Raw genomic sequence first — 57,671 nt, 5'->3', positions numbered from 1 at the left:
AGTTGCACAATCACGTTGCGCGTCACATGGCCATTCTCTGGCATGTTGTCGCAGGACATCACGCTAAAGGGCGGTAAATTGCCTGCGCGCCGACGGATAATCGCTGCCAGAATCAGGCCGGGTAACGAATGCGGCTCCTGCGGATGCGCCAAATCGTGCACGATATCGGGATGATCGGGGTTGAGATTGCCGCTGGCGGGTAGGTGGCAGTACCCTTTTTCGGTGACGGTCATCGAAACAATCGCCACATCCGGCTGACACATTGCCTCGATAACCGCGTCGATACCGTCCCCTTTACCGTGCAGCGCGCCAGTCACCACGCCTATCACCCGGGTATGCAGGCTGTCATCAGCCATTTCAGTCAGGGTGTAGAGCAAATCCTGCTGGCGCAAAGCCTGAATCAACGCGCCGCTGTTGAGGTTCACCTCACAATAACCCCAGTCGCTGCCCTGTTCCGCCAGCTTGTCCGTTGCCAGTGCCTGGTGGGCACGATGAAAGGCACCAAACCCGATGTGGACCATGCGGGTTTTCAGGCGGCTGCGATCATAGCCTGGACGCTGAACATCGGCGGGAAGGCTGCCAATCTCTAACATAATCATTCCTTTTAGCAAGCGGGGCGTAAAGTCGCCCCGCAATGGTCAATTTTTTAGGCTGAGACCGGTTTGTTACTGGTTTTTGGGCTGCGAATAACAAACAGCACCAGCAGCGCGCCCAGTCCCGCAACCACACCCGCCAGGATAAAGGCGCTATCGAACTTGCCGGTGTGCTGGACAATAAAACCGGTGACGATGGGACCGATAATGCCTGACAGGCTACCCACCAGGTGAATGAAGCCGCTGATGCTGCCGACACGGCTTTTGTGCACCACGTCCTGAATAATCGCCCAGTAAATCGCGCCGGTGATATAGAGGAAGAAGATGGAGATCGACATCATGATCACCGCCGAATTCACCTCTTTTATCGTACCGGCCAGCGCGACACAAATTGCGGCGGCCAGCAGTGAGACCACCAGCACAATTTTACGTGACAACAGTAACTTACCGGTAATGTTGAAGATTTTATCGGAGATCCAGCCGCCCAATGCCAGGCCGACGAAACCGACAATCCACGGGATCATGGTGGTGATGCTCATGGCTTTGATATCCAGGCCATGTGCCTGCACCAGATAGGCCGGGAACCAGCTCAGGAAGAAGAACAGGATGTAGTTGTAGCAGAAGAAGGCGAAAGCGGTGACCAGGATGATCGGCTGGCGCAGGTAGTAACCCATACCATGTACAGCACCGGACAGATCGGTTTCTTCACCGGGCTGCTCCGCTTTCAGTTTCTCCACCAGCGCACGTTCTTCCGCGGAGACGCGCTTGCTTTTCGCCGGATTGTCAGCAGCAAAGAAGAACCAGAACGCCATCCATACCAGACCAATCAGGCAGATTGCCACGAAAGCGGGACGCCAGCCGAATGACAGCGCCAGATAGCCAACAATTGGGCCGGCGACGGCACCACCCAGCGGTGAACCGGCACTGAGCAGGCCCATCGCGGTAGCCGCTTGTTTTTTCGGGAACCAGCCATTAATGGCTTTGTTAGCCGAGGCGCAGATTGGGCCTTCTGCCATACCAAACAGCACGCGCAGAATCATCATTGACCAGAAGCCGGTCGCCAGTGCGGTCATACCGCAGAACAGCGACCACATACCCACAGCGGTGCCCAGCACAATGGTCGGGCCGAATTTATCGGTCGCAAGGCCACCAATAAAGTTAAACAGCGCATAGCCGAAGAAGAAGCTGCCGAAAATCATGCCGAACTGTTCAGCGTTAATCATCAGATCTTTTTCCACCAGCGGTACGGTCAGGGACAGGGCAATACGATCGAGGTAATTGATCATATAAACCAGAAATAACAGCAGTACGAGGGTCCAGCGCAGGTTCTTTAACATAGAAACTCCGACATCTTGCTTTATTGTATTATTGCCGGCGGGTACGCACCGGCAAGAGGACACCTGGTGTGAAGGTTAACTCAACCCATGTGTAGGATCACTTTGCAGCAGGTGCGTGGGTCTTTTTCAAACAGCGTCATGGCACGTTCAATTTCCGCCAGCGGGAAGTAGTGCGTCACCAGCTTCTCTGGCTGGATCTGGCCTTTTTCCATCCACTCGATCACTTGCGGGAAACGGTTGCTGTTCAGACGTGAGGTGAACAGCGACAGTTCTTTACTGGTCAGGCTTTGTTGCGTAATGCTGCACGGTTCGCCGGAGAAGCCCAGCAAGCCGATGCGTGCGGCCGGAGAGGCGAGGGCGGCCGCTTCCGCCAGAATGCTGGGGTGACAGGCGGCATCGATGATCAGTGTCGGCTGTAGCCCTTCCAGTTGCGCCGCCAGCGGGATCTCGCTGTTGTTGAATACCTGGTCGGCACCGTTTTGTTGCGCCAATGCGAGGCGTTCGGGCAGACGATCCACCACCAGTACCCGTTCAACGCCATAGACGCCTTTTAGTACCTGAATGGCGGTTAGTCCCATTGGGCCTGCGCCGTAAATCAGCGCCACATCCTGTGATTGTGGTTTCAGGAACGCGGTGATGTTGGCGGCGATGGTGAAGGGTTCAACCATGCTGGCGAGCTTATCGGGAATCGCATCAGGCAGACGGAAGGCGTTTTTGGCTGGAGCGACCGCGAATTCACTGAAACCACCGTCGCGATGCACGCCGATCACCTGAAGTTCCTTGCAAACGTTGGGGCGACCAATCGAGCAGGGATAGCAGTGACCGCAACTGACAACCGGATCGACTGCCACGCGTTCGCCAACACGCTGTGCATCGACGCCCTCGCCGACGGCGTCGATCAGCCCAAAGAATTCATGCCCGATAACGCGAGGATATTTAGCAAAAGGGTTGTGGCCGTGCCAGATATGCACATCCGAACCACAGATGCTGGCAAACTGGACTTTCACGCGAACTTCACCGGCAGCAGGTTGCGGTAAGGGACGCTCTGCCAGTACCAGTTCACCCGGTTGTTCAATCACCACACTTTTCATCATCAGCTCCTTCGCCCTGGCCGTCATTCGCGGTCGAGGGACTTTAACGGGAAATCAATGATGAAAAAATACGCTTGCAAATACTACCATACAAGTCGACTTAACAGAGTTGTGAAGAGGGTCACAGCTCGGGAAAGGAGGGATCGGAACGTAGCGGCGCGATTTATCGCGCGGTTCTGTGCATGCTGGCAGAAAACCTCGCGCGATAAATCGCGCCGCTACGCGGAATAGACAAATTACGCCAGTAACGGACACTGCGGCGGCAGACGGCAGCACAATGCGCCCGGCAGCACCTCTATCTGGAATTCGCTACCGCTCAGGGGTTCGCCGTCCAGGTTAAATGTCATCTCGTGGGGAGAGCGGATATTCAGTGACTGCAACTTCGCTGAGACAATGTTGGGGTTTTCATCATCGCGCGTCAGCGAATGCAACAGGGTCGGCAACAGCTCCTGGGCGGTGACGATGCTCAGATTGAGCTGGCCATCATTAATCAGCGCGTCAGGACACAATTTTTGGCCGCCACCTGCCTGACGTCCGTTGCCAATACCAATGACCAGCGCATCCCCCTGCCAGTTAAAACCAGGTGCTGCGATTTCACAGCGGTCCGGTTTGAGGGCATCAACACGCATCAGGCCATGAATAAAATAGGAGACACCACCTAACGCGGATTTGAGTTTTTCCGGTGTTTCGGTAGTAATGCGAGTGCCAAAACCGCCGGTCGCCATATTGATAAAGTAGCGATCGCCATTGACGCGCGCCAGATCGATGGCGGTAGCCTTGCCGAGCACCGCGAGACGCAGTGCCGGTTCCATCTCCAGCGGAATACCGACGCTGGTGGCAAAATCATTTGCGGTACCCAACGGCAGAATGCCCAGCGCAGGACGGTGGTCTGCGGGTAGCGCTGCCAGTGCGGTGGCAATTTCGTTGATGGTGCCATCGCCGCCGCCAGCTACCACCGTTTCCGCCTGCAAACTGACGGCTTCCTGCACGTAGCGGTCGCCATCGCCTTTTTCCCAGGTGACACGCACGGCCAGATTAAAGCCTTCATCACGCAATTTATTTACCGCGGTGCGGAGTTCTTCATTTCCGGCACCTTTGCCATTCAAAATCAATAAGGTAAGTGGTTGGTTTTGCATCGTCCATTCCCTGAGGCATTACAGATAAAAGTGGTTATAGCATAGCCGGGACAGGAACTTTATCGGTGCGGGGATGAAAAAAAGAAAACCCGCACGGGGGAGCCGGGCGGGTGAATGAGGTGGTTCCTGGTACTACCTGCTGATTATTGTTACTCGTTAGCAGCGAAAGCGAGTTTACGCCAGGGCGAAACGGCGGTCTGTGATCCTGTTCTAATTTCACCCATTTCTTTTCATTAAGTGCGGTTGCTGGCGTGTGGATCGCGCGTGCTGTCGCCAGCGGAAAAGTTACGCAGCAACAATGCGAAAGCGAGATCGACGTGCTCGGGTACTGGCAGCCAGACACGATGACCATCTCCCGGTGCCACATCAACAGCGCTTCCCTTGTCATTCTGCATCGCTTCCAGCCGACAATTCAGATTGCCATCGGGGGTCATGATTTCCAGCGCATCACCCAGCAAGAATTTGTTCTTCACGGCCACCTGCGCCCACTCACCACGGCGTTCACCGGTAAATTCACCGACAAACTGCTGGCGTTCCGACACCGAATAGCCTTGTTGGTAGTTTTGGTAGCTGTCATGGGTATGACGGCGCAGGAAACCTTCGGTGTAGCCACGATGTGCCAGACCCTCCAGGGTTTCCAGCAGCGAAGGATCGAAGGGTTTACCTGCGGCGGCATCATCGATGGCCCGGCGATACACCTGGGCGGTACGGGCGCAGTAATAAAATGATTTGGTACGGCCTTCGATCTTCAGCGAATGCACGCCCATCTGACTCAAACGTTCAACATGTGCCACGGCGCGTAGATCTTTCGAATTCATGATATAGGTGCCGTGCTCATCCTCGAATGCGCTCATGGTTTCGCCCGGTTTCATTTTCTCTTCCAGCAGAAAAACGCGATCCGTTGGCGTACCCAGTCCCAGCGTTGGTGTGGCTGCTTGAACCTCAACCGGTTGGTGGAAACCGACAATATTACCGACCTCGTCCTGCTGGCCTTCCGCCACCTTATATTCCCAGCGGCAGGCGTTGGTACAGGTCCCCTGGTTGGGATCGCGTTTATTCAGATAACCGGACAGTAAACAACGGCCAGAATAGGCCATGCATAGCGCGCCGTGTACGAAGATCTCGATCTCCATTGCCGGCACCTGCTGACGAATTTCACCGATCTCCTCCAGTGATAATTCACGCGAAAGAATCACGCGGGTTAATCCCATCTGCTGCCAGAATTTTACCGTCGCCCAGTTGACGGCGTTAGCCTGTACCGAGAGATGGATCGCCATCTTCGGGAAGGCTTCGCGTACCAGCATAATCAGGCCGGGATCGGACATGATCAACGCGTCCGGCTGCATTGCCACCACCGGAGTCAGATCGCGGATAAAGGTCTTCAGTTTGGCGTTATGCGGTGCGATGTTCACCACCACATAGAATTTTTTGCCAAGTCGGTGGGCTTCATCGATGCCTTTGGCGAGGTTTTCATGGGTGAATTCGTTATTGCGCACACGCAGGCTGTAGCGCGGTTGCCCGGCATACACCGCGTCAGCGCCATAGGCAAAGGCATAGCGCATATTCTTCAGCGTTCCCGCTGGAGAAAGCAGTTCAGGTTTAAACATGGGATCTCACTGATGTCAGGTCAGCATGCCATCGACGATGGCAGGTGCAGTGGCCGTATCAGACGGCCCTGCAAAAGGTGGGGAATTTTAGGCAGGGCCACTCACGAAGTAAATTGACCTGGATCAAGATAAGGCGCTGATTGCTACAGGATGCGGCAGACATCGGCCTCCCAGCGATAACCCATGCCGTATACCGCGCGGATAAACGGTTGTTCCGCGTCGAGGCTTTCCAGCTTACGGCGCAGATTTTTGATGTGGCTGTCGATGGTGCGATCGGTCACCACGCGATAATCGTCGTACAGATGGTTGAGTAACTGTTCACGCGAAAACACTTTACCTGGTTCCAGCGCCAGCGTTTTCAACAGCCGAAACTCGGCTGGGGTCAGTTCCAGTTGTTGTTCACGCCAGGTGGCCTGGAAACGCCCTTCATCGATCACCAGATGTGACGCCTGCTGCGCCTCTTCCGGCGTCCGTTTGACGCGGCGCAAAATGGTTTTCACCCGCGCCACCACTTCACGCGGACTGAAGGGTTTGCAGATATAGTCGTCGGCCCCAATTTCCAGGCCAAGCAGGCGATCAATTTCTTCGGTGCGTGCCGTTACCATGATGATCGGTAATTCGGAGAAACGGCGAATTTCGCGACACAAGGTTAAGCCATCGCGGCCTGGCAACATTAAATCCAGCAGCATCAAATCCGGCGGCGTCTGCTGCACATAACTCAGTACTTCGCTGCCGTTGCCAATATGGTGGGTGCGATAGTTGGACGCTTGCAGATAATCAATCATCAGCTGCGCCAGTTTCGGCTCGTCTTCAACAACAAGGATTAAAGGGTCGTGCTTTTCCGTGCTCATAGGCTGTGCTTAATGGGGAACATAAGGCAAGTTTAGCGTGATTTGCAGGCCACCTAAATCAGAGAGATCTGCACTGATGCTGCCACCATGCGCTTCCGCAATATTTTTGCAGATCGCCAGACCGAGACCCGAGCCGCCGCTGGCACGGTTGCGTGAACTCTCCGTGCGGAAGAAACGCTCAAACAACCGGGCCTGATGGGCCGGGTCCACACCAGGCGCGCTGTCGGCAAAGCAGAGCTGCCAACTGTCGCCGAGGTTTTTCATGGTCAGGCGCACCTGACCACCGGCATCGGTATAGCGCAGGCTGTTTTCCAGCAGGTTGGTGAACAGCTGCATCAGCCGATCAGGATCGCCGAAACTCGGCGCTTCTGCTGGCAACGTCAGCTGCAAGGTCAACTGGCGGCTGCGATAGCGTTCGCCGAAGCTGCCCGCCGCCACCTCCAGCAGATGGACTAAATCCACCGCCTGCTTGCGATAGGCAAGGGCACCGGCATCAGAGAGTGATAACTGATGTAAATCATCCACCAGCTTGGTCAACACCACCACTTCGCTTTGTAGCGAAGAGATGGCTTCCGGTGTCAGTTTGCGCACACCATCCTGCATGGCCTCCAGCTCGCCACGCAGGATCGCCAGCGGCGTGCGCAGTTCATGGGAGATATCCGCCATAAAGGCGCGGCGGTTGCTCTCGTTTTTTTCCAGCGAGCTGGCGAGCTGGTTAAAGTCGCGCGCCAACTGGCCGAGTTCGTCGCTGCTTCCCACTTCGACCCGCGTGGCGAAATCGCCTGCGGCCAGATGGTGGGTGCCATCCACCAGCCTTTTTACCGGGGCCAGCAAGCCGCGCGCCATCAGCCAGGTCGCCAGCGCTGCCATCAGTGCCGTAAAGCCGACGATGATCCAACTGGTGCGGCGCTGTTGTTGGTCAAAATTGATGTCAGTGCTGCGGGTGAGGCGTTCAGCAGGTGAGCCGATCACCCAGCCAACCACTTTGCCATTGCTGGTGGTGATATTGCGTCTTGTCCCTTCAGGGGGGACCGGGGATCGCGGGCCAGAAAGTACCTTGTATTGCTGATCGATAATCCAGAACTGGGTGCGCCAGCCGTGTGGGGGCAGCAGGTTACCGCTGCCGGGGTTCTGCTCCAGCGAACGCAGGATAGAAAAAATCAGCCGGTCATTGTTGCGCAGGAAATCCCAGTTACCGTGCTGTTCATATTGGTCAGCAAGCGCATCGCTCAGCAGCGTCAGACGTTGTTCATTCCCTTTACGAATGTAATCGACAAAGCCGTGTTCAAAGCTGAGCCGCACCCCCCAGTGCATGATGATAATCACCAGCATGCAGGTGGAAAAAATCGCCATAAACAGCTTGGGACCAATGCCGAGTTTCAGCCCGCGCTTCATCCTTCACTCCTTTTGCGTCGCAGATCGACGTTTTTGCTTACATCTTTCGGCACACGCCAGAACACCAGCGCAGGCAGAATAATCACCAGCGCCATGCTGAGGTAAGCGTAGATAAAGGTTTGGTGGGCTGCTGCGCTGTTGGCGATGGCGCCATGACCGAAAGCACCCAGCAGCAGGCCAGCGATGGTGACACCAATGCTGGTGGAGAGCTGCATGATCATCGACAGCAAACTGTTGCCGCTGGACGCCAGTTCATCTGGCAGCTCTTTCAGCGTCAGGGTGTTCATGGATGAGAAGCGAATGGCGTTGACCATCCCCTGAAGCAGTAACACCACCGGCAGCAGCCAGGTCCAGCCCAGCAACGCGACCGCCGGGAACAGCAGCACCACCAGCGCGAGCGCGCAGGTACCACCCACCAATGCATTGCGGTAACCGAACAGATTCACGATCCTGACCACCACGCGTTTGATCCCCATATTACCCAGCACCATTGGGATCATCATCAGCCCCGCGTGGAACGGGCTGAAGCCGAGGCCCACCTGCAAGAAAATCGGCGTCATAAACGGCAGCATGCCGCTACCGATGCGACCGGTAAAACTGCCGAGCAGACCGATGGAGTAGATGCGATTATCAAATAATTTCAGGCTAAACAAGGCATCGTCGTTGTTACGACCGTGCATCAAATAAAACAGCAGGGAAAAGACGCCAACCAGGATCAGCAGACCGAGCAGCAGCGCAGAGCCATCGGTGCTTCGCTGTCCATCAAGCGCCAGCGTCAGGGTCGCCATGCCTACGGCCAGTAAACCGAAGCCGAGAAAGTCGAAGCGTCGGGTTTGCATGGTGTAGTTGGGCATGATCGCGAGGGTGGCAATGGCACCAATGATGCCGACCGGGATGTTGATCAGGAAGATCCAGTGCCAACTGGCGTACTGCACCAGAATACCGCCCAGCGCCGGACCGAGCAGCGGACCGACCTGGCCGGGTAGGGTAACAAAGGTCATCGCCGACATATATTGCTCGCGTGGGACGATTTTCATCACCGTTAAGCGCCCGACAGGCACCATCATTGCGCCGCCGACCCCCTGAATGACACGCGCCAGCACCAGTTGATCCAGCGTGCCGGAGAAGGCGCAGAACACCGAACCAATGCTGAATAATACGATGGCGGTGAAGAAGATATTCCGCACACCAAAACCGTCAGCCAGCCAGCCACTTAGCGGCAGGGTGACGGCCACCGTCAGGACATAGGAGACAATCACCGAATGCATATGCAGTGGACTGACGCTGAGGTCGCGCGCCATCGACGGAATGGCGGTGTTGACGATGGTGGTATCCAGCGACTGCATAAAAAAGCCAAAAGCGACAATCCACAATTGCCAGCGCACCGTCGCGTTCTGAGTGGTCATGGTCTCTTCATCCCGTTAATTCTCCTGAATATTGATCAGCGCCGGGCGCTTCCTGCGTCGCAGCTTATCCATCATCAGATACACCACCGGTGTGGTGTAGAGCGTCAGCAGCTGGCTCATGACCAGGCCTCCAGCGATGGTGATGCCGAGCGGTTGCCGCAGTTCTGCGCCATCGCCGCTGGTCAGTACCAGCGGCAGTGCGCCAAACAGCGCGGCCAGCGTGGTCATCAGAATCGGGCGAAAACGCAGCTGGCACGCCTGAAATATTGCCTCACGCGCCGTCAGGTTGCCGTTTCGTTCCGCCTCCAGCGCAAAGTCGACCATCATAATCGCGTTCTTTTTCACGATGCCAATCAGCAGCAAAATGCCGATCAGCGCAATCAGGCTAAACGGGGTGTTAAACAGCTCCAGCGCCAGCAGCGCACCGACTCCGGCGGAGGGCAGGGTAGAGAGAATAGTCAGCGGATGGACATAGCTCTCATACAAAATCCCCAACACGATATACACCGCCGCAATTGCCGCCAGAATCAGGTACAGCTGGCTGGATTGCGACTGCTGGAACACCTGCGCCGTACCGGCAAAGCTGCCACGCACGCTGCTGGGGACACTCAGTGCCGTCATGGTGCGGTCAATCGCATCGGACGCCTGCGACAAGGATACGCCTTCCGGCAGGTTAAAAGAGATAGTCGAAGCGGCAGATAAGCCCTGATGGTTAACGGACAACGGCGCATTGGCCGGTTGCCAGCGGGCAAACCAACTCAGCGGGATAGCTTTTCCGTCGCTGTTGATGACAAACATTTGCTCCAGTGCGCTGATATCCTGGGTGTAACGTGGTTCCACCTCCATCACCACTTTGTACTGGTTCAGTGGTTGATAGATGGTCGAAATCTGCCGCTGACCAAAGGCGTTATTCAGTAAGGCGTTAGCGGCGGAAACATCAATCCCCAGCCGCGCCATGCTCTCGCGATCGTAAGTCAGCGCCATCTCGCTGCCGTTATCCTGTTGATCAGAGTTGACGTCAGCCAGCTCCGGCAGGGCGGCAAATGCTTTACGGATCTGAGGCTCCCAGGTGCGCAAATCCGCTAGGTTATCGGACAGCAGGCTGTACTGGTAACTGGCGTTTGACTCGCGTCCACCAATACGGATGTCCTGCACCGCATTGAGATACAGATTAGCGCCCGGCTCCTTTGCCAGCTTGGTGCGCAGGCGGGCAATCACCTGCTGGGCGGTTTCACTCCGTTCGGAAAGCGGCTTAAGGGAGATAAACATCGAGCCGCTGTTGGTGCGCGAGCCACCGGTGAAACCGGTGACATTATCCACCGCCGGGTCGGCCTTGATGATGTTCATAAAGTCCTGCAATTTCCCCCGCATCGCCTGAAAGGAGATGCTCTGGTCGGCAGAGATAAAGCCGGTCAGGCGTCCGGTATCCTGCTCTGGCATAAAGGTTTTGGGAATCGAGATAAACAGCCAGATGGTCAGCCCGACGGTGGCCAGCAGCAGCAGCAAGACCCAGCGCGCATGATCCAGCACCCAACCGAGTGAGCGACCATAGCCATGCTGTACCGCCATCAGCACGCGTCCGGCACCGCGCAGACGCGGCTGTGCGCGGGGAGCATGTGGTTTCAGCAGGTATGCGCACATCATTGGCGTCAGGGTGATGGAGATAAACAGCGAGATCAGGATCGCCACCGAGAGGGTTATCGCGAATTCAGAGAAGAAGCGGCCAATGATACCGCCGAGCATCAGCAGCGGCAGAAATACCGCAATCAGGGACAGGCTCATCGACAGCACGGTAAAACCGACTTCACGTACCCCCTGCAACGCCGCCGGTAAGGGTTTCATCCCGGCTTCGACATGGCGCGCGATATTCTCCAGCACCACGATGGCGTCATCCACCACAAAACCGGTGGCGATGGTCAGCGCCATCAACGACAGGTTATTCAGACTGAAGCCGCACAGATACATGGCGGCAAAGGTACCAATCAACGACACCGGCACTGCGGCGGCGGGGATTAACGTGGCGCGTCCGTCACGCAGGAAGAAAAACACCACCAGAATCACCAGGGCGACGGCGATGATCAGCGACTGCTCCACCTCCTGCAAGGAGGCGCGGATGGTGGGCGAACGATCCTGCGCCACTTGCAGGTCGATGGATGCAGGAATGACATCATGCAGCTCCGGCAGTTCGGCACGAATACGGTCCACGGTGTCGATGACGTTCGCTTCCGGGGATTTGCGGATCACCAGCAGCACCGCCGGTTTGCCATTGGTCATCCCGGCGTTACGCACATCCTGCACCGAATCCTGCACGTTCGCCACATCACGCAGCCGTACTGCCGCGCCGTTGTTGTAATGCACCACCAGCGGCTGATAATCGCTGGCGGTTTGCAGTTCATCGTTGGTTCGCAATTGCCAGCGTTGCTGATGGTCATCAATCGCGCCTTGTGGACGGCGCTGGTTGGCGTTAGCAATGGCTGTGCGCACCGCATCCAGTGACACGCCCTGATTGAACAACGCCTGCGGATTCAACTCGACACGCACCGCTGGCAGCGAGCTTCCGCCCACCGTTACATCGCCAACGCCTTCAATCTGCGACAGTTTCTGCGCCAGTTGCGTTGAGGCGTAATCATACAGCTGACCGGGATTATAAATCTCCGAGGTCAGCGTCAGAATCATAATCGGCGCGTCGGAAGGGTTGGCCTTACGGTAAGTCGGACGGCTTGGCATCCCGGTGGGCAACAGGCTCTGCGCGGCGTTGATTGCCGCCTGCACATCGCGTGCGGCACCGTTGATGTCGCGGTCAAAATCAAACACCAGGATAATACGCGTGCTGCCCAGCGAGCTGGTGGAAGTCATCTCGCTGACGCCAGCGATACGCCCGAGCGAACGTTCGAGCGGCGTCGCAACCGAAGAGGCCATAGTTTCCGGCGCGGCACCCGGCAGCGATGCGGAAATCACGATCACCGGAAAATCAACCTGCGGTAGCGGCGCGACCGGCAGCAGGCGGAAGCCGAGAATCCCCGCCAGCGCAATCGCCAGCGTCAGTAGCGTAGTGGCGACGGGGCGGTGGATGAACAGGGCAAAGAACTTCACGGCTGCGTCTCCGGGCGGCGGAAGCGGCGACGCGTGATCTGTGCCAGGCGGTCAAACAACAGGTAGATGACCGGAGTGGTGAACAGCGTCAGGATCTGGCTGAGGATCAGGCCGCCAGCCATAGCAATTCCCAGCGGCCGACGTAACTCCGCCCCCGCGCCGGTGCTCAGCATCAATGGCAGCGCACCCAGCAGAGCGGCCAGCGTGGTCATCAGGATCGGACGGAAACGCAACAGACAGGCCTGATAAATCGCCTCTCGCGGCGACATACCCTGCTCCCGTTCCGCCGCCAGCGCAAAGTCGATCATCATGATGGCATTTTTCTTCACGATACCGATCAACAAGATGATGCCGATGATCGAAACAATATCCAGTTCGTTACCGCTGATCATCAGCGCCAGCAGCGCCCCCACCCCGGCGGTAGGCAGCGTTGAGAGGATGGTCACCGGATGGATAAAGCTTTCGTACAGCACCCCCAGCACGATATACATCGCCACCACCGCCGCGATGATTAGCCACACCGTGCTGGTGAGCGCCGCTTCAAATGCCAGCGTGCTGCCCTGGAACTGGGTCATCATCTCGGCAGGCATTCCGACCTGATCTTCAGCTGCGCTGACCGCTTTGACGGCGTCGCCAAGTGAATAGCCGTCGGCCACGTTAAAGGAGAACGTTGCTGAGGGAAACTGGTCGAGATGGTTGATACTCAACGCCGCATGACGTTCTTCCACTCTGGCAATGGCACTCAGCGGCACGCTGCCGCCATCGGTGCTGGTCAGACGAATGCCGTCCAGACTGGCGAGGCCGGGTGTGGCCTCGTTGTTCTGTCCTAACACCACGCGATATTGATTGGCCTGGGTGTAAATGGTTGAGATCAGACGCTGACCGAAGGCGTTGTACAGTGCGTTATCGACATCCGCCATGGTGATACCCAGACGGCTGGCGCTGTCGCGGTCGACACGGATAAAGGCTTCTAACCCTTGATCCTGCCAGTCGTTGCTGACATCGCGCAGTTCGGGCAGGGTGTTGAGCAGGTTTTGCAGCGCCGGCACCCAGGTACTCAGCGAATCAAGCGAGCCGGATTGCAGCGTAAACTGATACGGGGTGCGGCTGGCCTGAGTATCGATGGTGAGATCCTGGACCGGTTGCAGCCACAACGACACGCCCGGCACGCTGGCGATCGCATCCTGCAACCGTTTCTGCACTGCCGGGATACGATCATCGCGCTCGGCTAACGGTTTGAGGTTGATTTGCAGCCGTGCGCTGTTCAGGGCGGCATTGGTGCCATCCACGCCGACAAATGAAGTTAGACTCTGCACCGCCGGATCTTTCATGATGATCGAGGCGACATCGCGGGTGCGTTGCGCCATGTTGGCATAGGAGACCGACTGTGGCGCCTGCAAGGTGCCCTGAATGATGCCGTTATCCTGCTGCGGAAAGAATCCTTTGGGGATAACGATCCATAGCAAAACGGTAAGTAGCAGGGTGCCCAGCGCGACTGACAACGTCAGCCACGGATGTTTCAGCACCCGCGTCAGCCAGCGGCCATAACCGGCGACTACTCGATCAAACATCGCTTCACTGGCGCGTGAAAAACGGTTCTGTTTGCGTAAGGATTCGGCACTGAGCATGCGTGCGCACATCATCGGCGTCAGCGTCAGCGATACCACGGCGGAGATTAGGATCGCCACCGCCAGGGTGACGGCAAATTCACGGAACAAACGGCCAATCACATCTCCCATAAACAGCAGCGGGATCAGCACCGCAATCAGGGAGAAGGTGAGGGAGATAATGGTGAAGCCGATTTCACCGGCACCTTTAAGCGCCGCGGTAAGCGGTTTTTCCCCTTTCTCCAGATAGCGGGAGATGTTCTCAATCACTACGATGGCGTCATCGACCACAAAGCCCGTGGCGATGGTCAGCGCCATTAACGTCAGGTTGTTGATCGAGAAACCGAGAAAGTACATCGCGGCGAAGGTGCCGACCAGTGACAGGGGAACGGCTACCGCCGGAATAATGGTGGCCGGGACATTGCGTAAAAACAGATAGATGATCATCACCACCAGGCCAATTGCCAGCATCAGCTCGTGCTGGGTATCGGCCACTGAGGCACGGATATTGGTGGTGCGATCGGTGAGCATTTTCACTTCAACCGACTTCGGCAGTGCAGCGGTCAGGGATGGCAGCAGCGCCCGAATGTTATCTGCTGTGGCGATAATGTTAGCGCCTGGCTGGCGTTGTACGTTGAGCACGATGGCGGCCTGACGGTTCGCCCAGGCACCGAGCCAGCTATTTTCCGCGCCCTGTTCGATGGTGGCAACATCGCCCAAACGCACCGGTGCACCGTTGTTGTAGCTGATGATCAACTGGCGATAATCCTCGGCAGAGGTCATCTGATCGTTGGCTGACAGGGTGATTGAACGAGTGGGGCCGTCGAGGCTTCCTTTCGCCGAATTGACGTTAGCGTTGCTGATGGCGGTGCGCACGGTTTCGCTGGTCAGCCCCAATGCTGCCAGCGCCTGCGCGTTCATCTGCACGCGCACGGCGGGACGCTGCCCGCCGGAGAGCGTCACCAGGCCGACACCGTTGACCTGAGAAATCTTCTGCGCCACACGGGTTTCCACCATATCCTGCACCTGGGTGAGCGGCATGCTGGTGGTCGTGACGGCAAGGGTCATGATCGGCGGATCGGCCGGGTTAACTTTGCTGTAGACCGGTGGATTCGGTAGATCGCTCGGCAAAAGATTGGTTGCGGAGTTGATCGCCGCCTGCACTTCCTGCTCGGCAACATCGAGCGACAGCGAGAGCTGGAATTGCAGCGTAATCACCGATGCGCCACCGGAACTTTGCGAAGCCATCTGCTTCAGCCCCGACATCTGACCAAACTGGCGCTCCAGCGGTGCGGTGATTGACGAGGTCACCACATCCGGGCTGGCGCCGGGGTAAAGGGTAACGACCTGAATGGTCGGGTAATCCACCTCCGGCAGCGCGGAAACCGGCAGGAAGCGATAACCGAGGATACCGGCCAGCAAAATAGCGATCATCAACAGGGTGGTGGCCACCGGGCGCAGAATAAACAGGCGTGACGGTCCACCGCTGGTGTCGGGAGGCATAACCTGCATTATTGACGTTCTCCGCGTGCTGGCTGCGCAGCGCGAGTGCTGTGGGTGGCGGTGCTCTGCGGCGCGACAATCTCAACGGTTGCGCCTTCGGTCAGACGATCCAGACCGTCGGTCACCACACGTTCACCCGCTTCCAGCCCGGCGCTGATCACCACTTTCTGGCTATCTTGCAAACCGGCGGTAACGCGTTTTTTGCTCACCTTGTTCTCGCTATTCACTACCCAGACAAAATGGCCGTCGTTGCTCATTTGTAACGCAGCGGCAGGGATAACCACCGCATCCTGCAAGGTATCGACTTTCAGGCGTGCATTGACGAACTGGTTGGGAAATAACGCGTCGTCTTCATTGCTGAAACGCGCTTTTAATTTGATGGTACCGGTGGTGACATCAATCTGATTATCAATACTCAGCAGCGAACCTGTGGCGAGCAGGTTGGTGTTGCTCCGATCCCAGGCATCCACCACCAGCGGCTGGCCGCTTTTCTGTGCCTTGAGGATTTGACTGATATTGTTCTCGGCCACGCTGAATACCACATCAATCGGATGCGTTTGCGTGATCACCACCAGACCGGTGGTGTCGCCAGAGGTAATGTAGTTGCCAACATCGACCTGCTTCAGGCCGACGCGCCCGGAGATGGGGGCGGTAATTCGACTGTAGGTCAGGTTCAGTTGCGCGCTGGCGACGTTGCCTTCATCGGCTTTGATGGTGCCGAGGGTTTCACTCACCAGCGAGCGTTGGGTATCCAGTTCCTGCTGTGAAACCAGCGCGGTTTTTGCCAGCTTTTCATAACGGGCCAAATCGCGTTTGGCGTTGGCAAGTGTGGCCTGATCTTTAGCCAGTTGTCCTTGTGCCTGGGTGAGCGCCACCTGATAAGGGCGAGGGTCGATCTCGGCCAGCAACGCGCCAGCGTTAACCTGTTGCCCCTCTGTGAAATGCAGCGCCATTAACTGACCATCGACCCGGCTGCGCACCGTGACGGTGTTGGCAGCGGTGACGGTGCCGAGGCCAGTCAGATACTGTGGCACGCTTTGTAAGGTGGCGGTGGCGGCCTGAACCGGGGCCAGTGGTCGACGATTAGCGCCATTTGCACCACTCGCGCCGCGCCCATGATGGCGTTGTCCTTCGGCCTGTGGCTGTTTGTTGGGTTCAGCCGGATGTTGCCACCAGTAATAACCGCCCGCCAGTACAGCGACGATCGCCAGAGTAATCAGGCTTTTTTTCAACAACGGACGTCGGGTGTTCATGAAGTTATGTGCTCTCCAGCGAATTCGTTTTCCCAAAATGCGCCGCCCAACCTGCCGGAGCGCAAACGAAAGAATTGTAGTCGCCAGGCATGGGCGAAAATTGAAGGAAATAAGAATATCGTCCTGTGCACGCTAAGTATTCATATTCTGTACGAATTTTATCAGGATTTTTTCATAAGCCGGTTTTGCCCTTTGCTAAGCTGGAGAGCTGAGCCGTCTCGTTTCAATTAAGGAGAAATAAAATGAGTCAACAATCAACTCGCCAGCTTGGCGACACGGGTATAGCAGTGCCGGTTCTTACTTTTGGTGGGAATGTGTTTGGCTGGACCGTGGATGAGAAAACGTCCTTTTCCTTGCTGGATGCATTGGTGGAGAAGGGATTGTGGTTTATTGACACCGCCGATGTTTATTCGCGCTGGGCGCCTGGCAATCAGGGCGGTGAATCGGAAACCATTATTGGTAAATGGCTGAAAAAAACCGGCAAACGCGACAGCATCGTGCTGGCGACCAAAGTGGGTATGGAATTGTCGCCGGATAAAACCGGCCTGAAACCGCAATATATTCGCCAGGCGGTGGAAGACTCACTACGCCGTTTGCAAACCGATTATATCGACCTGTATCAGGCGCACCGCGATGATCAGGATACGCCGCTGGCTGACACGTTGGCCGCGTTCGATTCATTGATCAAAGAAGGGAAGGTCCGGGCGATAGGTGCCTCCAACTACAGCGCCGAACGGTTGCAGGAAGCGCTGGATATCAGCGAGCAGCAGGGGCTGGCACGTTATGAAACGTTACAACCGGAGTACAACCTGTATGATCGCCAGGGCTATGAAAGCGGTCTGGAGCAAGTTGCAGTGGAACATGGCCTGGGCGTGATTAACTACTATTCACTGGCCAGTGGCTTCCTCAGCGGCAAATATCGTACCGCAGCAGATGCCAGCAAAAGTGCGCGTGGACAGGGCGTGGTCGCAAAATATCTTAATCCGCGCGGCTTGCGCATTCTTGATGCGCTGGACACCGTGGCCGATTCCCATGATGCGTCACCCACTCAGGTAGCCCTGGCATGGCAGATTGCCCGCCCGAGCATCACCGCGCCAATTGTCAGCGCGACCTCGTTAGCGCAGATTGATGATTTGGTGCAGGCAACGCAACTCAGGTTAGGTAAACAAGAGATTGAAGAACTGTCGCGCGCCAGTGCCGGTTAATTATCCTTTCGTCGCGGTGCGATTGATCGCGCCGCAACAATGGGTTGCTGATGTTAACCGGAGCGTAATTTTTTCCAGTCAAAAAATGCCATTCTCGTCAAAAGATATTCATTCATAGATCGCTGTCACAATTGCATTAATTAACTGTCACCTCAGGGAACTCTGAGCACATATTTGCAAAAGTCACCCCACCCTCAGCACTATTCTCTGCTCGATCTTTCCAGTAACTCACAAAAGAATAACCATTATGAACAGAAAAGAAGCAGTGCAACGCATCCCGAGCCGTCTGGCCGCGGGAACGATTATGTTTGCTCTGCTGAGTGCATCTGCCGTGGCAGCAGATGCATTCAGCTACGATTCTCCCTATATGTTTGGTGACTGGGGCGGTTACCGAACGCAGCTTGAGAACGATGGTGTCAAATTTGACGTTAACTACACCATGGAAAGCGCCTCTAACCTTGGTGGCGGTTATGACAAAAACACCTCGATGCGCTACAGCGATCAGTGGGCGTTTGGTGTCAATCTCGATCTGGAAAAACTGCTGAACTGGCAGGATGCCGAATTCCAGATGACCATTACCGACCGTAATGGCCGCAACATCTCTGATCAGGTGGGCGATCCGCGTAGCGGCACGCTCTCTTCCGTTCAGGAAGTGTACGGTCGCGGTCAGACCTGGCGTTTAACCCAATTCTGGTTACGCCAGGGACTATTTAATGACGTGGTCGATATCAAAGCGGGTCGTGTCACCGTGGGTGAAGACTTCGATAACTTCGACAGCAAATTCCAGAACCTGGCGTTCGGCAGTGGCCAGGCCGGTAACTGGCGTGGCGACCGTTGGTACAACTGGCCGGTTTCACAATGGGGCGGTCGTATCAAAGTTAACATTACGCCGGAAGTGTTCTTCCAGGTGGGCTTCTATAACGACAACCCGAAAAACTACGATACCGGCAATGGCTTCCGTCTTGATATGAACAATTCACTCGGCAACATGGTGCCAGTGGAACTGGGCTGGAAACCGACCTTTGGCCCGGACAAACTGCCGGGTAACTACCGTATCGGTTACTACTATTCGTCAGTTGATGGCGATGTGTATGGCAGCTGGCGTAATGGCGCTTACCAGGATCAGGCGCATGCCTATGGTGGTTATGTCCTGTTGCAACAACAGCTGACGGCGCAGGGCGGCGATGCCAGCCGTGGTCTGGGCGTCACGGTTCAGGCGGTGATGAACGATCACAAAACCTCGAAAACCGACAACTATCAATCCATCAGCTTTACCTGGAAAGGACCGTTTGATGCGCGTCCTGCCGACGAAATTGGTATTGGTGCAGCACGTATCCACGTAAACAGCTCCTATACCACGGCATTACGTCAGCAAAATGCGGCGAATGGTGAAACGGACTACAACAGCCCGACCTATCTGCCGATTCAGGATGGTTCTGAATATAACTATGAAATCTATTACAACGCTCAGTTGACCAAATGGCTGCAACTGCGTCCAAACCTGCAATATGTTGTAGCGCCGGGGGCAGTGAGCGAAGTGAAAGATGCGTTTATCGGCGGTATTGCGGCGAATATCAATTTCTGATTAATCACTTACCAAAGAGGCGTCCTGTGGGACGCCTCCAATTCTGCGCTTTAAATCGCGCCGCGACGGAAATTATGTTCGGTTAACCGAACATAATCTCGGCCCAACGGGCCAGGCCCGCGGTGACTGAGCCAAAATCATCGCCACTGGCAATGGGCGTATCCGGTAATGCCTGCTGTAACGCTGCACGCAGCACCGGTGAACGGGCGCTGCCGCCGGTCAGATAGATCACCTCCGGCTTGGTCTCACAGGTCGCCAGTGCCAGATGCACCTGTTCCAGAATGCGTTCCAGCGGTTGATTGATCGCCTCTTCCAGCTGTGCCGCGCTGGTTTCCGTCTGCAACTGCGCAGCAATAAATGCCAGCGAAGCGGAGGTAACCGGTTGATCGGAAAGCGCGATCTTGCTTTCTTCCGCCGCACGCACCAGCCGATAGCTCAGTTTCTGTTGCCATACTTTCAGCAGGTATGCGACCTGATCAGGATCCTGGGCATCACGTACCAGGTCGCGCAGTAGCTTGCCGCAGGCGGCAGAGTAAAACTCGCTTTGTGCCGGGACATCGTTGATCGCCACCGCGTTCCACCACGGCAGGGCGGGGAGGGCGATGCCTTTCTGCGTGTTACCGCCAAGACCGAGCAGCGGCATCAGGGTTTTGAACGCCAGCATAATATCCAGATCGTTTCCGCCCACGCGGCAACCGCTGTGCCCCAGCAAGCTGGCGCGACGATCGGCTTTATTGCGCCATTCCGGTCCCATTAAGAGCATCGAGCAGTCGGTAGTACCGCCGCCGATATCGACCACCAACACCCGTGTCTCTTTGGTCAGTGTGGCTTCGAAATCTAAACCTGCGGCCACCGGTTCAAACTGAAATTCCACATCGCGGAAACCGGCGCGTTTAGCCGCACGCAGTAGAATCCCCTGCGCCTGCTCATTCGCTTCATCTCCGCCCAGACCCTGGAAGTTAATCGGACGGCCAATCACCGCCTGATCAATCGGCTGGTCGAGCTGGCTTTCACCCTGCTGGCGGATATGCAGCATCATGGCGCAGACCAAATCCTCAAACAGCGCGATCTGCTGCGGTTTCAGGCCGTTGGCCCCGAGAAAGGATTTGGGCGATTTAACAAACCACACCTCTTCCGGCTCAACCATATAGTTTTGCAACGCAGTAAGACCAAACTGGACGCTGCTGGCGGTCACATCGATGTCTTCTTCGCGGTTAAAACGCAACGCGCGTTGCAGCAACGCCTGACCTTCGCTATCGGGAGTCGGCACCTGATGGTGACGGTAAAGCCATTCGCTGATAGCTTCGCGGGTGGGCGCGCAAATCATGGAGGGAAGCAGACGCTGGCCATTTTCCAGCGTCAGCAGCCGTGGTGTGCCCGCATCGCTGACTGCGATGGAACAGTTGGCGGTGCCATAATCGAATCCGATAAACATTATTGTCCCCCATGCCGGAAAAAAGGGGGCGACTTTAGCGCAGCTCGCGCGGGCAGGCAAGGCAGATTACATCTGTATTTCCTGATAAACATGATATTGCCCGCGTCCGGCGTGTTTGGCGCTGTAGCAGGCAACGTCGGCCTGGGACATCACCAGATTGCTGATGCAATTATGCTCGTCAATCTGCGTCATACCGGCGCTGGCACCGACCTGATAGATACTGTCCAGCCACATAAAACGATACTGATTGATCGCCGTCACCAACCGTTGTACCACCTCGCGCACGTCATCGACCTCGCAGTCCGGCAACAGCAAGCCAAATTCGTCACCGCCGAGGCGGGCGAGGAAATCACTGCTGCGGATATGGTGTTGCATCAGCTCACTAAGCTCGCGCAACAACGCATCTCCGGCAGCATGGCCCGCGGTATCATTCACCGCTTTAAATTTGTCGAGGTCGATAAATACCAGCACATGCTGATGCTGGTTGACCGCTGCATCACTCAGCAAACGTTTCAACTGTCTTTCAAAGTTGAGGCGATTGGGTAAACGCGTCAGCATATCGTGAGAGGCGCTATAACTCAGACGCTTCATCATCTTGCGTGATTCGCTGACGTCCTGAATGACCATCACTGCCCCAATACTCTCGCCAGTTAGCGTCTTCAGTGGGGTGATGCTGTAATGGACTTCGAATACGCCCCCGTCGGCGGTGTGCAACACCAGCTCTTCTTCCAGGTCTGGCGTGGTTTTTTCTGCCGGAAGCTGGCACAACAGCAGATTGTGGATCCGCGCTCCGGCAGGGCCATGCGTGATGTTGAGCAACTCGGAGATTGCCATCCCTGCTGCGGCATCCTGTGTCCAGCCGGTCATCTTTTCTGCCACCGGATTCATAAAGGTGACCTGCATTTCATCGTTGGTGCTGATCACCGCTTCACCGATCGAATCCAGGGTAATCGCCATGCGTTCTTTTTCCTGGAATAAGGCATCGTTCAGTGCGCGCAGGTGGGTAATATCCTGGCTGATACCGAGCATACGTTCGATCTGCCCATCCTGGCTGAGGATACGGTTGGCTTCGGTACGCACATAACGAATCCCCTCCGATAATCCGATGCGGTATTCCATATGAAACGCACTGCGGCGTTCAATTGCCTGCTGCACCGTCAGCGCGACATATTCCTGTTCTGTCGGGTGCACCCGTTGTAACCACAGGTCATAGGTAGGGACTTCATCCGGTGCCAGCGCAAACAACTCATACATGCGTTTGTCCCACATCAGCTCACCGGTCACCAGGTTCCATTCCCACACGCCAATGCCGCCCGCTTCATTGGCGAGGGTAATGCGTTCCATCAGACGTCGATTCACTTGCTCACTCTGCTTAAGCTCAGAGATATCAACGATTTGTGAAATGAAATACAGCGGTTGCTGTTGGGCATCCCGCACCACTGAGACGGTCAGGCGCGCCCATACCGTTTCGCCATCTTTGCGGAAATAACGCTTTTCCAGGGTGTAAGTCATGATTTCACCCTCCAGCAGCCGCCTGAGTTGCTGTAAATCGTTATTCAGATCGTCAGGGTGGGTGATTTGCTGAAAAGTGAGCTTACGCAACTCTTCCGCCGGAAAGCCCAGGGTTCGGCACAGCGATTGGTTGACCTGCAACCAATTACCCTGCGGGGAAACCAGCGCCATGCCAATCGCGGAATACTCCATAGCATTACGGAAGCGGGTTTCGCTCTCAGCGATATGATTTTTTTCACGCTGGAATGCATCCATCACCAGCGCCATAACGTGGCTGGGGATGAGCACCAACAGGAAGGGCAGCCAGGTTCCGGCCTGACCCAGCATACGGTCATCGTGACCGAGATTGACCAGGTTGAATGCCAGCAGCAGCGAGATAAAACTGGAGTTAAGCAGGAACAGTAAAAAAGCTTCGAACTTGGGTAAGCGTATCGCGCACCAAAACAGGATCACCACAATAAAGGTGAAGGGCCACGGCAGATAACGCAGGCTGAGGTAGCTGGCAAGCAGGGTAAAGGCCAGGGTGAGGACCGTTTCTATACTGCGATGGCGCGCAACCGGGTTTTCCTGCTTTCCTAACGGCCACAGCAGCAACACCGGACCCAGCGCCAGCATACCAATGACTTCAGAAATCACCCAGGTGGAGAAAAACGGCAGCGAGGCGGTGCCACTGACGCTTAACAACCACAGTGCCAGCAAACCGCCGACAAAAGGCGCGATAATACCGGCGGTGACCACATAACGGCACCAGTCCAGCAGTGAGTCGAGGGGGGCGCGCCGATCGAGCAGCACACGCAGCATGATGCCGCCCATCAGCGCCTGTAACATGTTAAGCAGGGCAAATTTGAGGTTGCTCACCGCCGGGCCAATCACCAGGAGGTTGGCTAACGCAGTACCCACCATGCAGCCTAATAATAACAGCGGCACGCGGTGCACCGGGGCGCGGAACACCACAATGGTCATTAACGCGGTGGAGAACCACAACGGAGAAATACGCCCGCTGACAATGATCAGTTCCAGACAGAATAACGTCAGCACAAAGGCAACTACCCCGAGGTAGAGGGCGTTGAGCCAATGTTTCTTTGAGCCATCTTGCGAGGTTAAAATTTCGAGGGTCATGCACGAATCCAGCAGCGCGCATTCGCAACACGACGAAAAATGCGCCAGTCATTCTCTAACTGGCATGCTAGCACATCTGGAAAAGATGTCTGCCGCGAATTCACTTTTCTACCTTTTTCAATGCATTGAATCGCCCTTTATTAACAAAGGGCTGTCTGATCACTGACGAAAAAGATCCGCACGAGTGTAAGGTTTTTCCAGCCCGGCGAGGTCAGCGGAGAAGCGTTCAAGGAATTGCTGGGTGGTCGCAACCCGCCCGTGGCTCATCAATATCAGTGGTACCAGAAATGCGACACCCATCTGCGGCAGACTAAAACCTTTAAGTGCGGTGTCGCGCTGGCTGAGCAGAAACGCACTGCTGAGGGTAAAGCCCAGCATCAGGCCGGCAAGCACTTCACTGAGCGAATGCGCATGGATCACCAGACGCGAGAAGCCGACCATCATCGGAATCAGGTAGCCGACACCAATGGTGCACAGCCGCCAGAAACCAGACCAGCGACCCGACACCAGCCACATCATCACCGGCCAGAGCGTCGCTGACATGGCACTGTGGCCACTGAATCCGGTGAAGTTAAATCTGGCGCTGCCGATGCCAAAGCCGAGAAACATGATTTTCGAGATGCTGACCAGCAAACCCGCGAGGCCAAATGCCAGCAACCAGTACCAGACGGTACGATGGTTGTCGCTTTTCCACGGCAACACCAGTGCGATGATCACCGCGGTGGGGATCAGCAACATACTGTCACCGAAATACGTCAGGGTTTTCCAGCTCATACTTCTCCTTGCGGGCTTACAATCGAACAGGCGCAACGCGGCATACCGCGTCGGCATGAAGAACAGTGTATCGATTATGCGCCCCGCTGCAAAAGGGGATAATCTGAAAAGGTGTCGGCTGCATTTCTCTGGCATCAAACCGGTGAAATCCCTATAATTGCCGCCAACCAAACCCTCTCATTATCGGCCCGTCGAAGCATGTGCTTCAACAGGCTCCAGTTATCAGGTCTTAAAAAAGTATGACTGACAAGTCTCATCAGTGCGTGATCGTTGGCATTGCAGGTGCATCCGCATCCGGAAAAAGTCTTATTGCCAGCACGCTCTATCGTGAAATCCGTGACCAGGTCGGTGACGAGCATATCGGGGTGATCCCGGAAGATGCCTACTACAAAGATCAAAGTCATCTCACAATGGAAGAGAGGGTAAAAACCAATTATGACCATCCCAGCGCGATGGATCATGACTTGTTACTGCAACATTTGCAGGCGCTGAAGGCAGGCCAGAACATTGATCTGCCGGTTTACAGTTATGTCGAGCACACCCGTACCTCTGAATCTATCCATCTGAAGCCGAAAAAAGTGATCATTCTGGAAGGGATTCTGTTGCTGACTGATGCACGCTTGCGTCAGGAGATGAATTTCTCCATCTTTGTCGACACCCCGCTGGATATCTGTCTGATGCGTCGTATGAAACGCGATGTTAATGAGCGTGGTCGTTCGATGGATTCGGTGATGAGCCAGTACCAGAAAACCGTGCGCCCGATGTTCCTGCAATTTATCGAGCCTTCCAAGCAGTACGCCGACATTATTGTGCCGCGCGGCGGGAAAAACCGTATTGCTATTGATATCCTCAAGGCAAAAATTAACCAGTTCTTCGAATAAACCGCGTCCGGATGGACGTGTGCGGCTCAGGTTGTCACCAAATGGCAGCCTTTCGCTACACTTAAATCATGGAGTTACAGCGATGAGATTATGCGATCGCGATATAGAAACCTGGCTGGACAGCGGTAAGCTGGCGATCACACCGCGTCCACCGGTTGAACGTATTAATGGGGCCACCGTAGATGTGCGCCTGGGCAATCAGTTCCGCACGTTTAGCGGTCACACTGCACCTTTTATCGATTTAAGTGGTCCGAAGCATGAGGTGAGTGCTGCGCTGGACCGCGTGATGAGCGATGAAATCGTGCTGCCGGAAGGGGAAGCCTTCTTTCTGCATCCGGGGGAACTGGCGCTGGCGGTGACGCTGGAGTCGGTGACGATACCCGATGATCTCGTCGGCTGGCTGGATGGTCGTTCATCACTGGCGCGTCTGGGATTGATGGTGCATGTTACGGCGCACCGTATTGATCCCGGCTGGCAGGGACGGATTGTGCTGGAGTTTTACAACTCGGGTAAGCTGCCACTGGCGTTGCGTCCCGGTATGTTGATTGGGGCATTAAGCTTTGAGCCGCTCTCTGGTCCGGCAGCGCGTCCTTACAATCGTCGTGAAGATGCGAAATATCGCGGTCAGCAGGGTGCTGATGCCAGCCGTATCGACAAAGATTGATCGTCAAACTTTGAGGAAGTAATGAGAAGATTGATAACCACGCTGGCCATCCTGTTAGTGGTGGTCGTCGCGGGAATGACCGCTCTGGTGTTGCTGGTAAACCCCAACGACTTTCGTACCTATATGGTACATCAGGTGGAACAACGAAGTGGTTATCGGCTTCAGGTTAACGGCGATTTACGTTGGCATGTATGGCCGCAGCTCAGTATTCTCGCGGGGCGTATGAGCCTGACTGCGCCGGGTGCCAGCCAGCCGCTGGTTACCGCCGAGAATATGCGTCTTGACGTGAATCTCTGGCCATTACTTTCTCATCAACTCAGCGTCAGTCAGGTGATGCTGAAGAATGCCATCATTCGTGTCACACCCGACAGCGATGCGCAAAAACCCACTGGCTCACCTGTGGGGCCGCGTGATACCGAGCCGACCACCAGCAGCAATGGCTGGTCTTTTGATATCGGTAAGCTACGACTTGCTGATAGCCTGCTTATCTGGCAGCAGCAGGGTGGCGACGAATATAACTTCCGCGATTTCAATCTCAGCCTGAATCAGGATGCCAGCAAACAAGCCAGCATCTACCTCAGCACCCGTGTTTCACGTAATCAGCGTAATTTCACTGTCAGTCTGAAAGGGCAGTTCGATGCGGCTCAGTACCCCCATCGTCTCAGTGGGCGTATTGATGCGCTGGATTACACCCTTGATGGCGCGAATCTTCCGACGCAGGGGATTAAAGGGACGTTAAGCGGTGAGGGTGAGTGGAACAGTGACCGGCAGCAGTTTGCCTTTAATAAATTGCAGCTGAGTGCCAACGACAGTTCTCTTGATGGCAGTGCTGAAGGGAGCCTGATGCTGCCGCAGCGGCTTGATCTTAAATTGCATGCGACGGCACTTAACCTCGATAACCTGATGGTCAGTGCGCCGGCAACTGATAGCAGTGCCGCGCAGCATGCCACTGTGATACGCACGCCAGTGATTGCGGAACCACGCGAACGTGACAATAGCGATTCTCCGCTGAATATGATGGATCTGGCGCTCAATCTGACGGCAGATCAGGCGGTATGGCGTGGCCTGACGCTCAGTCAGTTGCAACTGACGGCGAGCAACCAGGAAGGGTTGATGACGCTGAGTCAGTTACAGGGCAAGTTGGGTGACGGGCAATTTTCTATTCCTGGCACTGTCGATATTCGTCATCCAATCACCACGGTGACACTGCAACCCGAATTGCAGCAGGTGGCGATTGCGCCATTGCTGAAGGCGTTTGCCTTGCCGGAAGTGCTTCAGGGGACGGTATCTCTGCAAGGGGATTTGAGCGGCAGTGGTCTGAGCATTGATGATGCTAAACAGAAGTGGCAGGGTAGTGCAGAGCTGACGGCGACCAACCTGCAACTCGCGCAGCTTAATCTGCAACAGATGGTGAGCCGTGCCGTGGCGCGCGTCAGCAATCGCGTCAGCAATGATGAAGGTGAAGATCAGAGCATCCAGCAACTGAGTGGCCGCATCAGCCTGAATAAAGGTGTTGTCACGCTGCCTGATTTACAGGGCGGCAGCAATCATCTGGCGGTACAGAGCGGGGGGAATATCAATCTGCTTACCCGTCAGTTGGATGTGACCATCAATATGATGTTGCGTGGCTGGAAAGGGGACGAGAAGCTGGCTGCGGTCATGAATGAGCAGACCATCCCCCTGCGGATGTACGGGCCGTGGGATAATTTGCAGTACTCGCTGCCGGTAGATCAGGTATTGCGCCAGCAGTTGCAAAGCGAAGCGAAGAACCGACTGGAACAGTGGCTGGATCGTCAGCAATCATCACAGAAGAAACCCTGATTGACCAACGTAACGGCGCGATTTATCGCGCTGTTACGAAAGTGGATCGCCTATTCTGTCCAGCGGCACAATCTCTACCTTCTGGACGCGATGATTCTCCACCCGCAATGTACGCAATAGATAATCCCCCACCTGCAACTCCTCACCTTCCTGCGGCACATGCTGGAGGCTATCCATCAGTAAACCGGCCAGTGTGTGATAATTGCGCTTATCATCCAGCGGCAGCCGGACATAGGTCGCCAGATCCTCCAGCGGCATATGTCCGTTGGCAATCCACCCGCCTTGTGGGCCGGGTTGGATGTCGTAGCGGGGATCAATCTCTTCCCCTTCATTAGGGAGATTGCCGGCAATGGTTTCCATCACATCACTCAAGGTAACCACACCTTCCACCGAGCCAAACTCATCGACTACAAAGGCAAAATGCGTGCGTGCCTGACGAAATTGCTCCAGTGCCTGTAGCAGTGTGACGCGCTCGGGAAAAACCAACGGTTGGCGGATGAGTGAACGTAAATCCAGTGATTTTGCGTGCAGCGACTGATGCATTAAATCAATCACATGGACGACACCGAGCGGTTCATTGCCCTTTTCGGTAATCAAAATGCGCGTGTGTTGATTACGGTCGAGCTTGGCCATGATTTCCGCTGGATCTTCACTCAGATCAATATGCTCGATATCGTGACGTGAGGTCATGATGCTGCTGATTTGACGCTGTCCCAACCCCAGCACGCGTGCGATCATCCGTCGCTCTTGTCGGTTAAATAGCGCGCCTTCTTCATCACTTAGCAATGAGGCGGTATCGGCGTCCAGCTCTGCTCGCTGTGCTTCTCCGCGCAAAATACGTAATACGGCTTCGGCGGTACGCTGGCGCAAGGGACGGCCTGCGGAGAGAAAACGACGACGGTTGAACATCGCCAGCTGGTTAAACATTTCAATCAGAATCGAGAAACCGATAGCGGCATACAGGTAACCTTTCGGGATGATAAAACCGAGTCCTTCAGCGACAAGGCTGAAGCCAATCATCAGCAGAAAACTGAGGCAGAGAATCACGATGGTGGGGTGGCTATTGACGAAGCGCGTTAAGGGTTTGCTGGCCATTAACATCAGCAAGATAGCAATGGTCACCGCCGTCATCATTACCGGCAATTCATTGACCATCCCCACGGCGGTAATCACCGCATCCAACGAGAAAATGGCATCCAGCACCACAATTTGCGCGACTACCGGCCAGAATTTAGCGCCATTTTTGGTTTGACCGTTGTCCTCGTCGCTGCCTTCAAGACGGTCATTCAGTTCGGTGGTGGCTTTATAAAGGAGAAATACCCCTCCGGCAAACAGCAGCAAATCGCGGGCGCTGAAGCTGTGTTGCCACAGGGTAAACAGCGGCTGGGTCAGCGTGACCAGCCAGGAAAGCGAAGCCAGCAAAACCAGGCGCAATAGCAACGCCAGTAGCAGACCAATCACGCGAGCGCGATCGCGCACCACAGGGGGTAGTTTTTCCACCAGAATGGCAATGAAAACCAGGTTATCAATGCCCAGAACCAGCTCAAGAACGATTAGCGTGACTAATCCTGCCCAGAGCGAGGGATCAGCGATCCACTCCAACATGCTTTCATCACCTGAATGTCTGAGAATGAGCTTAGTCTTATCATAGTTAATCCTGTGAGGGGAACAAATACCCCGACCTTGCCGATTTCCGTAGTGCAGCAGCGTAATAAGGAATAATCCGAGAGGGGTTTTTTGACAGATAAGTTGAATGTATGGATAAACACCGCATACCTGAATTTGTTGTGGTTAATTGTTTTCGGGGCGTGACTGCGTTCGTTTTTAATGCGAATTGCTCAGAAGTTGAATATCGAACTTTTCTGATTTTTACGTGGGAATGGCCTGAAAGGGATGGCATCAATACTAATGACTGGTAGTCTTTTTCCTAAAAGAGAGCAGGGAACACGGGGTCTACTTGTAAACAAGCCAGTAATAACTAGTATAGCAACGTGTTAGTAAATGTCTGCGCTTATGTAGTTAATAGCGTCTTGTTTAGCTTCTTAATGTTGAGAATTGTGATCGTGTCCCGGTTAAGGCCAGTTATTGTCATGGCAAACCGGTAACCACGGACGGGAAATTAGGGCAAGTAAAGCGGTATTGGCAGCGACAGCCAAGGGCGGTAGCGTGTCCGAAGTACTTTTTAAACTGGGAATCTGGTCTGCAAGAGTGTTGAAGGAATTCAGACTAATCTGTTGGTATTTATCACAATTTTCTTTCTTTCTCGGTAAGGGAATTGACATGAACGCCAGAGATTTTCCCCGCAGATTGCCTGTTCTATGACAGTTTCAATATCGCTCGTTTATTACACAGGCCAGAGGCGTTAAGGATTAGGGAAATAAAATAAAGAGTTAATTATGCGCGATAACGAATTTACCTATAAAAGTCTTCTCACTAAAATTTTACTGGCGTGCTCGGATTTAATTTGTTTCAACGCGGCGTTGTTTATTGCTCTGGCACTCATTAATTCGCTCACGAATTCCCCACTGGCAGATATTTCTGAAAAAGACCTCAATTTAAAAATCGCCACGCACATCTGTTTGTCGATTATTTGTGTTGGCTGGTTCTGGGTGCGGCTGCGTCATTTCACCTATCGCAAACCTTTTTGGTTCGAATTGAAAGAGATCTTTCGTACCATTCTTATTTTCTCAGTTATCGATTTGTCCATTACCGCACTGTCGCAATGGCAAATGTCGCGTTTCGTCTGGGTGCTGACCTGGCTGCTGGCATTAATGTTGATCCCGCTGGGGCGCGCCATTGCAAAACGTGTGCTGAACCGGTTTGGACTGTGGAAAAAGCAGACCATCATCATTGGCAGCAGCAAAAATGCCGTGGAAGCCTGGCAGGCGCTGCAAAGCGAAGAGGTGATGGGATTTGATGTGATTGCCTTTTTCGATGTTGATGGCAGTTGCCCGCAAGCCAGCATCGAAGGTGTGCCGGTGCTACGCAGCGAACACGAGCTTTGGCAACTTACCAACAATGAAACGCAGTTTATTGTCGCCGTTGAATTTGAGCAGAGTCAGTACCGCGATAATTGGTTGAAGACGTTGGCGATGCACAATTGCCGTTCGGTGTCAGTGATCCCGACCCTGCGTGGTGTACCGCTCTACGGCACCGATATGGCGTATATCTTCAGCCACGAAGTGATGATTTTGCGCGTTAATAACAACCTGGCAAAACGTACCTCACGCTGCCTGAAGCGCGCGTTCGATATCGTCGGTGCACTCAGCATTATCATCGCGCTCTCCCCAGCCCTGCTGGTGTTAGGGTTCCTGGTCGGACGTGACGGTGGCAATCCAATTTATGGTCATGAACGTGTCGGTATGAATGGCCGAAAATTCAAATGCCTGAAGTTCCGCTCCATGGTGATCAACTCCAAAGAGGTGCTGGAAGAGGTACTCCGTACCGATCCGGTGGCCCGAGCCGAGTGGGACAAAGACTTCAAGCTGAAAAATGACCCGCGCATCACAAAGGTTGGTCACTTTATTCGTAAAACCAGCCTGGATGAGCTGCCGCAGCTGTGGAACGTGGTCCGTGGCGATATGAGCCTCGTGGGACCGCGTCCGGTTATCGAAGATGAACTCTGCCGTTATGCCGGTGATGTCGATTATTACCTGATGGCGAAACCAGGCATGACGGGATTGTGGCAGGTCAGCGGTCGTAACGACGTTGACTATGAAACGCGTGTCTATTTCGATTCGTGGTACGTCAAAAACTGGTCGCTATGGAATGACATCGCGATTCTGTTTAAGACCGTTGGCGTAGTGCTCAAGCGCGATGGCGCCTATTGATAGACGCGAGGGCAGGGTGACAACAGAAAGCATAGGGAGCAAATGATAATGACCCACAGTTTCGGTGTTTAACCCGTCAGTCTTTGTTTTGTAAGACGCTTACACAGCGGCGTTTTCGCCTCTATCAATCATTAACTGATAGCGAAGATCCAGATGATTACAATGAAAATTAAAATGATACCGTTACTGGTATCCGCCACTATTCTATCCGGGTGCACGATCGAACCAGGTCAGCGCCTTTCCACTAGCGGAAAAGATGTCATTGAACAACAGGATAGCAATTTTGACATCGACAAATACGTTAACGTCTTTCCTTTAACGCCGCGTCTGGTTGAGCAGATGCGCCCGAAACCGCTGGTTGCGCAAGCCAACCCAATGTTGCAGAACGAAATTCAGAACTACGAATATCGTGTTGGCATTGGCGACGTGCTTAACGTAACGGTCTGGGATCACCCGGAATTAACCACCCCGGCAGGTCAGTATCGTAGTGCCAGCGACACCGGTAACTGGGTGCAGGCAGACGGTACCATCTTCTATCCGTATATCGGTAAAGTGCGCGTCGCAGGTCGAACGGTGACCGAAATCCGTGCGGAAATCGCACGTCGTCTGGCGCAGTACATCGAAAGCCCACAGGTGGATGTGAATGTCGCGGCTTTCCGCTCACAAAAAACCTACATCAGTGGTTCAGTGACCACCTCCGGCCAGCAGGCGATCACCAACGTACCCCTTACCGTGCTGGATGCCGTCAACGCCGCCGGTGGCCTGACCGCCGATGCCGACTGGCGCAATGTGGTGCTGACGCACAATGGCCGCGAGCAGCGTATTTCGTTGCAGGCGTTGATGCAAAACGGTGACCTGAGCCAGAACCATCTGCTGTATCCGGGCGATATTCTCTACGTGCCACGTAACGATGATCTGAAGATTTTCGTGATGGGCGAAGTGAAGCAGCAGACCACGCTGAAGATGGACCGCAGCGGTATGACGCTAGCCGAAGCACTGGGCAATGCGCAGGGTATGGATCAGACCACAGCCGATGCCACCGGCGTATTTGTTATTCGTCCTATTCGTGGCAGCAACCGCACCAAGATTGCCAACATCTATCAGTTGAATACCAAAGATGCGGCGTCGATGGTGATGGGCACCGAATTCCAACTGGAGCCGTATGACATTGTTTATGTCACCTCCACTCCGCTCACTCGCTGGAACCGTGTGATTTCCGCGCTGTTACCGACCATTGTGGGTATTGATGATGCAAGCTCTGCAGCACTGCGTTTCCGCAACTGGTCAGACTAAGGTTTAACCATGATTACGTCCGTGTTAGTCGTCTGTGTCGGCAACATTTGCCGCTCCCCTACCGGGGAGCGTCTGTTCAAACGCGCTTTACCTGAAACCCGGGTAGCGTCTGCCGGGTTGGGTGCCTTACGTGGCTCCCCGGCAGACCAGACCGCCAGTGATGTGGCCGCCAAACATGGCCTCTCGCTGGCGGGACATCATGCTCAACAGTTAACGGCAGATATGTGTCGTGACTATGACCTGATCCTGGTAATGGAAAAGCGTCATGTTGAACAGGTAAATCGCATCGATCCAGCCGCGCGCGGGAAAACCATGCTGCTTGGGCACTGGCTCAACCAACAGGAAATAGCGGACCCGTACAAAAAAAGCCGTGAGGCTTTTGAAGAGGTTTACGGGTTACTGGAAAACGCTACCCAGAAATGGGTCAACGTACTAAGCCGATAGTTGGGATTATCCATGAATATAAAAAACAAGGTTATGACAGCGCCGAAAGAGGATTCGAATGGATGGGATCTGGCGCATCTTGTGGGACAGCTCATTGACCATCGCTGGATCATTGTCGCTGTCACCGCCTTCTTCATGCTAGCGGGCACCCTTTACACACTGTTCGCGACACCGATCTACAGCGCCGATGCCATGGTGCAGGTCGAGCAAAAAAATACCAACTCGGTATTGAATGACTTACAGGACATTATTCCTTCAACCCCGGCTTCAGATACCGAAATTCAGATTCTTGAATCTCGCATGGTGTTGGGTAAGACGGTAAATGACCTCGGTCTGGATACCGTGGTGCAACAAAACTATTTCCCGATCATTGGTAAAGGTTTGTCGCGCCTGATGGGCAACAAACCTGCGCAAATCGCCATTACCCGTCTGGAAATCCCGCGCTCAATTGAGAAACGCACCGTACAGCTGGAAGTGACGGGTCCGCAGACCTACACCGTTACCAGCGACGGTGATGAGTTGTTCAAAGGCCGCGTGGGCCAGCTGGAGCAGCACGGCGAAGTGACCATGTTGGTAAGCGGTATTGAGGCTGATACCGGCACCAGCTTTGATGTCACCAAGCTGAGCGATCTGCAGGCGATCAAAGCGGTGCTGGCTAACCTGACCGTGGCTGATAAAGGGAAAGATACCGGCGTACTGGGTCTGGAATACCAGGACGAAGACCAGGATCAGGCCAGTCGTGTACTGAACCAGATTGTGAACAACTATCTGTTGCAGAACGTTGATCGCAAATCGGAGCAGGCGGCGAAGAGCCTCGACTTCCTGAAAAATCAGCTGCCCGAAGTACGTGAAAGTCTGAATGTGGCAGAAGACAAGTTGAACGCTTACCGCCGTGAAAACGAATCGGTGGATATGTCGCTGGAAGCGAAATCAGCATTGGACTCGTCTGTCAGCGTCCAGAGCCAGCTTAACGAGCTGACCTTCCGTGAAGCGGAAGTGTCACAGCTGTATACCAAAGATCACCCGACGTACCGCGCGCTGCTGGAAAAACGCAAAACGCTGGAAAATGAGCAGGCCAATCTGAACAAGAAAATTGCCCAGATGCCGCAAACCCAGCAGGAGATTCTGCGTCTGACCCGTGATGTACAGGCAGGGCAGGAAATCTACATGCAGTTACTGAACCGTCAGCAAGAGCTGGGTATCAGTAAAGCCAGTACCGTTGGCGATGTACGAATTATCGACCAGGCAGAGACGGCCGCGTCACCTGTGGCACCGAAGAAACTGCTGATTATCGCCGCCAGCCTGATTGTTGGTCTGATGTTGTCAGTCGGTCTGGTGTTGCTGAAAGCGCTGTTCCACCACGGTATCGAGAACCCGGAACAGCTGGAAGAGCTGGGCATGAATGTCTACGCCAGTGTTCCCTTGTCGGACTGGCAGCGTAAGAAGGACACCGAAGCGCTGGCGCGTCGTGGTCACAAGGAGAAAAGCGACCCACACAATACGTTGTTGGCGCTGGGTAACCCGACTGACCTCTCCATTGAAGCGATTCGTAGCCTGCGTACCAGCCTGCATTTCGCCATGATGGAAGCGAAGAACAACATCCTGATGATCACCGGTGCCAGCCCGGGTATTGGTAAAACCTTTATCTGTGCCAACCTGGCGACGCTGGTGTCAAAAGCCGGTCAGCGCGTGTTGTTCATCGATGGTGATATGCGTCGTGGTTATACCCACGAACTGCTCGGTGCGGAGAATAAGGTTGGTCTGTCTAATGTGCTGTCGGGTAAGACTGAATTCTCGCCAGCCATGATTCAGAAAGGTGTTTATGGGTTTGATTTCCTGCCGCGTGGTCAGGTGCCACCGAACCCGTCAGAGTTACTGATGCACCGCCGCATGAGTGAGCTGCTGGAGTGGGCCGGTAAGAACTATGACCTGGTGTTGATCGATACGCCGCCGATTCTGGCCGTCACCGATGCCTCCATTATCGGTAAGCTGGCGGGAACCTCACTGATGGTGGCGCGCTTCGAGACCAACACCACCAAGGAACTGGATGTCAGCTACCGTCGTTTCGCACAGAACGGTATCGAAATTAAAGGCGTCATCCTCAACGCCGTGGTACGTAAAGCGTCGAATGCCTACGGTTATGGCTACGACTACTACAACTACGAATATGGCAAAGAAACGAAAAGCTAATTAAAACGCAAAGTTCCGGGGCGGTTTATCCGCCCCATTTTTATGTAGCGGCGCGATTTATCGCGCGCCCTGGTTTTTAAATGCGCGATGAATTGATGCCGTTCATTTTTTTCATGCCGTCTGGCATGACGTTACACACAGCACACGCTTAAGTAATTCCGTAATGGTACGTATCTGCAAATGAAGAATGGAACTAACGCTATGATTTTTAGGAATAAAGCTAATTCCTCTCTTCAGCCCGCAGAGGTTACCGTTAACCCTGGAACAGCTGTTTAAGAGGTGCTGGCAATGCAGGACATCCGTTTCTCAATTGTAATTCCCGCCTATAACGCGTCGAAGTCGATTGTGACCACGCTGGATTGCGTCAATGCGCAAAGCTATCGCAATTTTGAGGTCATCATCGTGGATGACAAATCGGCCGATGCGACTGAACTGGCGCAGGTGGTACGTAGCGATCGCTATCAAGACCTGGATATCCGGCTGGAACTGTCGGACGTCAAACTGAACGGTGCGGGTGCGCGTAATAAGGGCATTGAACTTGCCACGGGTGATTTTATCAGCTTCCTTGATGCGGATGACGAGTGGCATCCGGACAAGCTATTGGAAGTCAGCCGCACCATCGCCAGCCTTGAGGCGCAGGGCAAATCCCGCTATGTCATCTTTAGCCAGGTAAACATCCATCAGGATGGCAGTTTCCTGAAAGTCATGCCGATGCAGCCGCCGGGCAAAAAAGAGACGGTGGCTGAATATCTGTTTGGTTGTTATGGCTTTATTCAGACCAGTACCATCGTGCTGAGACGTGGTGATGCTGAAAAGATCAAGTTTGATGCCCGTTATATCCGCCATCAGGATTACGACTTTTGCATCCGCGCCGATCGCATGGGTTATGCCTTTGTGATGATCGATAAGCCGCTGGCGACCTACCATCTGGTGACCAAATTCGGTTCGAAACATAAAGGGGAGTCGGTGAAATACTCCTTCTTCTGGCTCGACACCATGAAACCCTACCTGACTGCGCGTGATATCCACACCTACAAAGCGTTCAAGTTGCCACTGCGCTACAAAATGGATGGCAATTCATTGCAGGCGAGCCTCAGTTTTGCGCGCTACTTCTTCCTGACCAACAAGGACAACCAGGCCTACTTTCTCAGCCGCCTGATGGATAAGGTGAAAGCCCGGTTTTTCGGCAGCAGAGCCGTTTCTTGATTGCGTATTTATTGGCTCCGATCTCTGGAGCATTTTTTGGTTCCTGTCATCTCCTCTCACGGGTATTCAGATGAAAAATCATGTTGGCACCATTGGCATTGTCATGCCGATGTATAACGCACGTCAGACCATTTTGCGTGCCGTGCAGTCGGTAATGAATCAAAGCTATAGCGACTGGCACATCTACCTCATCAACGATAAGTCGACCGATGACTCACTGGCGCTGGTGCGTGAGCACTGCCAGGATGCGCGCATCACGGTGTTGGATAATGAGATGAACCTCGGGGCCGCAGAAACCCGTAATGTCGGGTTGCGCGCCGCGCAGGAAGAGATCATTGCGTTTCTCGACAGTGATGATGAGTGGCACCCGGAAAAACTGGCGGAGCAGGTCGCCGCGCTGGCGGCAGGTGACGATTTCGTCATTACCCATTATCACTACAAAACCCAAAGCGCTGATCACGACATCAACTACAGCAAACCCTATCTGCAACAGGAAAACTTCGTGAAGAAGCAGTATCGCGTCTGCTTCTCATCCGTCTGTTTCCGCCGTCCCCCGCAGGGCATCTTCTTCCAGCGTAAAGGCCATGAAGATTTCCTGTTCCTCTACGAACTGTTTCTCCGCTACAGGCAAGCCAGGGTGATCCAGAAAACGCTGGTGAACTATTACGAATTGGGCGATTCGCTGTCTCGTAATAAAAACAAAGCAGCGAAATGGCATCTGGAATTATTAAGAATTATCTATAAAAACAATCCCTTAAAAATTTATTACTATTACGGCTGGTATATGGTGAATGGTGTGCTTTTCACCCTGAAGCATCGTTAATAGCTGGCATCATTTACGTTTGAGGTGGAAAGCGTTTCATGAAAAAGATTGTTCTGGTGATTAAGGATGCCTATTCGTACGCGGGGACGGAAAACATCTGCAACTTTATGTCCGAGTGTCTCGGCGAGCAGCATGATGTCACCGTGTATTCGCTGGAGGGCAGTGGTAAGCCGTTCTATCCATTCACCCATGCGAAAGAGATCGTCAGTTTCGCCGGGCATAAAAATCCGATTAAAAGTGCGGTGGCGCGTATCCAGCAGGAGGGATTCGACAGCGTTTTCCTGATCAGCATGGGGCGTCTCAGCGTGATGTTTGCCTTCTGGAATCTGATGTCGATGAAGAAAAAACGCTTCAAGGCGTATGCCTGTGAACACATCGCCATCAACTCATTCAGTAAACCGATCAAACTGCTGAAATGGCTGCTGTTGCGCTTCTATGACCAGGTGATTGTGTTGACCGACAAAGATCATCAGGTGTTCAGCCGCTGGAACATTCCCAGCCAGCAGATCCCGAATCCGGTGGTGTACAAATCATTCCAGCGTAATGCACGCAGTCGCCAGGCGCTGGCCATTGGCCGTCTTGAACACCAGAAAGGCTTCGATTTGCTGCTGGATATCTGGGCCGATTTCAGCAAAACCCACCCGGAGTGGAAGCTGGTGATTGCTGGCGACGGTGAACTGCGCCAGTCGTTACAGGAGCAGGCGACACAGTTGGGTCTTAACGATAGCGTCAATTTTGTCGGCCGAGTCAGCAACATCAACGATTACTACCGTGACAGTGACATGGCGTTGATGACCTCGCGCTATGAAGGGCTGCCGCTGGTGCTGCTGGAAGCCAAATCCTGGTCGTTACCGGTGGTGGCGTATGACTGCCCGACCGGACCGCAGGAGATCATCAATCAGGGCGAAGATGGTTTCCTGGTGCCGATGGACGATAAAGCCACCTTCCTGGCACGCATGGATCAGCTCGCCAGCAACGATGCCCTGTTCTATGCCATGAGCGAAAAAACCAAAGACACTGCGCTGAAGTTTGACGGTAAACAGATCAAACAAAGCTGGCTGGCGCTTGTTTAGCAAGCCGTAACGATTGTCGTGCCTCGGGGATACTTTCACCGCCTATTGACCACGGAATTTGACGCATGAAAAGAAGAGAAGTCTTGCAAACCGCAGCCTCCTCCATTGTTGCCGCACTCTCGGTGAGTGCGTTTTCCAGCTACGCAGCAAAAAGTGGCCAGCCGGCGCTGAAAACGGTGGATCCCTCCAGCGTACCGCAGGGGGATGTCCCGATTCTCACCCCGGAAAATGTTTACACCATGCCGCCGCAGTTCTGGCATAACTTCGAGGGCAAATTGTGGATTGGTAAAGCGGGCAGCGATGCCAGTAAAGCGGGGAATCAAATCCCGGTTTATCTGCGTGACGCCAGCGGAAAAGTGTCCCAGATTAGTCAGCCGATTGCGTTGAATAAGGGCAACTTTGCGCAATTTATTCACGATAATGCCGCATTGATTGCCGATCCTGCGCATTCAATGGCGGTGGAGGACAGCAATGGCAACACGTTGTTCTCCATTGATGACGTTAGCCGCCCGAACCAAAGCAATTTCAGCCAGCGTCTGGCGCAGCCGAACGGTTATCAGCTGATTGGCGAGATCCCGTCGGTGGAGGAGTTGCGAAAAACCCGCCCACTGTTTGCCGGTGCCAAAATCAAGCTGAAAAGCTGGCATGAAGGGCTGGAAGTGGGGGGCGGTGAGTTTGTTGGTGCGTTTGGCGCGGGTAAAGACGATAGCGGCGTGATATTTGCCGGTGAGGGTTTTACCTGGCGTCGTGTGGTGGACGATTTTAATCGCCTGACGCTGTTTGATTTCGGCGCGATAGCCGACGGCAAAACCGATACTGCGCCTGCCATCAAAGCGATGTATCAATGGTCGCAGGATGCGAATCAACCGATATGCGTGCAGTTCCCGGCGGGCACGTTCTTTGTTTCTGGCTGCGATTTTGGCGACCAGCAGCAGCGTTTCTTCCGCATCTCTGGTGCGATGGTCAACTTTGGCTACTTTCCGGCCACCACGCTGGTATCTGACGGACGTTCCGACTTCCTGTTCCAGGTGAATGCGCGCTGGACCGAAATCTCTAACCTGATTTTTAACGGCAACACTGACAAACGCCCGAACAAGCAGGGACTGTTCCGCAACACCTGTCCGGGGGGGCAGTTCTTCCGTGGTGCCTGTCTGCGCTTTAACCAGGTGGGTGGCGTCTCGCTGAGTCTGCTCGATACGCTGGATTGCAAAATTGACCAGTGGTATGCCAACGCCTGTACCGGCGATGTGATCAAAGCCAGCTGGTCTGGGCAGAAAGCCGGTAACTGGGATCACAGCACTGCCATTGAGCTTTCCAACTTTAATGCTCAGCACTGTAAAGGTGGCATGGTGTTGAATCTGCCGCGTTGCAGCCAGTCGATTATTCACAACGGCTGGATAGAGCACACCGAACATCCGGGTGATATTTCCAACGGGCAATGGATCATTGATGCGTTGAGTCTTGAGGATTGTAAGAACCCGCTGATCGCCCATAACTCGCGGCTGAATATGCGTCAGACCAATTTGCAGGCCGGAAGCTGGATCGACAACTCGCTCGAAGGCGAACGCTGGCTGAATATCTGGGAGATGGGTTCCACGCGGGTTGAGTCTTACGGCGTCGCCATCGACGGCAGCCTGAAATACAACTACATCACCTCACGCTTTCGACTGACCAACAACACCAATCAGGAAACCTGGTTTGAGCTGGGCAACTTCTACTCGCCGACGGTGGGCGACAGTTGGGAAATTGAAGTCTTTGGTCAGTCGCAGTTTAGCAATGGCACCGACAATCAGCCGCTGATGAACCCAATCGACGGTAAAGGGACCGGCGGCAGGGCGGTGATCCATCTGCAACGCAAGACCAATAAGGCTGAAGCCAGTTGGTCGGCTGAAGGCAGTTCACCCGTGGTAGAGGTGCGCTTTGAACCACGCACCGATACCGACACCAAAGTGTTCGTCAAACTGGCGGGTTGGACGCCGACCACCGCCGTGCTGATCAAAAGCACCGGCAAGGATCGCTTCCTCGCCGGTCGTTGCGCCAGGGTGGATGCCAGCATGACGCAGGGCAAACCGTCCAGCGGCAGCAAGCCCGCTCCGCAGCGTTTCAGTCTGCATAACGGTAAAGCAGGAATTGGCGGCAATGAACAGGGCGATTTATTGATGGCGTCACGCCCGCTCAAACCCGAGCAGGTCGATACGCGCGAGCCAAAGGGGTATGTCTCCGTGGTGATTAATGGGGAGCCGTGCGCACTGCCGTATTTCGCTATCAAGTCATGATGATTAAACCGGCCGCACCGGGACGCGGCCGACAAGCCAGCAGCAGGTCTTTTCCGGGCGTTTCGCCTCTATTGCAGTCTTTTTACAGAGTTCACTTTGCCAGTTCAGGAAATGGCGGTTTGTAGAATTACAAAAATTTATCTGGAGTTTTTATGAAGATTTTATTGGTGGGTAACCATACCTGTGGAAATCGTGGGGATGGCGCGATTTTACGTGGACTGATCGATTCGCTTCAGTCTGCGCGTAGTGATCTGGATATTGACGTTATCAGTCGTTATCCAACCAGCTCCGGATATTTGTTGCAGCATGAGATTCAGCAGGATTCCCTGTTTCTGCACAACAGCCAATCAGCAAAAGGGTTGGTGGGCAGCGTCAAGCGTAAAGTTGCAAACCGACTGATGCCGGAGATTATGATGGCGCACCTCGGCAAAGGTGGGCTGTATAAATCGTTCTCCGTGCCGCCTCATCTGGCTGAATTCACCAAAAGTCTTGCCTCTTATGACGCCGTTATTCAGGTTGGCGGTTCTTTCTTTGTCGATCTGTATGGGGTGACGCAGTTCGATCATGCGCTGTGTGCGCTGATGGCAAAAAAACCGCTACATATGATCGGCCATTCGGTCGGGCCGTTTGAAAATCCGCGGGTGAATGCGTTGGCGAACTTCGTATTTGACCGTGTCGATAGCCTTGTGCTGCGTGAAGAGGTGAGCCTCGATCGCCTGAAGCAAGATGGCGTGACCACCAGCAGGGTGAAAAAGGGCGTCGACACCGCCTTTCTGGTTAAGGCCCGCGCAGTAGCGAACCCCAGTCATAACCTGTTGCACTGGAAAGAGATTATCAGCGCGCGCAAAACGATAGCCATCACCGTGCGTGAGCTGGCACCGTTCGACAAACGTCTTGGCGTGACGCAGAAAGAGTATGAAGCCGCGTTTGGTCGCGTGATTAACGCGATGATCGCCGAGGGTTATCAGGTGGTGGCTTTCTCGACCTGTACCGGCATCGACAGTTATGCCAAAGATGACCGCATGGTGGCGCTACAGTTGCGCGATCGCGTCGATCATCCTGAGCATTATCATGTGATTATGGACGAATTCAACGACCTCGAACTCGGCATATTATTAAGTCATTGCCATCTGACGATCGGCACTCGCCTGCATTCCGCCATTATCTCGATGAATTTCGGTACCCCTGCCGTCGCCATCAATTATGAGCACAAGTCGCTGGGTGTGATGAACCAGCTTGGCCTGCCGCAAATGGCGACCGATGTGAAAAGCCTGATGGATGGCTCACTCATCGATAAGGTACATACCGTACTGGCGGATTACGACAACGTGAAACAGAAAGTTGACGCAGCAGTGGCACAGGAACGTGAGATTGGTAACCGAATCACTGAAGAAATTCTTAACGTCTTAGGGTGAAGTGATGAAGCTGACCTTTTTCACCATGCGTTTTCCGGTTGCCTCTGAGACGTTTGTCCTCAATCAGGTGACGCATTTTATCGATGCCGGTTATGACGTGGAGGTGATCTCCGTGTTTCCGGGCGACATGATTAACCGTCATGCCGCGTTCGATGATTACAATCTGGCGGCGAAAACACATTATCTGTTGCCGGAGGAGAAAGTATCGAATCTCGATAAGCTTACGCAGCGTATCGGATTGATGCTGCCGAAACTTGCCAAGCCCTCGCTGATCAAATCCCTCAATGTGCGCCGCTATGGCGCACAGTCCAGCAAACTGCTGCTGCCGGCGATTGTCGCCAATACCAGAGAACCTTTTGTCGCCGATGTCTTCCTGGTGCATTTCGGCTATGCCGGGGCGCTGGCGAATAAATTGCGTGAACTTGGCGTACTGAAAGGCAAGCAGGCTACGGTGTTCCACGGTGCCGACATCTCACGTCGTCATATCCTCGAGGAACACAAGCTGGATTACGTCAATCTGTTCCGCCAGAGCGAACTGATGCTACCTATCAGCCATCTGTGGGAGAACAAGCTAATTGAGATGGGCTGCCCGGCGGAGAAAATTCATGTTACGCGCATGGGCATCGAGCCAGAAAAGTTTAATTTCCGCCCGCGTGCCGCTTTTCATTCGCCGTTGCGCATTGTCTCCGTGGCACGTCTGACCGAGAAAAAAGGGCTGGATGTGGCGGTGAAAGCCAGTGAAATCCTGCGTGATCAGGGCGGTCAGTTCCAGTTCACCATTATCGGTAACGGTGAGCAGGACGGCATGATGCGTGAGCACATTGCGCGCGCAGGCCTGGAAGATTGCGTCAGCATGCCGGGCTTTAAACCACAGGACGAGATTCGCCAGGCGCTGAACGAAGCAGACATCTTTTTGCTGCCGTCTAAAACGGCGGCGGATGGCGATATGGAGGGAATTCCGGTGGCGCTGATGGAGGCGATGGCAGTAGGTTTGCCGGTTGTCTCCACCTTCCATAGTGGTATCCCCGAGCTGATACAGAATAACGTAAGCGGCTGGCTGGTTTCTGAGAACAATCCCGATGAGCTGGCGCAAACGTTATTACGCCTGTCGCGCGGGGATGTGGACGTTGCACCGGTAATTGCCGCTGCGCGCCATAAAGTGGAAACCGAGTTTAATCAACATATCGCCTATGGCGAGCTGGCCAAGATTCTGGAGCGCATAGTGTGAGCGGATTAAAGTCGCAAGCTATTTGGTTACTCGGCAGCACCGGTTTTGCTGCGGTGTTGCAGGTGTTACAACTCAGCGTCCTGGCGCGTAAGCTGGAGGCGCATGAGCTGGGATTACTGGCGATCATTAACGCCATTCTGGCGGTTGCCTCGGTGTTGCAGGACATGGGCATGAGCAGTTACCTCGTGCACCGTCAGGACATTACACGCCGTGAGCAGAGCACCATCTATTGGGTTAACGTCTCGCTCAGTTTATGTACCGGTTTGATTATGTTGATAATTGCCTGGCCGGTTTCCTGGTTCTACCATCTGCCGGAGCTGACCGGGCTGATTATGCTCACCAGCCTGAACTTCCTCGTGTTGGGGCATCTGTCGCAATATCAGGCGCATTTTGTCAAAACCAAACGCATGGTGACGCTGGCGAAGATTGAGATGGTCACCAAGTTGTTTGCCTTCCTGTGTACCGTGGCGATGTTGTATTTCACCACGCTGACGGTGGCCGCGGCGATCCTCGGTCTGTTCATCGCAGCCTTCACGCGTATTCTCTGCATGATTTACTTCGGTGAAAAATCCTGGCGGCCAACCTGGGAATTTGACCGGGCAACCTTCATTGCGGCGGTGCGCTACGGTATCTATCAACTGGGATCGCAAACCATCAACCAACTGCGTACCCAGGCAGATGCGCTGATTGTGGGTAAGGTGATGGGGGCCGATATGCTGGGGATTTACTCGCTGGCTAAAGAGCTGATTCTGCAACCGCTGAAGCTGGTTTCACCGGTAATCAACCGTCTGGCATTACCGCGCTTTGCCGAGAAACAGCACGATCCTGAGCAGTTGAAGAAACTGTTCCTGAAAGGCACCTTTGTCATCATGCTGTTCAGCAGTGTGATGTACCTGGCGATTGGCATTCTGTCACCGGTGATTGTCCGGGTGTTGTACGGCTCTTCCCATGAGCAGGTTTACCATCTGATCCCGCTGATGTTGCTGTTTGGCATGCTGCGTCCGATGGGCGGCCTGACCGGCGCAATTTCTCAGGCCAATGGACGGACCAACGTCGAGTTCTACTGGAATATCGTTGCCAGCCTGGTGGTGGTGGCCGTACTGGCGACCACCTTGATCTGGCCGAACGTCATCTATGTGGCGCTGACGTTATCGATTTCTCAGGTGTTGATCTCGGCTTTTGCCCATCCGTTCTTCATCAAGCCGGTGATTGGCATCCGCTTTATGCCTTATGCCCGTCAGTGGGTCTCCGTCTCAGTGGTATTTGTCGGCCTGATGTTGCTGGTTAACCATTTCAACCTGTTCGTGATGCCGGAATGGTTTGCGGGCTGGCTGTAATCTGGCGGCGCGATTTTTCGCGCCGCGACCTCACGATCTGTCTGAAAATGACTGGTCTTATTAAATCTGACTTTCTCTGATCCCTTCTGCTGTTTTACAGTGGTTTAGCGATTTAATTTTCCTGCCAACTGGCGCATCGGTGGGTGCCGAAAAAAGCGTTTTTTTATGCTGTGACAGAGAGTTAGTGCCGGTTTTTCAGATAAAGATTATACTTGCTGTTCCGGCCGATCCTGCATAATCGACCCCACGTATTCACTTCATGAAATGGAATAAATATGACCAAGCTTAAAGCTGTAATCCCGGTTGCGGGTCTCGGTATGCATATGCTCCCTGCGACGAAAGCCATTCCGAAAGAGATGCTGCCTGTCGTCGACAAACCGATGATCCAATATATCGTTGATGAGTGCGTGGCTGCAGGCATCAAGGAGATTGTGCTGGTCACTCATGCTTCCAAAAATGCAGTGGAAAACCACTTTGACACCACTTATGAGCTGGAAGCGTTACTTGAAGCGCGTGTTAAACGTCAGCTGCTGAGCGAAGTGCAATCGATTTGTCCTCCGGGCGTAACTATCATGAACGTGCGTCAGGCAAACCCACTGGGGTTAGGCCACTCGGTTCTGTGCGCTCGCCCGATGATTGGCGACAACCCATTTGTAGTGGTATTGCCGGATGTTCTGCTGGACGACTCCACCGCCGATCACCTGCGCTATAACCTTGCCGCAATGGTGGCACGCTTTGAGGAAACCGGTCGCAGCCAGGTACTGGCAAAACATATGCCGGGTGCCGATCTTTCTGAATACTCCGTGATCACCACTGAACAGCCGCTGGATAACCCAGGTGACGTCAGCACTATCACCAATTTTGTCGAGAAGCCGGAAGAGGCTAACACACTGGATTCTGACCTCGCAGCGGTAGGTCGCTATGTCCTCTCTGCCGATATCTGGGCTGAACTGGAACGCACCGAACCGGGTGCCTGGGGACGTATCCAGCTGACTGACGCCATTGCCGCCCTCGGCAAGAAAAAACCGGTAGATGCGACGCTGCTCACTGGCACCAGCTTCGACTGTGGCCGTAAACTAGGCTACATGCAGGCATTCGTCTCTTACGGCCTGCGTAACAACAGCCAGGGCCGTGACTTCCGCGCTGCTATTCAGAAAATCCTGGCGAAATAACCCTTTTCATCATGTGCCGCGCGGTTGCGCGGCTTAAAGGAGTACGCATGGCTATTTTGGTAACGGGTGGGGCGGGGTACATTGGCTCTCACACGGTGCTGGCGCTGTTGCAGCGCGGTGACGACGTTGTAGTCCTTGATAACCTTTGCAATGCCTCGCGCGAAGCGATTAACCGCGTAGAAAAGCTGGCGGGCAAAAAGGCGGTGTTTGTTGAAGGTGATATTCGCGATCGTGCGTGCTTGCGCGATCTGTTCGCCGCCAATGAAATTACGGCTGTCATCCACTTTGCTGCGTTAAAGGCGGTGGGGGAGTCGACCCGTATGCCGCTGGAATACTATGAGAATAACGTGGCAGGCACCGTCGTGTTGCTGGAAGAGATGCGTAGCGCGGGTGTATGGAACTTTATCTTCAGCTCTTCAGCGACGGTCTATGGCGCTGATGCACCGGTTCCTTATGTGGAAACCACCCCGATTGGCGGCACCACCAGCCCCTATGGCACTTCAAAGCTGATGATTGAACTGGTGATGCGCGACTTCGCCAAAGCGGATAACCGCTTCAATGCGATTGCGCTGCGTTATTTCAATCCGGTAGGTGCGCACGAATCGGGTGAGATTGGTGAAGATCCAACCGGCATTCCGAATAATTTGTTACCGTACATTGCTCAGGTCGCCATCGGTCGTCTCGACAAACTGGGCGTGTTTGGCGATGACTACGATACGCCTGACGGCACCTGCCTGCGTGATTACATCCATGTTGTGGATTTGGCCGAAGGCCATCTGAAAGCGCTCGACCATCTGCCAAAAGTGACGGGGTATAAAGCCTATAATCTCGGCGGCGGAAAAGGTTTCTCGGTGCTGGAGATGATCAACGCGTTTGAAAAGGCTTCCGGTAAGCAGATTCCGTTTGAGTTTAAGCCGCGTCGCGACGGCGATCTGCCTGCATTCTGGGCGGATGCTTCGCTGGCGAATAGCGAGCTGGACTGGCGCGTGACTCGGGGTATCGATGAGATGATGCGCGATACCTGGAACTGGCAGTCAAAGAACCCGAATGGGTTTAAGTAATTTTCATCTGTTGGCGGGCTGTTTAGCCCGCCCATTTCCCATTTTCCCCGCCGTGTCTTCATCCCTCTTTCATCAAAATCTGATTGAGTTGGTTTTGTGACTCAGTAACCATCTTGCTCCCTGTGCGACGGTCAATATTTACACTAACTACCCGTTGAAAATTGCAATTCATTCGTCATTGATCTGCGTGGGTGGTAGAATTCATAACGGTTTAATGATAATCCTCCTTTATTAATTTCATTGATAAATGAGCGATTTTTCAGAAAGATAGCTTTGAATAATTTTGAAGCGCCGTCTCGACATTTTGACTCTGTCTCAGCTACGTGGGAGCTGTAAACCCAGGGGCGGTAGCGTGCCTGTTGCACAGGCATTTTCCATTTCAATTGGTGTTAGTCTTACTGAGTAAGTCGGGATAAACGAGACATTATGAAAATCTTAATTACAGGTGGTGCAGGGTTTATCGGTTCAGCTGTGGTTCGCCACATTATCGACAATACGAATGATGAAGTGATTAACGTTGATAAATTAACCTATGCCGGCAATCTCGAATCTCTTGATGCAGTCAGCCAGAGCGAGCGCTATAACTTTAGAAAAGTTGATATATGTGATGGCGTTGCGCTACAGGCGGTATTTAACGAATTTGCACCGGATGCGGTGATGCATCTGGCGGCCGAGAGTCATGTCGACCGCTCAATTACCGGACCGGCGGAATTCGTCCAGACCAATGTCGTCGGGACATATGCGTTACTGGAAGCAAGCCGTCAATACTGGTCTGCTTTACCTGCCGAAAAGAAAGCCGCCTTCCGCTTCCATCATATTTCGACTGACGAAGTTTATGGCGACCTGCCGCACCCGGATGAAATGGCGGGTGAACTGCCACTCTTCACCGAAACCACCCCTTATGCACCAAGCAGCCCATACTCATCGACCAAAGCCGCCAGCGATCATTTAGTGCGTGCCTGGGGCCGTACTTATGGGTTGCCGGTAATCGTGACCAACTGTTCAAACAACTATGGTCCTTATCATTTCCCGGAAAAATTGATTCCCCTGATTATCAGCAATGCGCTGGAAGGCAAACCGTTGCCGATTTATGGCAAGGGTGACCAGATTCGCGACTGGCTGTATGTTGAAGACCACGCCCGCGCGCTCTATACCGTAGTGACCAAAGCGGCGACAGGCACTACCTACAACATCGGTGGACATAACGAAAAGAAAAATCTCGATGTGGTATTGAAGGTGTGTGAGCTGCTTGATGAGTTGCGTCCAAAAGATACGGCCTATGCGGAACAGATTGTCTATGTTCAGGATCGTCCGGGCCATGATCGCCGTTACGCGATCGATGCCGATAAGATCAAGAAAGAGCTGGGATGGTCGCCTCAGGAAACTTTTGAGAGTGGTTTGAGAAAAACGGTTGAGTGGTATCTGAACAATCAAACCTGGGTAGAGCATGTCAAAAGCGGTTCTTACCAGAACTGGTTAAAAGAAAACTATGAGAATCGCAAATAATGAATATCTTGCTATTTGGTAGAAATGGCCAGGTCGGCTGGGAACTGCAACGTGCGTTATCGCCCTTGGGTAATGTCATGGTACTTGACCGTCATTCTGTTGATTACTGCGGTGATTTTGAGAATCCAACAGGTATTGCAGAAAGTATTCTGAAAATTAAGCCTGATGTGATTGTCAATGCGACAGCCTATACCGCTGTAGATAAAGCAGAGAGTGAAGTTGAAAAAGCGCGTCTGGTAAATGCGATCAGCGTGAAAGCAATGGCAGAAGCGGCTAATAAAATTGATGCCTTAGTGGTTCACTACTCAACCGATTATGTCTTTGATGGTGGTGGCACGACCCCCTGGAAGGAAACGGATAGCACCGCACCTTTGAATGCATATGGATTGACCAAGCGCGAGGGTGAAGAGGCGATTATTGCTGCTGCTGCCAAATATCTTATCTTCCGCACCAGCTGGGTATATGCAGCGAAAGGCAACAACTTCGCGAAAACCATGATTCGGCTCGCTCAGGAGAGAGAAGCATTATCTGTTATTGATGATCAATATGGTGCCCCAACGGGTGCTGAGTTAATTGCGGATTGCACAGCTCATGCCATTCGACTCACGTTAACAGATCCTGAAAAGTCGGGAATTTATAACCTTATTGCTTCGGGTATCACAACCTGGCACGCCTATGCTGAAACAGTGATTGACTATGTGAAGCAAAAGGGTCTGCCGTTAAAAGTTGAAGTCGTGAACAAGGTTGAAACCTCTGCCTTCCCGACCCCCGCTAAACGACCATTAAACTCAAGACTCAACACTGAAAAGTTCACCTCCGCCTTTAAGCTTAATCTGCCGGATTGGAAACTTGGTGTTAAACGTATGCTTGATGAGCTCTACAATTGAGACGAGTGAAGTCAGATAACAAATGAAGGGTAAACGTTGTGAAAAGTAAAAAAGGAATAATTCTTGCTGGTGGATCAGGAACACGCCTTTATCCTGTGACAATGGCTGTAAGTAAACAGCTGCTGCCAATTTATGATAAGCCGATGATCTATTATCCGCTAAGTACTCTGATGCTAGCGGGTATTCGCGATATTTTAATTATCAGTACTCCGCAAGATACTCCTCGTTTCGAAAGTCTTCTTGGCGATGGTTCCCAATGGGGTCTGAACTTGCAATACAAAGTTCAGGAAAGCCCGGATGGCCTTGCTCAAGCCTTTATCCTTGGCGAGGATTTTGTGGGTGAAGATAATTGCGCATTGATTCTAGGCGACAATATTTTTTATGGACATGACCTTTATAAACAGCTTGAAGAAGCTTCGAATAAAGAGAAAGGCGCGACCGTATTTGCTTACCATGTCCATGATCCAGAGCGTTACGGTGTTGTTGAGTTTGATAAAAATGGCAAGGCAATCTCATTAGTTGAGAAGCCTAAAGAGCCAAAAAGCAATTATGCTGTAACCGGTCTGTATTTCTATGACAATAGTGTTGTTGAAATGGCCAAAAATCTCAAACCATCACCGCGTGGTGAACTGGAGATTACGGATATCAACAATCTCTATCTTGAAAAAGGTGAACTTCAGGTTTCAATCATGGGACGCGGGCATGCCTGGCTGGATACCGGGACGCATGAAAGCCTGATTGAAGCTAATAACTTCATTCAAACCATCGAAACGCGCCAGGGCTTGAAAGTCGCATGTCCGGAAGAAATTGCTTATCGGATGGGCTTCATTGAAAGAGAAAAATTAAAATCGCTGGCCGAACCGATGATGAAGAATAAATATGGCCAATATCTGATGGCGTTGTATGAAGGCAAGTTAGTATGAAGATTATTGACACGAAAATTGCAGATGTAAAAATTATTGAGCCAAAAATATTTGGCGATGAGCGTGGCTTTTTTCTTGAGACTTATCAGAAAGAGCGCTACCTGTCAGCATTGAATATCAATGGCGATTTCGTTCAGGATAACCACTCCCGTTCCTCGAAAGGGGTGTTACGCGGGTTGCATTTCCAGCGTGAAAATCCGCAGGGAAAACTTGTAAGAGTCGTCAGAGGTGAGGTGTTTGATGTGGCAGTAGATATTCGCCCGGATTCTCCCACATTCAAACAGTGGGTTGGCGTTTATCTTTCAGAGGAAAATAAAACTCAGTTTTGGATACCACCTGGCTTAGCACACGGTTTTGTCGTGGTTTCTGAGTTTGCAGATTTCGAATATAAATGTACTAATTATTACGATCCAACCAGTGAAGGTTGTTTGTTGTGGAACGATCCGGCAGTTGGCATTGAGTGGCCTATTGATGCCCCGCTGCTTTCTGAAAAAGATAAATGTGGAAAACTGCTTTCTGAACTTATCTGAGTAAAATGATGGAAGTCTCATGAACATTCGTTTTACAGAGGCTTTCCTAAACAGACTCAAAACAAGTAAAGCTAGTTATAGTTTACAGATATCTGGTATTAAATTAATGGATTTATAATGGACCCGCATTCTACAAAATCTTCATCGATTCTCGTGTTACTGAAAAGCATATGCACGAATCGAAATCTGATATTTCAGATGACGAAACGAGAAATCACTGGCAGGTACCGAGGCTCTATTATGGGATTGCTTTGGTCCTTTATTAATCCTGTGTTAATGCTGACAGTGTATACTTTTGTTTTTTCTGTCGTATTCAAGGCCCGATGGGGAACCGGTTCGGCTGGGGAGTCTAAAACAGACTTTGCCGTTATACTGTTTGTTGGTCTGATAGTGCATACTCTTTTTGCCGAAACATTGATGCGCGCTCCAACATTGATCATAGCAAACGTAAACTATGTCAAAAAAGTGGTTTTCCCGTTAGAGATACTATCAATTACCAGCCTGGCTGGTGTGGTTTTCCATTCGTTAATCAGTCTGCTGGTATTGCTTGTGGCATTTGTAATTTTCAACGGTTTTGTACATTGGACTATTGTATTTATTCCTTTAGTCTTTTTCCCATTGATTATTGTAGCCCTTGGGTTCTCTTGGTTCCTTTCTTCACTTGGCGTTTTTATTAGAGATGTAGGTCAAACAATTGCTATCATCACTATGATACTGATGTTTCTCTCACCGATTTTTTATCCGGTTAGTGCGCTCCCCAAGGAATTCCAAACAATTATAATGTTTAACCCGTTAACATTTATTATTGAGCAGGCAAGGAATGTATTAATTTGGGGTAAGTTACCAGATTTTCAGGGGTTAGCAATTTATTCTATTGGTGCTGTTTGCTTGATGTGGCTTTGTTTTGTCTGGTTCCAGAAAACACGAAAAGGCTTTGCAGATGTCCTCTAAAGAAAATGCAATTGAAATCCATGGCGTAAGCAAATGCTTTCAGGTATATGAAAATCCAGCTCGTCGGTTGAAGCAATTTATTTTCCCCCGTATTGACCGGGCATTAGGTAAGAATGCCAGAGTCTATCACGAAGATTTTTGGGCGCTTCGTGATATTTCATTTGTCCTGCCAAAAGGACAAACGATGGGGATTGTAGGACGGAATGGTTCAGGGAAATCTACACTGTTGCAGATTATTGCCGGTACCTTGAGCCCTTCAACTGGCAGTGTCAATGTTAATGGTCGCGTCGCTGCGCTCCTTGAGTTGGGAGCTGGTTTTAATAGCGATTTTACCGGTAGAGAAAACGTATATCTTAATGCTTCCTTACTTGGGTTAACCAAGGAGGAAACATCTAATAAATTAGATGATATTCTCTCTTTTGCAGATATTGGTCGTTTTATCGATTCACCGGTTCGTTCCTATTCTAGCGGAATGTTGGTTCGCCTGGCTTTTGCAGTACAGGCTCAGATAGACCCAGAAATTCTGATTGTTGATGAGGCACTGGCGGTTGGTGATGCTAAATTCCAGGCTAAGTGCTTTGCTCGCCTGAAGAAATTAAAAGAAGATGGAACTTCCATATTATTTGTTTCTCATGCTACTGAACAGATAGTGACCCATTGTGATAGGGCAGTATTGCTGGAGAGCGGGGTTGCTCAGGCAGTAGGGAAACCTAAAGATATTGTTAATCAATATCTTGATATTCTGTTCGGTAAGAAGAACGGTGGTAATGATGAGAGGCAAAGAGTTGACGAGCAAATTCAGGAAGCTGCAAAAGGGGAGCGAGAACGCCTTGCAAGAGAGATTGATAATAAATCAGAAGAAAGTCAGTTCAACTCGCTGCTGAAGGGTAATTATAGCGAAAGGCCAAATTATAACCCTACAGAGTATCGTTGGGGTGATAAAGCAGCTGAGATCGTCGATTTCTTTCTTGAACAAAATAGTTCAGTTTATCCCCCCATTCTTGAGCCTGGTAAAGAATGTGTTATTGCTTTCAAAGTTCGTTTTAATAGTACTGTTTTCCGCCCCATTTTTGGCTTTGCGGTTAAGACCAAAGAAGGTATCACCGTCTATAATACCAATTCAGAATGGCAATCAGAGCCTATTATTGATGAGGGTGTCGTTGGTACTGAAATCATTGTGTCTGTAAAAATGAATAATCGATTGTTTGAAGGCGACTATTTTATTTCAGTTGGGATTGCCAGTAGTAATACTGCGGGTGAAATTATTCCTCACGACCGTCGTTATGACTCTATACATATTACTTCAGGGCCTGTCAAAACATTTACAGGACTAGCTGATCTGAATGCGAGAATTAACTTTGAAAACTGATATTTACGAAGTATTAAAACAATTTGGATTTCGCCAAAAGGACGATAAAGGTGTTTGGTTTCCAGAGAAAATGGTCGAGTTCGGTTATAACGATGGTGACGAAGCAGAAAATTATATTTTAAATGTAGTATCTAATGCTGCGGATTTGAGTGTTAATTCTGATGAGTTAGCTGAAAAAATGGTAGATTGGCCATCAATTTACCATTTAAGCCCACGAAGAGCTAATCTATTACGCCCATTTAGCCAGTTATTCCAGGGTAAAAGAATTCTTGAGATTGGTTGTGGCTGTGGGGCTATTAGCCGTTTTCTTGGAGAATGTGGCGCTCAGGTTGTATCAGTAGAGGGTAGCTTCAGGCGGGCTACTATAGCAAGAGAGCGTTGTCGTGAGCTCGATAATGTAGAAATCATCTGCAATCCGGCCGATAAGTTACCTGATTTGGGTAAATTTGACTTTGTCATGCTTATTGGCGTGCTCGAATACTCACGGGTATTTGTCGGACCAAATGGCGAAGATACTCTATTAGCAGAATGTTACGGTCGCTTGAATGATGACGGTAAACTTTTTGTCGCCATAGAAAACAAAATTGGTATCAAATATTTTTCTGGTGCACATGAAGATCATGTAAATCAACCAATGTTTGGAATTAACAATTCCTATACCAATAATAGCGTGGTGACATTTGGACGTCTGGAATTAATTGAAAAATTACATTCTGCTGGATTTATTCACACCCAAGAATTTCTGCCTTTACCTGACTATAAGCTACCTACTTCAATGGTAACGCCTGTGGGTTGGCGCGATTATTCACCTGAGCTTAGTCAACTTGCGGTTGAGAGTATTCATAAAGATCAACAACTGGCATTTGAGCATATTTTTTCAGCAGAACAGGGCACGCGGAACGTCTGGAATAATAATTTGGCTGCTTCGCTTGCTAATTCATTTCTGATGATTACAGCTAAGCAAGAACAAGTTCCACTTTTAGATGATGTGGCTGCTATTCATTATTCTGACACTCGGTTAGCTGAGTTTAGTAAAACTATAGAATTTGTACGTCATGATGATGGTGGTCTACGGGTACATACACGCAAAAAAGATCGTGAAGGAATTCAGACTGATAATTCGGAATCAACGGATATCAGTGAGTTCTACCAAGGAAATTCATTATGGTTAGAACTAACAAACTTACTAAATCGGCCTAACTGGGAAGTCGCTCAGATTGCTGCATGGGCAAAAGAGTGGATTAATCAACTCCTGAGTAGTGCAAATTTACCTGTTCACTTCGACGCAAATATTGTTTTACCTGATTCGTATCAGGATGCATTGCCATTCAATATTATATCGCCAAAATCAGGTGAGTATCACTTTTTTGATCTTGAATGGAATAGTAATTTCCCAACTCTGGGTTATATAGTCTTTCGTGGTATTTTTCATTCATTATTGCGAATTACATCATTAAGCCATAGTGATTTTTGCCCAACTGCAAACATTTCTGAATTGACCCATATCTTAATGAACGACATGGGTTTTAACCTTGATAAGTCAGAATTTGACACTTATCTTCGCAAAGAAGCTAGTTTTCTTGGTCGTGTTCAATTTGATGATGAAGATAAAATTTACGAAACGCTGAAATCATTAAATTTAGTCATTCGCGCGAAGAAATTAGTTAATATAAATTTACTCGAAGCCGCTCAAGCTGAATCAGCCAGGTTGGTTGAGAAGCTCAATACAGTTGTTGCCAATTCAGAGGATTACAATGGTGAACTATCTCTGGATCTATACAATAAAAATCGACAACTGGCAGAGCTTGCTGAGACAATTGCAGCACTAGAAATTGAAAAGAAAGAATTAGAACTAATTAGTCAGTCATTTGCGGCTGAGAATGCAAATCAACAACGCCTGTTGGGGCAATATCATGCAGATATGCAGGCTGTACTTAATTCGTTTAGTTGGAGACTGACATCACCACTTCGCGTTGTTGGGCGTCGTGTGCCTGTTCGATTCCGTGCGCCACTAAAACGGATATTTATGTACGGCTTTAGATTACTTCAATCTATGAAGGTAAAAGTTGGTTTAAATATAAAAAATTTAAAGCGCCATATTACTAATAATGGTCTGTTTCGTACTATGAAGACAACTGCAAGACGTCTCGTGCGGGCGGGTTACTATCGGTTACCGTTTAAATATCGCCACAAAGCACTTTCTGTTGCGATGAAACTTTATCCTCGAGGATTTACGCATCACCCTGAATTTAACTCGGTAGTTGGATCGACATCCGGTGTTCCTTATGCTAACCCTGTTTTTATCAATCACGATGCAAAATCTGGCTACAGCCTCTCAGTCTCACCGGACGAATATATCTATATCCCGGCTAAGAAACCTTTCTATTATGATGACATTGTGGAGAGTCTTTCTCAGAAGCCAAAGTTTTCAATCATTGTTCCTATTTATAATACTCCGCTGGAACTGTTTGAATTAATGGTATCTTCTGTAAGGAATCAATGGTATGGAAACTGGGAGTTAATTCTTGCCAATGATGCGAGCCCACAACCTGAGATTGTTCCTGCGCTTAAAAGGGCATCTGAAAATGATCAAAGAATTAAGATCGTTCATTTAAAAGAAAATCAGGGGATTGCCGGAGCGACAAATGCTGCGATTGATAATGCTACCGGTGATTATATTGTCTTCCTTGATCATGACGATGAACTGACACATGACTGTCTGTTTGAGCTATTAAAATGCATTAATGAAGAGAACTCCGATTTTATATATAGTGATGAGGATAAGTTAACTCCCGAAGGTAATTATACTCAACCACATTTCAAACCTGATTGGTCGCCAGATACCATGATGAGTACAATGTACACTTGTCATGTTTCTTGTGTCAGAACGACTCTGGCAAAGAGTTTAGGTGGGCTTCGTTCTGAATTCGATGGATGTCAGGATTGGGATTTTGTTTTGCGCGTATCGGAAATGACCGATAAAATCAGTCATATTCCTAAAGTATTGTACCACTGGCGTATCATACCAGCATCTATTGCTTCTGATATTACTGCGAAACCTTATGTTCTTGCTGCCTCGAAGGCTGTTCGTGAACAAGCGCTTCTTCGTCGCCAACAAAAGGGGACAGTTGAAGAATTACCAGGTTATCATGGGTATTTCCGATTAAATTATCAGCCTACCAATAACCCTCTCATTTCAATAATCATACCAACGCGCGACAACTCTAAAGTGCTTGGGCGCTGCATTGATTCGCTGAGGAAGCTGACGAGCTACCAGAATTACGAAATTATTATTGTAGATAATGGTTCTATTGACCAACAAACACTTGAGTTACTAACTGAGTTAAATAATCAGGAAAAAATCAATGTCTTACGATATGACTTTCCTTTTAATTTCTCGGAGTTAAATAATTACGGCGTTAAACATGCAGCTGGTGATGTTCTGCTATTCCTGAACGACGATACTGAAGTGTTGCATGAAGATTGGTTAGAGCGTATGGCGGGTTACGCACAATTAGAGCATGTTGGTGCTGTGGGTGCGAAGTTACTTTATCCTGATGGTAAGAGCATTCAGCATGCTGGAGTTTTGAATCTACAAAACGGTCCCAGCCATGCCTTTTTGCGTCAGCATAAGGATTACCCTGGTTACTTCCTCCGCAATCAGATTGAATATAATTGGTTGATTGTAACAGGGGCATGCTTGATGGTTGAGAAGAAGAAATTTGATGCAGTTTCTGGCTTCGATGAATCATTCCCTATTGCATATAACGATGTGGATCTCTGCATGTCACTCAGCTCGAAGGGCTATTTTAATGTCATGTGTCAGAGTGTTAATTTAATTCACCATGAATCAATCTCCCGTGGTGTAGACCATATTGATGAACAAAAAGCATTGCGCCTAAAAGGTGAATTAAATAGGTTAAATATTAAGCATCCTGGGTTCTATCAATTTGACCCTTATTTTAACCGTAATCTATCACCGAATGGATATAATTTCGAGATCATGAAATAAAGGAAGTATATAACATGATAACATCTAATAAGTCTCTGGGAGAGCAAAGTCTTTACACGTTGAGATACCTTGCAAAAAATGCAAAGGTTATTTCTTTTGATTTTTTTGATACTCTGTTTTTAAGACCTATCGAAGATCCTGAAGATGCGTTCGATATCGTTGGGATTAAATATAACTTTGCTAACTTCCGTCAGCTTAGGCGTAAGGCACAAACTGAAGCATTTCGGGAAATGATTAAAGATGGTCGTAAAGAGATCAATCTTAAAAATATCTATAA

General features: G+C 52.0%; 41 protein-coding genes (2 of these 41 running past the window's edge). 26 read left to right on the top strand and 15 right to left on the bottom strand.

The genetic code is table 11. The features are described 5' to 3' along the window. From AC6I8N_RS13455 to AC6I8N_RS13405, 11 genes are all read right to left on the bottom strand, one after another. Window positions 1-593: the beginning of a mannitol dehydrogenase family protein gene (locus AC6I8N_RS13455; protein ID WP_497829263.1), read on the bottom strand. The gene continues 865 nt to the left of window position 1, outside the view; 593 of the gene's 1,458 nt are visible here — the first part of the coding sequence; its start codon is at window positions 591-593; the stop codon falls past the left edge of the window. Between the two features lie 53 nt (window positions 594-646). Then, window positions 647-1,930 (bottom strand): MFS transporter, encoded by a 1,284-nt coding sequence (locus AC6I8N_RS13450; protein ID WP_021185999.1) that lies wholly within the window; start codon window positions 1,928-1,930, stop codon window positions 647-649. Window positions 1,931-2,010: 80 nt separating this feature from the next. Further along, window positions 2,011-3,021 (bottom strand): Zn-dependent oxidoreductase, encoded by a 1,011-nt coding sequence (locus tag AC6I8N_RS13445; RefSeq protein WP_497830695.1) that lies wholly within the window; start codon window positions 3,019-3,021, stop codon window positions 2,011-2,013. Window positions 3,022-3,257: 236 nt separating this feature from the next. Then, window positions 3,258-4,157 carry a lipid kinase YegS gene (gene yegS, locus AC6I8N_RS13440; protein ID WP_497829262.1) on the bottom strand — a complete coding sequence of 300 codons (900 nt, stop codon included), beginning with the start codon at window positions 4,155-4,157 and terminating at the stop codon, window positions 3,258-3,260. A gap of 233 nt (window positions 4,158-4,390) precedes the next feature. Beyond that, complete coding sequence (gene trhP / locus AC6I8N_RS13435) at window positions 4,391-5,764, bottom strand: prephenate-dependent tRNA uridine(34) hydroxylase TrhP (protein WP_497829261.1); 1,374 nt, start codon at window positions 5,762-5,764, stop codon at window positions 4,391-4,393. 143 nt (window positions 5,765-5,907) lie between these two features. After that, a complete protein-coding gene (baeR, locus tag AC6I8N_RS13430) occupies window positions 5,908-6,615 on the bottom strand; it encodes an envelope stress response regulator BaeR (protein WP_021185995.1) in 708 nt (235 codons plus the stop codon). 9 nt (window positions 6,616-6,624) lie between these two features. Continuing rightward, entirely contained in the window at window positions 6,625-8,010 is a 1,386-nt protein-coding gene (gene baeS / locus AC6I8N_RS13425) for an envelope stress sensor histidine kinase BaeS (protein WP_497829260.1), read from the bottom strand. Further along, window positions 8,007-9,416 (bottom strand): multidrug transporter subunit MdtD, encoded by a 1,410-nt coding sequence (mdtD, locus tag AC6I8N_RS13420; protein WP_497829259.1) that lies wholly within the window; start codon window positions 9,414-9,416, stop codon window positions 8,007-8,009. Before mdtD ends, baeS begins: the two co-directional genes overlap by 4 nt. A gap of 15 nt (window positions 9,417-9,431) precedes the next feature. Beyond that, a complete protein-coding gene (mdtC, locus tag AC6I8N_RS13415) occupies window positions 9,432-12,509 on the bottom strand; it encodes a multidrug efflux RND transporter permease subunit MdtC (RefSeq protein ID WP_497829258.1) in 3,078 nt (1,025 codons plus the stop codon). Further along, the gene (locus AC6I8N_RS13410; protein ID WP_497829257.1) at window positions 12,506-15,628 is read right to left on the bottom strand and encodes an MdtB/MuxB family multidrug efflux RND transporter permease subunit; all 3,123 of its coding nucleotides are present in this window, start codon (window positions 15,626-15,628) and stop codon (window positions 12,506-12,508) included. Before AC6I8N_RS13410 ends, mdtC begins: the two co-directional genes overlap by 4 nt. Next, complete coding sequence (locus AC6I8N_RS13405) at window positions 15,628-16,872, bottom strand: MdtA/MuxA family multidrug efflux RND transporter periplasmic adaptor subunit (RefSeq protein WP_497829256.1); 1,245 nt, start codon at window positions 16,870-16,872, stop codon at window positions 15,628-15,630. Before AC6I8N_RS13405 ends, AC6I8N_RS13410 begins: the two co-directional genes overlap by 1 nt. Before the next feature lie 242 nt (window positions 16,873-17,114). Between AC6I8N_RS13405 and AC6I8N_RS13400 the strand changes: the two genes are divergently transcribed. Continuing rightward, window positions 17,115-18,077, top strand: coding sequence for an aldo/keto reductase (locus AC6I8N_RS13400; RefSeq protein WP_208723977.1), 963 nt, complete (start codon window positions 17,115-17,117; stop codon window positions 18,075-18,077). Window positions 18,078-18,324: 247 nt separating this feature from the next. Continuing rightward, on the top strand, window positions 18,325-19,662 hold the full coding sequence (locus AC6I8N_RS13395) for a carbohydrate porin (RefSeq protein ID WP_208723978.1): 1,338 nt from the start codon (window positions 18,325-18,327) through the stop codon (window positions 19,660-19,662). A gap of 82 nt (window positions 19,663-19,744) precedes the next feature. Here the strand turns inward: AC6I8N_RS13395 and yegD are convergent, their stop codons facing one another. The 3 genes from yegD to AC6I8N_RS13380 all read right to left on the bottom strand — a co-directional run bounded on the left by yegD (window position 19,745) and on the right by AC6I8N_RS13380 (window position 24,502). Next, window positions 19,745-21,097 carry a molecular chaperone gene (gene yegD, locus AC6I8N_RS13390; RefSeq protein WP_497829255.1) on the bottom strand — a complete coding sequence of 451 codons (1,353 nt, stop codon included), beginning with the start codon at window positions 21,095-21,097 and terminating at the stop codon, window positions 19,745-19,747. 66 nt (window positions 21,098-21,163) lie between these two features. Beyond that, window positions 21,164-23,728, bottom strand: a complete 2,565-nt coding sequence (locus tag AC6I8N_RS13385; protein ID WP_497829254.1) for a diguanylate cyclase — start codon at window positions 23,726-23,728, stop codon at window positions 21,164-21,166. A gap of 159 nt (window positions 23,729-23,887) precedes the next feature. After that, window positions 23,888-24,502, bottom strand: a complete 615-nt coding sequence (locus AC6I8N_RS13380; protein ID WP_497829253.1) for a phosphatase PAP2 family protein — start codon at window positions 24,500-24,502, stop codon at window positions 23,888-23,890. 239 nt (window positions 24,503-24,741) lie between these two features. On the opposite strand from AC6I8N_RS13380, the gene udk reads away from it, so the two are divergent. The 3 genes from udk (at window position 24,742) to asmA (ending at window position 27,868) form a co-directional block, all read left to right on the top strand. After that, the gene (gene udk, locus AC6I8N_RS13375) at window positions 24,742-25,383 is read left to right on the top strand and encodes a uridine kinase (protein WP_021185984.1); all 642 of its coding nucleotides are present in this window, start codon (window positions 24,742-24,744) and stop codon (window positions 25,381-25,383) included. Between the two features lie 82 nt (window positions 25,384-25,465). After that, window positions 25,466-26,047 (top strand): dCTP deaminase, encoded by a 582-nt coding sequence (gene dcd, locus AC6I8N_RS13370; RefSeq protein ID WP_021185983.1) that lies wholly within the window; start codon window positions 25,466-25,468, stop codon window positions 26,045-26,047. A 21-nt stretch (window positions 26,048-26,068) separates the two neighbouring features. Beyond that, window positions 26,069-27,868, top strand: a complete 1,800-nt coding sequence (gene asmA / locus AC6I8N_RS13365; protein WP_497829252.1) for an outer membrane assembly protein AsmA — start codon at window positions 26,069-26,071, stop codon at window positions 27,866-27,868. Between the two features lie 33 nt (window positions 27,869-27,901). On the opposite strand, the gene AC6I8N_RS13360 is transcribed toward asmA, so the two are convergent. Continuing rightward, the gene (locus AC6I8N_RS13360; RefSeq protein WP_208723983.1) at window positions 27,902-29,473 is read right to left on the bottom strand and encodes a TerC family protein; all 1,572 of its coding nucleotides are present in this window, start codon (window positions 29,471-29,473) and stop codon (window positions 27,902-27,904) included. 791 nt (window positions 29,474-30,264) lie between these two features. On the opposite strand from AC6I8N_RS13360, the gene wbaP reads away from it, so the two are divergent. From wbaP to AC6I8N_RS13255, 21 genes are all read left to right on the top strand, one after another. Continuing rightward, window positions 30,265-31,698: an undecaprenyl-phosphate galactose phosphotransferase WbaP gene (gene wbaP / locus AC6I8N_RS13355; RefSeq protein ID WP_021185980.1), complete on the top strand. Its 1,434-nt coding sequence runs from the start codon at window positions 30,265-30,267 to the stop codon at window positions 31,696-31,698. A gap of 153 nt (window positions 31,699-31,851) precedes the next feature. After that, window positions 31,852-32,991: a polysaccharide export protein gene (locus tag AC6I8N_RS13350; RefSeq protein WP_036627640.1), complete on the top strand. Its 1,140-nt coding sequence runs from the start codon at window positions 31,852-31,854 to the stop codon at window positions 32,989-32,991. Window positions 32,992-33,000: 9 nt separating this feature from the next. Beyond that, window positions 33,001-33,435, top strand: a complete 435-nt coding sequence (locus AC6I8N_RS13345) for an arsenate reductase/protein-tyrosine-phosphatase family protein (RefSeq protein WP_497829251.1) — start codon at window positions 33,001-33,003, stop codon at window positions 33,433-33,435. A 12-nt stretch (window positions 33,436-33,447) separates the two neighbouring features. After that, a complete protein-coding gene (wzc, locus tag AC6I8N_RS13340; RefSeq protein WP_021185977.1) occupies window positions 33,448-35,625 on the top strand; it encodes a tyrosine-protein kinase Wzc in 2,178 nt (725 codons plus the stop codon). A 288-nt stretch (window positions 35,626-35,913) separates the two neighbouring features. Beyond that, on the top strand, window positions 35,914-36,831 hold the full coding sequence (locus AC6I8N_RS13335; protein WP_415174012.1) for a glycosyltransferase family 2 protein: 918 nt from the start codon (window positions 35,914-35,916) through the stop codon (window positions 36,829-36,831). 70 nt (window positions 36,832-36,901) lie between these two features. After that, window positions 36,902-37,654, top strand: coding sequence for a glycosyltransferase family 2 protein (locus AC6I8N_RS13330; RefSeq protein WP_497829250.1), 753 nt, complete (start codon window positions 36,902-36,904; stop codon window positions 37,652-37,654). A gap of 38 nt (window positions 37,655-37,692) precedes the next feature. Next, the gene (locus AC6I8N_RS13325; protein ID WP_021185974.1) at window positions 37,693-38,727 is read left to right on the top strand and encodes a glycosyltransferase family 4 protein; all 1,035 of its coding nucleotides are present in this window, start codon (window positions 37,693-37,695) and stop codon (window positions 38,725-38,727) included. 65 nt (window positions 38,728-38,792) lie between these two features. Then, on the top strand, window positions 38,793-41,003 hold the full coding sequence (locus AC6I8N_RS13320) for a phage tailspike protein (RefSeq protein WP_497829249.1): 2,211 nt from the start codon (window positions 38,793-38,795) through the stop codon (window positions 41,001-41,003). 152 nt (window positions 41,004-41,155) lie between these two features. Further along, the gene (wcaK, locus tag AC6I8N_RS13315) at window positions 41,156-42,418 is read left to right on the top strand and encodes a colanic acid biosynthesis pyruvyl transferase WcaK (protein ID WP_021185972.1); all 1,263 of its coding nucleotides are present in this window, start codon (window positions 41,156-41,158) and stop codon (window positions 42,416-42,418) included. A gap of 4 nt (window positions 42,419-42,422) precedes the next feature. Then, the gene (locus tag AC6I8N_RS13310; RefSeq protein WP_497829248.1) at window positions 42,423-43,646 is read left to right on the top strand and encodes a glycosyltransferase; all 1,224 of its coding nucleotides are present in this window, start codon (window positions 42,423-42,425) and stop codon (window positions 43,644-43,646) included. Then, a complete protein-coding gene (locus AC6I8N_RS13305) occupies window positions 43,643-44,983 on the top strand; it encodes a lipopolysaccharide biosynthesis protein (protein ID WP_208723988.1) in 1,341 nt (446 codons plus the stop codon). Before AC6I8N_RS13310 ends, AC6I8N_RS13305 begins: the two co-directional genes overlap by 4 nt. 275 nt (window positions 44,984-45,258) lie before the next feature. Then, a complete protein-coding gene (gene galF, locus AC6I8N_RS13300; RefSeq protein ID WP_208723989.1) occupies window positions 45,259-46,155 on the top strand; it encodes a UTP--glucose-1-phosphate uridylyltransferase GalF in 897 nt (298 codons plus the stop codon). Window positions 46,156-46,202: 47 nt separating this feature from the next. Then, the gene (galE, locus tag AC6I8N_RS13295) at window positions 46,203-47,216 is read left to right on the top strand and encodes a UDP-glucose 4-epimerase GalE (protein ID WP_021185968.1); all 1,014 of its coding nucleotides are present in this window, start codon (window positions 46,203-46,205) and stop codon (window positions 47,214-47,216) included. Window positions 47,217-47,642: 426 nt separating this feature from the next. Continuing rightward, a complete protein-coding gene (rfbB, locus tag AC6I8N_RS13290; RefSeq protein ID WP_497829247.1) occupies window positions 47,643-48,722 on the top strand; it encodes a dTDP-glucose 4,6-dehydratase in 1,080 nt (359 codons plus the stop codon). Continuing rightward, a complete protein-coding gene (rfbD, locus tag AC6I8N_RS13285) occupies window positions 48,722-49,609 on the top strand; it encodes a dTDP-4-dehydrorhamnose reductase (RefSeq protein ID WP_497829246.1) in 888 nt (295 codons plus the stop codon). The genes rfbB and rfbD overlap by 1 nt, the downstream gene beginning before the upstream one ends. 38 nt (window positions 49,610-49,647) lie before the next feature. Beyond that, complete coding sequence (gene rfbA, locus AC6I8N_RS13280; RefSeq protein WP_497829245.1) at window positions 49,648-50,532, top strand: glucose-1-phosphate thymidylyltransferase RfbA; 885 nt, start codon at window positions 49,648-49,650, stop codon at window positions 50,530-50,532. Then, on the top strand, window positions 50,529-51,062 hold the full coding sequence (gene rfbC, locus AC6I8N_RS13275) for a dTDP-4-dehydrorhamnose 3,5-epimerase (RefSeq protein ID WP_208723994.1): 534 nt from the start codon (window positions 50,529-50,531) through the stop codon (window positions 51,060-51,062). Before rfbA ends, rfbC begins: the two co-directional genes overlap by 4 nt. A 114-nt stretch (window positions 51,063-51,176) precedes the next feature. Further along, a complete protein-coding gene (locus AC6I8N_RS13270) occupies window positions 51,177-52,013 on the top strand; it encodes an ABC transporter permease (RefSeq protein WP_437180279.1) in 837 nt (278 codons plus the stop codon). Beyond that, window positions 52,003-53,382 (top strand): ABC transporter ATP-binding protein, encoded by a 1,380-nt coding sequence (locus AC6I8N_RS13265; RefSeq protein ID WP_497829244.1) that lies wholly within the window; start codon window positions 52,003-52,005, stop codon window positions 53,380-53,382. Before AC6I8N_RS13270 ends, AC6I8N_RS13265 begins: the two co-directional genes overlap by 11 nt. Then, window positions 53,357-57,394: a glycosyltransferase gene (locus tag AC6I8N_RS13260; RefSeq protein WP_497829243.1), complete on the top strand. Its 4,038-nt coding sequence runs from the start codon at window positions 53,357-53,359 to the stop codon at window positions 57,392-57,394. Before AC6I8N_RS13265 ends, AC6I8N_RS13260 begins: the two co-directional genes overlap by 26 nt. A 14-nt stretch (window positions 57,395-57,408) precedes the next feature. Then, on the top strand, window positions 57,409-57,671 hold the 5' end (the start) of the coding sequence (locus AC6I8N_RS13255) for an HAD family hydrolase (RefSeq protein ID WP_497829242.1). 1,546 nt of this gene lie beyond the right edge of the window; only the first 263 of its 1,809 coding nucleotides appear in the window; the start codon lies at window positions 57,409-57,411; its stop codon lies beyond the right edge, outside the window.

It is taken from the genome of Pantoea sp. X-Soil-TKNS-1279 (assembly GCF_059730565.1).
The sequence above is the reverse complement of the archived record's forward strand: the minus strand, read 5'-3'. Positions and strand labels throughout refer to the sequence as shown.

Coding starts and splice junctions, on each gene's coding strand:
- AC6I8N_RS13400 (WP_208723977.1), top strand. CDS start 17,115: ATGAGTCAACAATCAACTCGCCAGCTTGGCGACACGGGTATAGCAGTG.
- AC6I8N_RS13320 (WP_497829249.1), top strand. CDS start 38,793: ATGAAAAGAAGAGAAGTCTTGCAAACCGCAGCCTCCTCCATTGTTGCC.
- galE (WP_021185968.1), top strand. CDS start 46,203: ATGGCTATTTTGGTAACGGGTGGGGCGGGGTACATTGGCTCTCACACG.
- AC6I8N_RS13450 (WP_021185999.1), bottom strand. CDS start 1,930: ATGTTAAAGAACCTGCGCTGGACCCTCGTACTGCTGTTATTTCTGGTT.
- galF (WP_208723989.1), top strand. CDS start 45,259: ATGACCAAGCTTAAAGCTGTAATCCCGGTTGCGGGTCTCGGTATGCAT.
- AC6I8N_RS13380 (WP_497829253.1), bottom strand. CDS start 24,502: ATGAGCTGGAAAACCCTGACGTATTTCGGTGACAGTATGTTGCTGATC.
- AC6I8N_RS13330 (WP_497829250.1), top strand. CDS start 36,902: ATGAAAAATCATGTTGGCACCATTGGCATTGTCATGCCGATGTATAAC.
- wzc (WP_021185977.1), top strand. CDS start 33,448: ATGAATATAAAAAACAAGGTTATGACAGCGCCGAAAGAGGATTCGAAT.
- AC6I8N_RS13385 (WP_497829254.1), bottom strand. CDS start 23,728: ATGACCCTCGAAATTTTAACCTCGCAAGATGGCTCAAAGAAACATTGG.
- baeR (WP_021185995.1), bottom strand. CDS start 6,615: ATGAGCACGGAAAAGCACGACCCTTTAATCCTTGTTGTTGAAGACGAG.
- wbaP (WP_021185980.1), top strand. CDS start 30,265: ATGCGCGATAACGAATTTACCTATAAAAGTCTTCTCACTAAAATTTTA.
- AC6I8N_RS13260 (WP_497829243.1), top strand. CDS start 53,357: ATGCGAGAATTAACTTTGAAAACTGATATTTACGAAGTATTAAAACAA.
- AC6I8N_RS13350 (WP_036627640.1), top strand. CDS start 31,852: ATGATTACAATGAAAATTAAAATGATACCGTTACTGGTATCCGCCACT.
- AC6I8N_RS13360 (WP_208723983.1), bottom strand. CDS start 29,473: ATGTTGGAGTGGATCGCTGATCCCTCGCTCTGGGCAGGATTAGTCACG.
- yegS (WP_497829262.1), bottom strand. CDS start 4,157: ATGCAAAACCAACCACTTACCTTATTGATTTTGAATGGCAAAGGTGCC.
- yegD (WP_497829255.1), bottom strand. CDS start 21,097: ATGTTTATCGGATTCGATTATGGCACCGCCAACTGTTCCATCGCAGTC.
- AC6I8N_RS13345 (WP_497829251.1), top strand. CDS start 33,001: ATGATTACGTCCGTGTTAGTCGTCTGTGTCGGCAACATTTGCCGCTCC.
- rfbD (WP_497829246.1), top strand. CDS start 48,722: ATGAATATCTTGCTATTTGGTAGAAATGGCCAGGTCGGCTGGGAACTG.
- rfbC (WP_208723994.1), top strand. CDS start 50,529: ATGAAGATTATTGACACGAAAATTGCAGATGTAAAAATTATTGAGCCA.
- AC6I8N_RS13335 (WP_415174012.1), top strand. CDS start 35,914: ATGCAGGACATCCGTTTCTCAATTGTAATTCCCGCCTATAACGCGTCG.
- AC6I8N_RS13410 (WP_497829257.1), bottom strand. CDS start 15,628: ATGCAGGTTATGCCTCCCGACACCAGCGGTGGACCGTCACGCCTGTTT.
- AC6I8N_RS13265 (WP_497829244.1), top strand. CDS start 52,003: ATGTCCTCTAAAGAAAATGCAATTGAAATCCATGGCGTAAGCAAATGC.
- trhP (WP_497829261.1), bottom strand. CDS start 5,764: ATGTTTAAACCTGAACTGCTTTCTCCAGCGGGAACGCTGAAGAATATG.
- mdtD (WP_497829259.1), bottom strand. CDS start 9,416: ATGACCACTCAGAACGCGACGGTGCGCTGGCAATTGTGGATTGTCGCT.
- AC6I8N_RS13405 (WP_497829256.1), bottom strand. CDS start 16,872: ATGAACACCCGACGTCCGTTGTTGAAAAAAAGCCTGATTACTCTGGCG.
- asmA (WP_497829252.1), top strand. CDS start 26,069: ATGAGAAGATTGATAACCACGCTGGCCATCCTGTTAGTGGTGGTCGTC.
- baeS (WP_497829260.1), bottom strand. CDS start 8,010: ATGAAGCGCGGGCTGAAACTCGGCATTGGTCCCAAGCTGTTTATGGCG.
- AC6I8N_RS13310 (WP_497829248.1), top strand. CDS start 42,423: ATGAAGCTGACCTTTTTCACCATGCGTTTTCCGGTTGCCTCTGAGACG.
- AC6I8N_RS13395 (WP_208723978.1), top strand. CDS start 18,325: ATGAACAGAAAAGAAGCAGTGCAACGCATCCCGAGCCGTCTGGCCGCG.
- udk (WP_021185984.1), top strand. CDS start 24,742: ATGACTGACAAGTCTCATCAGTGCGTGATCGTTGGCATTGCAGGTGCA.
- wcaK (WP_021185972.1), top strand. CDS start 41,156: ATGAAGATTTTATTGGTGGGTAACCATACCTGTGGAAATCGTGGGGAT.
- AC6I8N_RS13325 (WP_021185974.1), top strand. CDS start 37,693: ATGAAAAAGATTGTTCTGGTGATTAAGGATGCCTATTCGTACGCGGGG.
- rfbB (WP_497829247.1), top strand. CDS start 47,643: ATGAAAATCTTAATTACAGGTGGTGCAGGGTTTATCGGTTCAGCTGTG.
- dcd (WP_021185983.1), top strand. CDS start 25,466: ATGAGATTATGCGATCGCGATATAGAAACCTGGCTGGACAGCGGTAAG.
- AC6I8N_RS13445 (WP_497830695.1), bottom strand. CDS start 3,021: ATGAAAAGTGTGGTGATTGAACAACCGGGTGAACTGGTACTGGCAGAG.